This is a genomic window from Pseudomonas sp. HY2-MNA-CIBAN-0224, assembly GCF_040310285.1.
Taxonomy (GTDB): domain Bacteria; phylum Pseudomonadota; class Gammaproteobacteria; order Pseudomonadales; family Pseudomonadaceae; genus Aquipseudomonas; species Aquipseudomonas helleri.
The window spans coordinates 1-57,311 of sequence record NZ_JBEOPQ010000005.1 but is presented as its reverse complement, the minus strand read 5'-3'; the positions used below and the strand labels follow the sequence as shown (position 1 = coordinate 57,311).

General features: G+C 58.2%; 50 protein-coding genes and 3 pseudogenes (1 of these 53 running past the window's edge). 23 read left to right on the top strand and 30 right to left on the bottom strand.

The window, feature by feature from the left end; genetic code table 11:
* On the top strand, positions 1-732 hold the end of the coding sequence (locus AAEZ03_RS04920; protein ID WP_350576621.1) for a restriction endonuclease subunit S. 1,641 nt of this gene lie to the left of the window's left edge; the window shows 732 of its 2,373 coding nt (coding positions 1,642-2,373); the start codon falls outside the window, past its left edge; it ends in the stop codon at positions 730-732.
* A 243-nt stretch (positions 733-975) separates the two neighbouring features.
* Here AAEZ03_RS04920 and AAEZ03_RS04915 read toward each other — a convergent pair whose 3' ends face one another.
* Positions 976-1,260: a helix-turn-helix domain-containing protein gene (locus AAEZ03_RS04915; RefSeq protein ID WP_048372841.1), complete on the bottom strand. Its 285-nt coding sequence runs from the start codon at positions 1,258-1,260 to the stop codon at positions 976-978.
* Entirely contained in the window at positions 1,250-1,567 is a 318-nt protein-coding gene (locus AAEZ03_RS04910) for a transcriptional regulator (protein ID WP_123751817.1), read from the bottom strand. Before AAEZ03_RS04910 ends, AAEZ03_RS04915 begins: the two co-directional genes overlap by 11 nt.
* A 605-nt stretch (positions 1,568-2,172) precedes the next feature.
* On the opposite strand from AAEZ03_RS04910, the gene AAEZ03_RS04905 reads away from it, so the two are divergent.
* Positions 2,173-4,098, top strand: a complete 1,926-nt coding sequence (locus AAEZ03_RS04905; protein ID WP_350576618.1) for a tyrosine-protein phosphatase — start codon at positions 2,173-2,175, stop codon at positions 4,096-4,098.
* A gap of 36 nt (positions 4,099-4,134) precedes the next feature.
* Here AAEZ03_RS04905 and AAEZ03_RS04900 read toward each other — a convergent pair whose 3' ends face one another.
* The gene (locus AAEZ03_RS04900) at positions 4,135-5,118 is read right to left on the bottom strand and encodes an AraC family transcriptional regulator (protein ID WP_350576615.1); all 984 of its coding nucleotides are present in this window, start codon (positions 5,116-5,118) and stop codon (positions 4,135-4,137) included.
* Positions 5,119-5,535: 417 nt separating this feature from the next.
* Between AAEZ03_RS04900 and AAEZ03_RS04895 the strand changes: the two genes are divergently transcribed.
* The gene (locus AAEZ03_RS04895; protein ID WP_350576612.1) at positions 5,536-5,823 is read left to right on the top strand and encodes a hypothetical protein; all 288 of its coding nucleotides are present in this window, start codon (positions 5,536-5,538) and stop codon (positions 5,821-5,823) included.
* Between the two features lie 24 nt (positions 5,824-5,847).
* On the opposite strand, the gene AAEZ03_RS04890 is transcribed toward AAEZ03_RS04895, so the two are convergent.
* Positions 5,848-7,458 carry an ATP-binding response regulator gene (locus AAEZ03_RS04890; RefSeq protein ID WP_350576609.1) on the bottom strand — a complete coding sequence of 537 codons (1,611 nt, stop codon included), beginning with the start codon at positions 7,456-7,458 and terminating at the stop codon, positions 5,848-5,850.
* A gap of 113 nt (positions 7,459-7,571) precedes the next feature.
* On the opposite strand from AAEZ03_RS04890, the gene AAEZ03_RS04885 reads away from it, so the two are divergent.
* Complete coding sequence (locus AAEZ03_RS04885) at positions 7,572-8,174, top strand: LuxR C-terminal-related transcriptional regulator (RefSeq protein ID WP_350576606.1); 603 nt, start codon at positions 7,572-7,574, stop codon at positions 8,172-8,174.
* A 147-nt stretch (positions 8,175-8,321) separates the two neighbouring features.
* Here the strand turns inward: AAEZ03_RS04885 and AAEZ03_RS04880 are convergent, their stop codons facing one another.
* Genes AAEZ03_RS04880 through AAEZ03_RS04870 form a run of 3 tightly spaced genes read right to left on the bottom strand, consistent with a single transcriptional unit; the run spans position 8,322 to position 11,358 of the window.
* Positions 8,322-8,963 carry a YMGG-like glycine zipper-containing protein gene (locus AAEZ03_RS04880; protein WP_185059717.1) on the bottom strand — a complete coding sequence of 214 codons (642 nt, stop codon included), beginning with the start codon at positions 8,961-8,963 and terminating at the stop codon, positions 8,322-8,324.
* Between the two features lie 32 nt (positions 8,964-8,995).
* On the bottom strand, positions 8,996-10,603 hold the full coding sequence (locus tag AAEZ03_RS04875) for a hypothetical protein (RefSeq protein ID WP_350576603.1): 1,608 nt from the start codon (positions 10,601-10,603) through the stop codon (positions 8,996-8,998).
* Positions 10,600-11,358 (bottom strand): hypothetical protein, encoded by a 759-nt coding sequence (locus AAEZ03_RS04870; protein ID WP_350576600.1) that lies wholly within the window; start codon positions 11,356-11,358, stop codon positions 10,600-10,602. The genes AAEZ03_RS04875 and AAEZ03_RS04870 overlap by 4 nt, the downstream gene beginning before the upstream one ends.
* Before the next feature lie 478 nt (positions 11,359-11,836).
* Here AAEZ03_RS04870 and pstS point away from each other — a divergent pair, with 478 nt between their 5' ends.
* The 6 genes from pstS to AAEZ03_RS04840 all read left to right on the top strand — a co-directional run bounded on the left by pstS (position 11,837) and on the right by AAEZ03_RS04840 (position 17,041).
* Positions 11,837-12,868, top strand: a complete 1,032-nt coding sequence (gene pstS / locus AAEZ03_RS04865) for a phosphate ABC transporter substrate-binding protein PstS (protein WP_350576597.1) — start codon at positions 11,837-11,839, stop codon at positions 12,866-12,868.
* A 71-nt stretch (positions 12,869-12,939) separates the two neighbouring features.
* A complete protein-coding gene (gene pstC, locus AAEZ03_RS04860; protein WP_123751788.1) occupies positions 12,940-13,905 on the top strand; it encodes a phosphate ABC transporter permease subunit PstC in 966 nt (321 codons plus the stop codon).
* Positions 13,905-14,798: a phosphate ABC transporter permease PstA gene (gene pstA / locus AAEZ03_RS04855; RefSeq protein WP_048372866.1), complete on the top strand. Its 894-nt coding sequence runs from the start codon at positions 13,905-13,907 to the stop codon at positions 14,796-14,798. Before pstC ends, pstA begins: the two co-directional genes overlap by 1 nt.
* A 75-nt stretch (positions 14,799-14,873) precedes the next feature.
* Positions 14,874-15,635, top strand: coding sequence for a phosphate ABC transporter ATP-binding protein PstB (gene pstB / locus AAEZ03_RS04850; protein WP_019410462.1), 762 nt, complete (start codon positions 14,874-14,876; stop codon positions 15,633-15,635).
* Between the two features lie 72 nt (positions 15,636-15,707).
* Positions 15,708-16,406 (top strand): hypothetical protein, encoded by a 699-nt coding sequence (locus AAEZ03_RS04845; protein ID WP_048372868.1) that lies wholly within the window; start codon positions 15,708-15,710, stop codon positions 16,404-16,406.
* Entirely contained in the window at positions 16,406-17,041 is a 636-nt protein-coding gene (locus AAEZ03_RS04840) for a hypothetical protein (protein WP_256665507.1), read from the top strand. Before AAEZ03_RS04845 ends, AAEZ03_RS04840 begins: the two co-directional genes overlap by 1 nt.
* A 126-nt stretch (positions 17,042-17,167) precedes the next feature.
* Here the strand turns inward: AAEZ03_RS04840 and AAEZ03_RS04835 are convergent, their stop codons facing one another.
* A complete protein-coding gene (locus tag AAEZ03_RS04835; protein ID WP_350576592.1) occupies positions 17,168-18,043 on the bottom strand; it encodes an EamA family transporter in 876 nt (291 codons plus the stop codon).
* A 117-nt stretch (positions 18,044-18,160) separates the two neighbouring features.
* On the opposite strand from AAEZ03_RS04835, the gene AAEZ03_RS04830 reads away from it, so the two are divergent.
* A complete protein-coding gene (locus tag AAEZ03_RS04830) occupies positions 18,161-18,946 on the top strand; it encodes an AraC family transcriptional regulator (RefSeq protein WP_350576589.1) in 786 nt (261 codons plus the stop codon).
* Between the two features lie 34 nt (positions 18,947-18,980).
* Here the strand turns inward: AAEZ03_RS04830 and AAEZ03_RS04825 are convergent, their stop codons facing one another.
* Positions 18,981-19,427, bottom strand: coding sequence for an Rrf2 family transcriptional regulator (locus AAEZ03_RS04825; RefSeq protein ID WP_350576586.1), 447 nt, complete (start codon positions 19,425-19,427; stop codon positions 18,981-18,983).
* Positions 19,428-19,570: 143 nt separating this feature from the next.
* Between AAEZ03_RS04825 and AAEZ03_RS04820 the strand changes: the two genes are divergently transcribed.
* Positions 19,571-20,455: an NAD(P)/FAD-dependent oxidoreductase gene (locus AAEZ03_RS04820; RefSeq protein ID WP_350576583.1), complete on the top strand. Its 885-nt coding sequence runs from the start codon at positions 19,571-19,573 to the stop codon at positions 20,453-20,455.
* Between the two features lie 96 nt (positions 20,456-20,551).
* On the opposite strand, the gene AAEZ03_RS04815 is transcribed toward AAEZ03_RS04820, so the two are convergent.
* Positions 20,552-21,709, bottom strand: a complete 1,158-nt coding sequence (locus AAEZ03_RS04815; RefSeq protein WP_350576580.1) for an MFS transporter — start codon at positions 21,707-21,709, stop codon at positions 20,552-20,554.
* A gap of 273 nt (positions 21,710-21,982) precedes the next feature.
* Between AAEZ03_RS04815 and AAEZ03_RS04810 the strand changes: the two genes are divergently transcribed.
* The 4 genes from AAEZ03_RS04810 (at position 21,983) to AAEZ03_RS04795 (ending at position 25,617) form a co-directional block, all read left to right on the top strand.
* A complete protein-coding gene (locus AAEZ03_RS04810) occupies positions 21,983-22,789 on the top strand; it encodes an energy transducer TonB (RefSeq protein WP_153430007.1) in 807 nt (268 codons plus the stop codon).
* An 82-nt stretch (positions 22,790-22,871) separates the two neighbouring features.
* The gene (locus AAEZ03_RS04805) at positions 22,872-23,588 is read left to right on the top strand and encodes a MotA/TolQ/ExbB proton channel family protein (protein WP_153335550.1); all 717 of its coding nucleotides are present in this window, start codon (positions 22,872-22,874) and stop codon (positions 23,586-23,588) included.
* Position 23,589: 1 nt separating this feature from the next.
* Positions 23,590-23,991 (top strand): ExbD/TolR family protein, encoded by a 402-nt coding sequence (locus AAEZ03_RS04800; protein ID WP_048372930.1) that lies wholly within the window; start codon positions 23,590-23,592, stop codon positions 23,989-23,991.
* Positions 23,992-24,216: 225 nt separating this feature from the next.
* Positions 24,217-25,617 carry a purple acid phosphatase family protein gene (locus AAEZ03_RS04795; protein WP_350576576.1) on the top strand — a complete coding sequence of 467 codons (1,401 nt, stop codon included), beginning with the start codon at positions 24,217-24,219 and terminating at the stop codon, positions 25,615-25,617.
* 82 nt (positions 25,618-25,699) lie between these two features.
* Here AAEZ03_RS04795 and garD read toward each other — a convergent pair whose 3' ends face one another.
* The 3 genes and pseudogenes from garD to AAEZ03_RS04780 all read right to left on the bottom strand — a co-directional run.
* Positions 25,700-27,253: a galactarate dehydratase gene (gene garD / locus AAEZ03_RS04790; protein ID WP_153351428.1), complete on the bottom strand. Its 1,554-nt coding sequence runs from the start codon at positions 27,251-27,253 to the stop codon at positions 25,700-25,702.
* A gap of 60 nt (positions 27,254-27,313) precedes the next feature.
* Entirely contained in the window at positions 27,314-28,225 is a 912-nt protein-coding gene (gene kdgD, locus AAEZ03_RS04785; protein ID WP_153391155.1) for a 5-dehydro-4-deoxyglucarate dehydratase, read from the bottom strand.
* Positions 28,226-28,541: 316 nt separating this feature from the next.
* Positions 28,542-28,844 (bottom strand): annotated as a pseudogene (locus AAEZ03_RS04780) (Lrp/AsnC family transcriptional regulator); the annotation flags it as partial.
* On the opposite strand from AAEZ03_RS04780, the pseudogene AAEZ03_RS04775 reads away from it, so the two are divergent.
* Both AAEZ03_RS04775 and AAEZ03_RS04770 read left to right on the top strand, forming a co-directional pair.
* Positions 28,834-29,247, top strand: a pseudogene (locus tag AAEZ03_RS04775) (LysE family translocator); the annotation flags it as partial. The pseudogenes AAEZ03_RS04780 and AAEZ03_RS04775 overlap by 11 nt on opposite strands.
* Positions 29,248-29,381: 134 nt before the next feature.
* On the top strand, positions 29,382-32,558 hold the full coding sequence (locus tag AAEZ03_RS04770; RefSeq protein WP_350576571.1) for an autotransporter domain-containing protein: 3,177 nt from the start codon (positions 29,382-29,384) through the stop codon (positions 32,556-32,558).
* Here the strand turns inward: AAEZ03_RS04770 and AAEZ03_RS04765 are convergent.
* The 15 genes from AAEZ03_RS04765 to AAEZ03_RS04695 form a co-directional block, all read right to left on the bottom strand.
* Positions 32,555-33,181 (bottom strand): hypothetical protein, encoded by a 627-nt coding sequence (locus AAEZ03_RS04765; RefSeq protein ID WP_350576568.1) that lies wholly within the window; start codon positions 33,179-33,181, stop codon positions 32,555-32,557. The genes AAEZ03_RS04770 and AAEZ03_RS04765 overlap by 4 nt on opposite strands.
* Before the next feature lie 476 nt (positions 33,182-33,657).
* Positions 33,658-33,975, bottom strand: coding sequence for a hypothetical protein (locus AAEZ03_RS04760; protein WP_278940976.1), 318 nt, complete (start codon positions 33,973-33,975; stop codon positions 33,658-33,660).
* Positions 33,976-34,318: 343 nt separating this feature from the next.
* Complete coding sequence (locus AAEZ03_RS04755; protein WP_350576564.1) at positions 34,319-35,059, bottom strand: hypothetical protein; 741 nt, start codon at positions 35,057-35,059, stop codon at positions 34,319-34,321.
* Between the two features lie 386 nt (positions 35,060-35,445).
* Positions 35,446-39,090 (bottom strand): toxin VasX, encoded by a 3,645-nt coding sequence (locus AAEZ03_RS04750; protein WP_350576562.1) that lies wholly within the window; start codon positions 39,088-39,090, stop codon positions 35,446-35,448.
* A complete protein-coding gene (locus AAEZ03_RS04745; RefSeq protein WP_350576560.1) occupies positions 39,090-39,986 on the bottom strand; it encodes a DUF4123 domain-containing protein in 897 nt (298 codons plus the stop codon). The genes AAEZ03_RS04750 and AAEZ03_RS04745 overlap by 1 nt, the downstream gene beginning before the upstream one ends.
* Before the next feature lie 67 nt (positions 39,987-40,053).
* Complete coding sequence (locus tag AAEZ03_RS04740) at positions 40,054-40,572, bottom strand: Hcp family type VI secretion system effector (RefSeq protein WP_350576559.1); 519 nt, start codon at positions 40,570-40,572, stop codon at positions 40,054-40,056.
* Positions 40,573-41,046: 474 nt separating this feature from the next.
* Positions 41,047-41,625, bottom strand: coding sequence for a TerD family protein (locus AAEZ03_RS04735; RefSeq protein WP_123751805.1), 579 nt, complete (start codon positions 41,623-41,625; stop codon positions 41,047-41,049).
* A 112-nt stretch (positions 41,626-41,737) separates the two neighbouring features.
* Positions 41,738-42,772: a TerC/Alx family metal homeostasis membrane protein gene (locus AAEZ03_RS04730; protein WP_278940828.1), complete on the bottom strand. Its 1,035-nt coding sequence runs from the start codon at positions 42,770-42,772 to the stop codon at positions 41,738-41,740.
* Between the two features lie 50 nt (positions 42,773-42,822).
* Positions 42,823-43,989 carry a TerD family protein gene (locus tag AAEZ03_RS04725; protein ID WP_350576555.1) on the bottom strand — a complete coding sequence of 389 codons (1,167 nt, stop codon included), beginning with the start codon at positions 43,987-43,989 and terminating at the stop codon, positions 42,823-42,825.
* On the bottom strand, positions 43,986-44,114 hold the full coding sequence (locus tag AAEZ03_RS04720; protein ID WP_350576552.1) for a TerD family protein: 129 nt from the start codon (positions 44,112-44,114) through the stop codon (positions 43,986-43,988). The genes AAEZ03_RS04725 and AAEZ03_RS04720 overlap by 4 nt, the downstream gene beginning before the upstream one ends.
* Positions 44,115-44,187: 73 nt before the next feature.
* Positions 44,188-44,862, bottom strand: coding sequence for an HAD family hydrolase (locus AAEZ03_RS04715; RefSeq protein WP_350576549.1), 675 nt, complete (start codon positions 44,860-44,862; stop codon positions 44,188-44,190).
* Positions 44,863-44,871: 9 nt separating this feature from the next.
* Complete coding sequence (locus AAEZ03_RS04710) at positions 44,872-45,819, bottom strand: HpcH/HpaI aldolase/citrate lyase family protein (protein ID WP_350576546.1); 948 nt, start codon at positions 45,817-45,819, stop codon at positions 44,872-44,874.
* A complete protein-coding gene (locus AAEZ03_RS04705) occupies positions 45,819-46,913 on the bottom strand; it encodes a cysteine protease StiP domain-containing protein (protein ID WP_350576543.1) in 1,095 nt (364 codons plus the stop codon). The genes AAEZ03_RS04710 and AAEZ03_RS04705 overlap by 1 nt, the downstream gene beginning before the upstream one ends.
* The gene (locus tag AAEZ03_RS04700; protein WP_350576540.1) at positions 46,906-47,664 is read right to left on the bottom strand and encodes a trehalose phosphatase; all 759 of its coding nucleotides are present in this window, start codon (positions 47,662-47,664) and stop codon (positions 46,906-46,908) included. Before AAEZ03_RS04700 ends, AAEZ03_RS04705 begins: the two co-directional genes overlap by 8 nt.
* A complete protein-coding gene (locus tag AAEZ03_RS04695; RefSeq protein ID WP_350576537.1) occupies positions 47,654-48,790 on the bottom strand; it encodes a phosphoribosyltransferase domain-containing protein in 1,137 nt (378 codons plus the stop codon). The genes AAEZ03_RS04700 and AAEZ03_RS04695 overlap by 11 nt, the downstream gene beginning before the upstream one ends.
* A gap of 265 nt (positions 48,791-49,055) precedes the next feature.
* Between AAEZ03_RS04695 and AAEZ03_RS04690 the strand changes: the two genes are divergently transcribed.
* From AAEZ03_RS04690 to AAEZ03_RS04680, 3 genes are all read left to right on the top strand, one after another.
* Positions 49,056-50,351 (top strand): carbohydrate porin, encoded by a 1,296-nt coding sequence (locus AAEZ03_RS04690; RefSeq protein ID WP_350576534.1) that lies wholly within the window; start codon positions 49,056-49,058, stop codon positions 50,349-50,351.
* Between the two features lie 170 nt (positions 50,352-50,521).
* Complete coding sequence (locus AAEZ03_RS04685) at positions 50,522-51,988, top strand: ArnT family glycosyltransferase (RefSeq protein WP_350576531.1); 1,467 nt, start codon at positions 50,522-50,524, stop codon at positions 51,986-51,988.
* 91 nt (positions 51,989-52,079) lie between these two features.
* Positions 52,080-52,580 (top strand): hypothetical protein, encoded by a 501-nt coding sequence (locus tag AAEZ03_RS04680; protein ID WP_350576528.1) that lies wholly within the window; start codon positions 52,080-52,082, stop codon positions 52,578-52,580.
* A gap of 91 nt (positions 52,581-52,671) precedes the next feature.
* Here AAEZ03_RS04680 and pmrG read toward each other — a convergent pair whose 3' ends face one another.
* Positions 52,672-53,394, bottom strand: a complete 723-nt coding sequence (gene pmrG / locus AAEZ03_RS04675; RefSeq protein WP_262124308.1) for a lipopolysaccharide core heptose(II)-phosphate phosphatase PmrG — start codon at positions 53,392-53,394, stop codon at positions 52,672-52,674.
* Positions 53,395-53,763: 369 nt separating this feature from the next.
* On the opposite strand from pmrG, the pseudogene AAEZ03_RS29245 reads away from it, so the two are divergent.
* Together AAEZ03_RS29245 and AAEZ03_RS29240 are read left to right on the top strand one after the other, a co-directional pair.
* Positions 53,764-54,831 (top strand): annotated as a pseudogene (locus AAEZ03_RS29245) (methyl-accepting chemotaxis protein); the annotation flags it as partial.
* Entirely contained in the window at positions 54,823-55,686 is an 864-nt protein-coding gene (locus AAEZ03_RS29240) for a methyl-accepting chemotaxis protein (RefSeq protein ID WP_423814882.1), read from the top strand. The pseudogene AAEZ03_RS29245 and the gene AAEZ03_RS29240, both read left to right, overlap by 9 nt.
* A 36-nt stretch (positions 55,687-55,722) precedes the next feature.
* On the opposite strand, the gene AAEZ03_RS04665 is transcribed toward AAEZ03_RS29240, so the two are convergent.
* Positions 55,723-57,168, bottom strand: a complete 1,446-nt coding sequence (locus tag AAEZ03_RS04665) for a SulP family inorganic anion transporter (protein ID WP_153374793.1) — start codon at positions 57,166-57,168, stop codon at positions 55,723-55,725.
* Positions 57,169-57,311: the final 143 nt, after the last annotated feature.

The window sequence follows — 57,311 nt, the reverse complement described above, 5'->3', positions numbered from 1 at the left end:
CTCTGCGACCAACTCAAATCCCGCCTAATCCAGGCTCGCGAATTGAACGAACAGTTGGCAAGCACCCTGGTCGAACGTGCCCTTGCCGAAGATGACCAGCAGGCTCCCACTGCCACAGATCAGCAAGTAGCTCGCACCCTGCTCGCAGCAGAAATTACTCATCGACTGCATAGCCAACGCACCTTCGGCCAACGCAAGCTGCAGAAAGTGATTTACCTAGCCGAGCACGCGGCCAAGCTCGCCGTTATTCAGGGTGATTACCTGCGCGACGCCGCAGGCCCCCACGATCGCCAATTGATGAATCAGGTCGAAGGTGAGTTGCAAAACCGTAAATGGTACGAGCGCATCGAACGCGAGACTGTTGGCTATACCTACCGCCCGCTGTCCCAAGCGGGGCAACATCAGCAGGCATATGAGAGCGCCTGGTTGGCCGCACAGCGCGCTTCTATTGAGCAGATTATCGAGTTGATGCGAAGCTGGGATACTGATCGTTGCGAAATGACCGTAACACTTTACGCAGCCTGGAACGACTTTCTCCTGGAGGGCTGCCCGGTTACCGATGAAGCCGTTGTGGACGAAGTCATGCATAGCTGGAACGACACCAAGCTGCGCTTCAGCAAAACCGAATGGTTGAAGGTACTCACAGAGATGAAAAAACACACAATCCTAATGCCCACCGGCTTTGGCAAACGTACCAAGGGCGGCATGCTCAGCTTGCCCGGCTTCGAGTAAACAGATGATCCTTTTGGCCGTCCATTGCGAGATACGGAAACGAAGCATATTGCCCATTCCAGCTTCTCTCGGTATTCCAATCGGTATTCCAAAGAAATTTACAAACTCATATTAAGCAATTAAATCAAATACCTAACGATCCAATTCAAATTACCCCAACCCACCAAATCCGAAAAAAAGACGCCCTAGGGCGTCTTTTTTTTGGGTGGGATTCACTGAATTAAAGGCTTTCACACCTCAGCATCAGATAGCCTGCAGGTCCCGCAGCGCTTCTGGATGCTGACTTGCCACCCTTAACAGCGTCTGTGCCGCACCCGCTGGTCTGCGGCGGCCTTGCTCCCAATCTTGCAACGTACGCAGGCTGACCCCTAGAAGCTGCGCAAATGCACTTTGAGATAATCCGACTTTAGCTCTCGCCTCAGCGGCGACCGAAAGTGTCACCTCAGTTGCGCGCGCCGCCTTGCCAGCTTTCATTTGGCGAACAGAAGCCAACAAGTCTTTCTGGAAGTTTTCCATTTCATGATCCATTACTGATCTCCTCTTTCAATTGATTCAGGAAGGCGATCGGCAGGTTGTCGAACTTCGCCTTGGCGTAGGCGATCAGCAACCATATATGGCCTTCAGCAAGCGCGTTGTAATAGATAACCCGCGTCCCACCTCGCTTACCCATCCCACCACGAGACCAACGCACCTTACGTAACCCACCGCAGCCGGGAATCACATCGCCTGCGAACGGATTCACCGCCAACCACGCGATAAATTCCTGGCGCTCATCATCACGCCATATGGATTCGGCGTAACGCTTGAAAATTTCGGTTTCGACGATCGTATACATGGCGAAAATATACGGCAAAGCCGTAGTACCGTACAAGGCACGCTGGTCGGGTGATTTACGTTCAACGCCGTGCCATCCATACCGTCAAGCCTGCTCAAAGCATCTTGCAGCTACCTGATGACCAATGAGGGCGGGGTTATAACGCCTTAATCGCACATCTCTGTGTCGAAAGTTTGGGGGCATGATTCAACCGGCTAGTACTTTTCATACAACACCGACACTTAGATAACTCTCTACAGGTGGCACCCAGTACTCACGTACATACTGAGCTAACGCAAATCCCCCGGCCCACCAAATAGCTTTCTGCCAAGCACCCAAGAAGCCCGCCCCGTGCGGGCTTTCTTGTTTCTGGCTATCCGCCGCCCTCCCTCTAATCACGCCCGCCATGTATTACCCCTGCACCAACACATAATTTGAAGCCGTGGGGCATGCGCAGACACAGTACCGAGAGGCGATATTCCACTTTCAATCAAGCATGAATTGGACAAAAAGCGCAGCCAATGGACCAATCACGCACGAATTTGTCTTAGCCACCAATTTGTCATCTTTGGTATCAGTTCGATACAGATAGTAGGCAGCCTTAACGTTATCGATGAGGCTGAACCATGCTGCAACGTTCTCTGTACTCGCTGTCCATTTTGAGTCTTTCCATCGTCGCGGCTCACGCCGTCGGGGGCGAAGCCCTTAATACTCCGCGCCTGAGCAGCATGGACAACTTCCGCGACGTGGCCGGCACCACCACTGCTCGTTCTACAGCCCACGATGGCACCCTGCGGGCGGGTGTGTTTTATCGCTCGAATGCGCTGACGCCATCGGCTGCGGATCTGGCCACGCTTGATAGCTTGGGCATCAAGGCGGTGTATGACTTACGCACGCCCGGCGAAATCTCGACGGCGCCTGACGCGCCGCTCACTGGCGCTACTTATCAAAATATCGACATCCTCGGTGCCGCCACGTCAGGCGCAAATATCACTACCGCAGCAATCCTCAATGCACCGGATTCTGCTGCAGCCATGAAGTTGATGCAGGAAACCAATCGCGCTTTTGTCGGCGATGCCGGAATGCGCGCTCAGTTCGGTACGCTGTTCAATGAACTGGCCAGCGTTGATGCGGCGCAGTTGCTGCATTGCACTGCCGGCAAAGACCGTACAGGGTGGGCAGCAGCCGTTCTGCAAAGCATCGCAGGCGTCGACAGCGCGACGATTATGAGTGATTACCTGGCGACCAATGAATACTCTGCCGAGCGTATAGCTGCGACGTTGAAAGCCATGCCGCCGAGCATGGCAAGCATCTACGCTCCGTTACTCGGCGTAGATGCGAGCTATCTGCAGGCTGGGCTGGACCAGGTCAGTGCCCAATACGGCAGCATGGATAATTACCTCAAGCAAGGGTTGGGATTATCCCAAGAAACTATCTACGTGTTGCGGGCCAAAATGGTCGAGTACAACAGTTTGCCTGGGCAAGCAGGGATGGTGGGTAACTCGGCGGCCGGTGCGAAGCTGCTACAGCAATTGCAGAACACTCGCTTGTCCGGCACCTACACGGCTTACAACTATTACTTGCAGGCTGCCATCGACAACCAAAATCTGGACGGTGTCGAGTCCACCGTTGGGGGCCAGGTCCACGCTGACGCCGCCAGCTATCTGCTGCGCCAGAATGCTTTGATTGATCAATCTGCGGCACCTTACGCAAGCGGTACCGATCTCAAAATGGGTCAATACCGATTGTGGTCCACCACACTGACGGATTACCTCGGCACTGATGGCTCCTCGCACACTCAAAGCAGTAACGAACACAACCAGGGCTTAATGCTGGGTGCGACCCAGCGCTTCTCAGAGCAATTGAGTGGCCGGGCAAGTGTTGGTTATAGCCAAGGTAAAGTCGGTGGCGCGGGTGGCTCGGTCGACACCGATTTGACCTTCTTCAACCTCGGCGCTCGTTACGCGCTAGAGAGGTTAGAACAGGGCCTTTTCGTCGACGCCAATGCCAGCGCAGGCTATTTCGACTACGACAGCAAACGGGAACTAGGCGGTGGTCTCGGTACTGCCCAAGGGGACAGCCATGGCAAGCTCGTCGGGGCGACGCTTTTGTTTGGCTATCGTGCTCCCGTCAGCGGCATGATTTTCGAGCCCGGCCTTGGCGTACGCATCAGCCATCTGGACCAAGCGAGCTTTAAGGAAAAAGGCAGCGAGTTGGCACTTGATGTCGACAGCAACAAGCAAACCCGCCGCAGCGCCTTGGCAAAGCTGGATGTGTCGTTTGCGCCTATCGCCATGGGCAATTGGCAACTAGTCCCTGGCGTTAAGGTGGGGTACGAGCACACACTCGGCGATCGTGACGTGCAAAGCAGTGGGCAACTGCTCGGTCTGAATATCGAGCAACGTGCTGCTTTCGATAGCCGTGATCAGTTCACAGGGGGCGTCAATCTCATGGCCAAACTTGGCGCGCTGAGCCTGGGTGCTGACATGAATGCAAGCGCCGGTGGTAGCCACGGTTTTGGGGGTAATCTCAAGGCCAGCTATGCATTCTGAGTGACAGGGCAGCGGCCTCGACTCGCGATCAAGTCGCTAGCGTCGAGGCCGCTTGCCTGACTTTACATCGGCGGGTCTAAGACCATATGCACTCTGAAAGTACTGGCAAAATCGGCCGACATTGCTGAAACCAAAGCGCAAGGCAACTTGCGCGACTGACACTCCAGCGCCGTACACCAAAGCATCGTAGGCATGCTCCAACCGCACTTGGCGTTGATAGCTAACAATGGAGGTGCCCACAAACCGCCGGAATCCTTCCTGTAAAGAGCGGTGACTAACGTTGCTCAGTCGCGCAAGGTCAACGCCACTGAGCAACTGCTCGGGGTGCGCCTGAATGTACTCAACCGCCAACTTCACATGCCGGGGCGCAATCATCGGGGCAGGAAGCCGCAGTGCTTGAGTGAAGTTGTGAGGCCAGGTTTCCAGTACCGCATCGATCAACATTTCTCGCAGCCGAGAAGGCATTAACGTACCGGCGTGAATCAACGCATCGAACTCAACCCCTGTGGCCATGGCGATCAACCCCTTAACGCCCTGGAGCGCTGGATTTTGCAAATCCACAGTCGAGTCAAAAACCAGCCGCTGCAAAACCGGCTTACCTATAAGTGTCGATAAACGCTCAGTAAGCACCCCTCGATTGAGTGAAATCCCATGGTGAGCATGGTTATCGATAAACCGCATCGAGCGAATGTCAGCCTTATCAATCGCCAAGCCGGTTTGTGGAGCACCACATGATTCGGACGTGTGATTGAAGACAATCCGGCCCTCGGTGGGAATGACGAAGGTGATCTCATCCATGGGGTCAGGCAAAGTTACTGTGAAATTGCCTTGATAATGCAGGCGACGGAAACTGACCCCTTCGTGCCTACCGTAGACTCCGCCAATGATGATATTGGGAGTTTGGGAGGCAAGGTCAGGGTAACCGTTACCAAACATCTTTGAGAACCGGGCAAAAAAGTCGTCCGACTTGAGATTATCGGCACGCAAAATTATTCGCTGGCGCGTAGAGACTGAAAACACCTTGGCTTAAACCTTGAGTTATTAACGCTAAAGACTGTTTAAAAGTTAACAAGTACTTGTGACAGGTGTATTGCCGCACATTTGATAGCCAAACTTCACCGCAATAAGCTTTTCAAAACTAAATCGTATGTGAGCCTCCTACGAAAAACCTAATTATTGATTTGCAGCACATCAACCCACATAGCCAACAGCCACTAGCCCATCCGCCCTAATTGCCCTCCCCTCACCCACCCCCAATACTCCCAACCTCCACCCCAACTCAATCCAAAAAAACACCCACGGCGGGCGCGGCCTTTAAACCTTGAACGGTTAGCCAGTAGCTAAAACAGGGCCTGCCCCTGCGATGTTCAGTGCGCCTCATACCCCCCCGCCACGACCAAAACCCATCACAACAATCAGCACTCACCAGAGGTTGCCATGAAGCTTTTTCACTCAATAACGGTTCTTACTCTATTCAGCACGTTGGCTATCGGCATGTCCGGGTGCCAAGTGGTCAAGCCTGCGGAAGGTGATCTTAAGAGTCGCGCTCAAACCAGTATTGGTAAGCCGGTTACGGATATTTCGAACATCCGCAACGATTTCAATACGACGTACTTCAGCGTTAAAACCGCCGGCGCGGAATATACGTGTGAATTGCCCAGCGGCCCGATGGTGGCTCTCGCGTCCATGGGCATGGGGGCGGGCGCGCAGTGCACTAAGCAATAAGCTCGCACATGCTCTAACGGCTGGTTAACCCGGTTGTTTTCGCGCGAGCTCTCGCAATGTTGTGCGTAATTCTGTCGGGCGGACGGGTTTGGAGAGGATGGCGAAATCGTTTTCTCGTAGCTGTGCCTGGATTATATCGGTGTCGTGCCCGCTGAGTATCAACGCGGGCACCGCCCAGCCGCGTTGTTGGCGCAGGCTGTTGATGCACTCGATGCCGGTTGCGTGGTTGCCCAGGTCATAGTCGGCGATGATGACGTCGCAGTCGCTGCTCAGGTGTTGCCCGGTCAATTCGGCTTGCACTGTGCAGCCCCAGCGTTCAAGCAGTGCGCGGGTGGCCATTAATACGTTGTGATCATCTTCGATCAGGCAGACTTTCAAGCCTGTGAGCAGCCAGGCTTTGTGCTCGCCTTCTTGAGGGGCAACGGTTGGCGGCGGCACTGTCGGCGTTAAACCATACAAGCAGACTGACGTGCCGTGGCCGACCCGCGAGCGGATGGCAACTTCAAGGTTCATCAAGTGGCCCAGGCGCTTGACGATGGAAAGGCCCAGGCCCACGCCTTCAACGTCTTTGTCGCGCTGATGGCGCACGCGATAAAACTCGTCGAAGACTTTTAGCAGGTGCTCTTTATGGATGCCCCGCCCTTGGTCATGAACCTCGATCGCAAGCCCTTGGCCGCGTTTGCGCACGCCGATCAGTACCGGGCGCTGGGCACCGTATTTGAAGCAATTGGACAGTATGTTTTGCACCATGGTTGTGAGCAGCACAGGGTCGGCCCGAACCCAATGCGGGCAAGGCCGCAGGCGCAATTCAACACCTGCCCAACGCGCAGCTTCGGCATTTTGTCGCACCACGTCGGCCAAAAAGTCCCCCAGGTGCAGGGGCTGAAAGGTGGGCAGTACGCGGCCGTTGTCCAGGGTGTAGAGGTCGAGTATCGAGCGAAAGAGTTGCGAAACGTTGAGGAGCGAGCGGTCGATGCTGTCCACCAGGCGTTGCTCGTCATCCCCCAGGCGGGCTTCGCGCAAGCACGCGGTAAAAAGGCCGATGGAATGGATGGGCTGGCGCAGGTCATGGCTGGCCTGGGCCAGAAAGCGGGATTTTTCCAGGTTGGCAGCTACGGCTTCTTCAGACGCTTTGCGCGTGCGCTCCAGCAAGAGGTGGGCATACAGCGGAATCACCGTGCTGGTGATCATCAGCATCAGCACCATAAACGGTTGCGTCTGCCACCAGGGTGTCAGCCAGTAGACGATCATTAACGCCAGCAGCGCCAGCGCCGTGGCAATGGCCAAGTAGCGCGAACCATAGCGCATGCCGTTGCCCAGGTTGATCCAGACCATCACCGCGTAGAGAGGCAGCGCGGCTTCTGCGCCGACGATCAACCCGAACGAGGTCCCGGTGTAGTCGTGAATCATTCCCAAAATACGGCGTAAAGGGTAATGCCCGGGCCAACGAGAAATGACGTAACGAAAGCCAATGGACGCCAGCAGGAACACCACGTAATAAAGGATGACGGGGAGATAACGCTCTACTTCGTGCCCAGGCAGAAAGCCCAGCACGCTGATATAGCCAATGGCGCAGAGGGTCACAATGATGCGCAAGTTGGCCTGGTCGAGTTCGGTGTTCTTCTGAAACGTCATACAGAGCATCCTGAACTGAGCATCTGGCAGGCCGTGATGGGCCCTGCGGGTTATTAACAGGCTCGATGCTAAAGCCATCCTTATAAAAAGCCTGACTCAAGGTAAAACACGATATGTCATGCAGAATCATTATTGCCGACGATCACCCGATGTTCCGCGAGGGGATGTTGCGCACCGTGCAACGCCTGTTACCTGAGGCGACGTTAGAGCAGGCTGGCGACTTTCAGACGGTCAAGGCGCTGATACAAACGGGCGAAGAGGTCGACACACTGATTCTTGACCTGCGCTTTCCCGGTTTGACCTGCATGAGCCTGTTGCATGAACTGAGACAAACATTGCGCCGCACCACGCTGATCGTCGTGTCAATGGTCGATGACCCGGCGCTAATTGAGCAGGTGATGGCTTTGGGCATCGACGGCTTTATTGGCAAAAACATCGCCCCGGACGCCATCGGGCAGGCGCTGCTGGCCATTCGAGAAGGCAATGTACTGGTTAAATGTGCGCCCTCGGGCTTGCTGCCACTGCACACCCATGTGCTCACCACCCGCCAGCAGGAAGTGCTGCGCCTGATTGCGGACGGCAAGACCAACAAAGAAATTGCCAAAGAACTCTCTATCTCGCCCTTTACCGTGCGTATTCATGTGTCGGCACTCTTGCGCGCCTTGAATGTGCCCTCTCGGGCAGCAGCGGCGGTGAAGTATTCAGGCATCCATTGAGGCCTGACTGTATCAGTGCGCGAGTACGGGGTAAGTCATACAGATGGGCTAATAGCGGATTGATAGGCCACAAACAGGCAAAAAAAAGGCACTGGCGATTGCTCACCAGTGCCTTTTTTTACTTGAGGGCAAACCTGCCCAGCCCGCTTAAACCTGAGCGTTCGGCACCACTTGGATCGCCGATTGGGTACCTCGCGTCAACTCGCGGTACTCGTAGGTCACTTTGTCAGGCGTGACCTTGCCGCTGTAGCCCTTCTTGATGTTGGCGACGATGTAGTTGAAGTCGCTCTTGCTGCGGGTGGTGACGACGATGTTGGCGTTGCTGCTGGCGCTGGACACGTAGTTGCCCACTTGCGACAGCGGCTGCTGGAGGCGTTTGTCGCGTTTTTTCACCAAGGCCTGCGGGACGTTGACCTGCATCGAGTCCATGCTTTCGACACTGGCCGCGCCAACGTCATTGCGCTTGTCTACCGGTACCGCCTCCTGGCGGGTCGTCAGTTGCACCACCGCGACATCGCCCGACTGGCGCTCGATGGCCGCCTTGGCTTGGCGGGCGTTTTCCAGGTCTTTTTGGCGACCCACGTAGTAACCGGTCGGCGCGCCCAAGGCCGCACCAATGGCGCAACCGACGCGAGGATTGCCACCCGTACCGGCCGCAATCGCCGCGCCACCAATGCAACCGAGCACACCACCGACCGCCGTACTGCCCACGGGCGAGTTCTGGCAACCACTCAACAACAAGCCGCTACAGGCGAGCAACACGGTCGATACAACAAGTGCACGTGACAAGGGCGATTCCTTTCGAGAGTGAAAATGAGCATTCATTGAGGCTGATACCCGTAGGACAGGCCCTCGAGCAGGTGCAGGCGCACCCGTTCGTTAATCGGGTAAAACACCGGCTGGACCTGCGCCGTCCACTGCACACTGTGAGCAATGAGCCAGCCCATTACCCCAAGCGTGGAGCCGTTCTGGCGCTTGAGGTCGAGAAACAGCGGTTGTTCGGTCACCTTGTTGGTCCAGAGCATCGGCACCGCCAGCACCACCAGCGCATAGCCTGCGAAGGCGGCCATGTAGAGCCTCGGCGGCACATAACACAGCGCCCGCCCGAAGAACCCCAGGCACTTGAAGATGTGGGTGAAGGCGCCGAGCAGGGAAAACAACAGGGCGATCATCGGCACAATCAGCGCCCGGTAACTGTCACGACCGATTTGCGCCTTTTCGCCTCGGTCGCGGTAACTCTGCGGATCCACCAGGCGATCTTCGATTAACTGTTTGGCATCATGGCTAATGGTCGGCCGGTACACGGTCTGCTCAAAGCCGCCAAGTGACAGGTCGGGTTGCAAGGTGATCATGTAGGGCAAATGCAAAGCATCGCGCCATTTGTTCTGTATCGGCAACTGCGCAAAAAACTGCCCGCGCGGCAAGCCCGGATCGATCCACCGGTCGACCGACTTCAGCCCGGAGGCATAGGCGTTGCGGGCATCCAGTTGCACGCGCTTGGCCACGGCCCGATTGAAACCCGCACGGTCATTGGGGCGCCAATCGTCGGCCACCGCAATGCCCTTCTCGCGCAGCGACTGGCGGACTGTGTTGGCATGGCGCCTGGGTACATTGTTGGGGGTCAGGCGGCGATTACGTTGTTTGAGGCTCTGCTCGTAATCGCTCCAGGCCTGCTGTTGGCGCCGGGCGATGGAGGCCGCGCTGATCGCCTCCAGGTAACGGCTGCTGCCCTGTTGATACTGGCGATAGCTCTCGTTCAGTTCGGCGAGGGAATCTTGGTAGTGCCGATAATTGACCGCAACGTTGCCGCGCACGGTTTCGGCAAACAGCTCGAAAAACAGCTGAGCCTGGGGTTTGATTTTTTCGATCAGGTGATCTGCCGACAGCAGCATATTGGGCAACGTCGCCAGCAGGGTCTTGCCCTCGGGGCTCTGCAACTCTTCGCCGGTGAGGTTGAGACCGGCCAGTTGGAAATCGTCGTGCCTCACCAAGTACGTCGCCGGCACACCCAAGGCCGCACGCGCGCGCTCATCGGGCGTCGAGCGATCCACCAGGTGATTGACCAATGCCAATTGCGCATAGTACGTGGTGCCGATGCAGGCGACGATCACCAGAACCGCGCAGATCATTGTGCGAAGACGGCTCCAGCCTTGGCGCAAACTCTTTTTCAGCACCGCCCCCAACCCCAGCAGGGCCACCGCCGTGCCGGCGATCAAGCGCCCGTAAACCTCGATGGACTCCACTTGATGCTGACTGGCCAGACCACCGACGACATCCAGCAAACGGGCGTTGAAACCCATTTCGACAATCAGGTACAGCAGCGTCAGGGTCAGCATCACCAGAACCAGCACACGCTCTTGATGCCGGGGCAGCGGGTTCTTGTCTTTGCGTAGGCAGTGCAACAACCCACTCGGTGTGAGGCCGGTCAAAACCCGGGCTCCGCGCTGGAGATCAAGTTGATCACCAGTCGGCGACGGGGTGTCGCAGTCGCCTGAGCGTGTTCAACGACGGCATCCGCCACCGGCTGCGGCAGCGTAGAAGCAATCGCCTCTTTGGGCTTCGGTTTGGGTATGGGCTTGGGTGCAGGCACAGGCACAGGCACAGGCTTAGGGGGCACTGGAGGCTTGGGCGCCGGTGCGGGGTCAATCGCTGGTTTGGCTTTGGACAGGCCAAGCAGCAGCCCCGGCAGGTCGATCTTCATCGGCCCACGGAAGTTTTTATCTTTCGAAGAGTAGGTCCAAGCCTCGGAGTGCTGGCCATTCATCTGCATGGCGACAAAGTTCTCGCCGTTCTCACTGCGCTGGAAAGCCAATATGTCGCCACAGCCACCCAATCGATAGGGGCCCCAGACTGACTTGCCGGAGATCACCACCAGCGCAGTTTGCGAATCGCACTGGGCAGTGCGGTAGCTCATGACCACCGCTGTGTCGCCGTCCAGCTCCATCGTGGTTTCGACGGTGCTTTCACGCCAGTCGTCCGGCAGTTGCACCTGCATCTTGCGCTCGTGCAGGTTCAAATACGCTCGGCCAGTCGGGGTTTCCATGTGACTGAAAGGCCCGCTCACCGAATTAAAGCGACCGATCTCCTGGTCGGCCTGCGCGGCGAACGCGCTGCACAGCAGCACAAGCAACAGACTGCGAGTCACCAGCCTGGCCAGCACTTGCAGCACTCTGATGGGTTTCAACGTGCGTCATCCTTAACCGAATTCCTGGGCGAGCCGACAATTCGCTTCGCGCGGGGATGCTAGCACAAAGCCATAACCTCACGATAACGCAGTTTTGGGCGTCTGCGGCCTCTGTGTCTCAGTAGTCCGCTGTTTTAAAAGCGCTACGCACCCACCTGCGAGATGTTTGGAGAGCCCGGAGCGAGACAGCCGAGCACAAACGATAAAGGTTAATTAATGTCGACATTCAGGCATTTCCACCTTCGCGCACCCGTCTAGTCTCCAACCTCAAAGCGCCCTGGCGTCGATCAACGCAGCAGTTTCCACCAGAGGAGGAAGGCATTGGGTTGGCAGTAAATCGCTCGTAGTACGTGTGCGACGGACCCAGATCGAGGGACACCCAGGGTGCTGATGACCCTGTAAGAACAATCGGCATTCATAAAAGTGTCACACGATTGTTGCAAAGTTCTCGGGCCCGATCTCACACGGAATTTCTTTGATGAAAAGCTTAATGAAGTCTGTTGCACTGGCTGTTGCTGTTTCTCTCTGCGCTACGTCGGCGGCGTTTGCTGCTGAGAGCGTACGTCTGACAGGTTCCGGTGCCAGTTTCCCGGCTCCGATCTACCTGACCTGGTTTAAAGATTTCAGCAAGAAAACCCCTGGTGTCACCGTGGACTATCAGTCCAAGGGCAGCGGTGCGGGCGTTCAGGACTTTTTGAACAAGACCGTTGATTTCGCTGCAAGCGACTCGGCAATGAGCAAAGAAGACATCGCCAAAGTGGCCGAAGGCGTGCAATTGCTGCCGATGACCGCCGGTGAAATCGTCTTGGCGTTCAACCTGCCAGGCAACCCGAAAGAGCTGAAATTGCCACGTGATGTGTACTCCAACATCTTCCTGGGCAAGATCACCAAGTGGAACGACCCACTGATCGCTGCCGCCAACCCTGGCCTGAAGCTGCCTGATCTGCCGATCACTGTGGTGGTGCGTGCTGACTCCAGCGGTACCACCGCGGTCTTCACCAAGCACTTGGCTGCCATCAACCCTGAGTTCAAAAAAGACCTGGGTGAAGGCAACACTGTTAACTGGCCTGCCAGCGACAAGTTCATCAAATCGCCGAAAAACGATGGTGTAACGGCTACCGTTCGTCAGACCCCAGGCGCCATCGGTTACATCGAATACGGCTTCGCCAAACTGGCCAAAGTTGACTTCGCTCAACTGCAAAACAAGGCCGGCGAGTATGTTGTGCCTAACGCTGAAAGCGGTGCCGAAGCCTTGGCTGCGGTGAAGATGCCAGAAGACCTGGTGGCCTGGCTGCCAGATCCGGACGGTGCCAAGTCTTACCCGATCACCACGTACACCTGGATGATCTTCCGCAAGCACAACGAAAACCCGGCCAAGGCCAAAGCCATGCGTGAAATGGTTGAGTACGGCCTGACTGAAGGTCAGAAAATCTCTGACTCGATGGGCTACATCCCGCTGCCACCGTCGGTTGTTGATCAAGTTCGCAAAGCGTCTGCCAACATCCAGTAACACGCGTGAGGTCTCTCCCGGCAGGCGCTTGCCATGCCGGGAGAGTGTCCCCCCAGCTCCGGAATTAGCCAATGAATACACCATTTGTCGTACCGGTTAATCCGGATTCTGCTTGCCAACCACCGTCCGCGAAGGACTTTCTGGTTGATCGCACCTTCCGTGCACTCGCTCGTATAGGGGTCGTTTTGATTCTGGCGTTGGTCTTCGCCTTGGTATTCGAGGTAGGACGCAAGGCCCTTCCCGGCATGGAAAAGCACGGTTTCGACGTGATTTTCGGCAGTGTCTGGGACGTTAACCAAGGCAAATACGGCATTCTGCCGGCTATTTGGGGCACGCTTTACAGTGCTTTTATCGCGCTGTTGATCGCAGGTGTATTCGGCGTCAGCATGGCGATTTTCCTGACCCAGGATTTCTTGCCAGCCCGGCTGGCTGCTGTGTTTCGTACCATCGTAGAACTGCTCGCCGCCATCCCGAGTGTGGTGTATGGCCTGTGGGGCATCTACGTGGTGATACCGGCTATTCGCCCGCTGACCGCGTGGCTGAACACTGAGCTGGGCTGGATTCCTTTCTTCGGCACCTCTTTGAGCGGGCCGGGACTTCTCCCCGCGGCACTGGTACTGGCAATCATGATTCTGCCGACCATTGCTGCTGTTTCGCAGGACGCCCTCACCGCCGTCCCGATGAAAACCAAGCAAGCCGCCTACGGCATGGGCACCACCCACTGGGAAGCGATTCTCAAGGTGATGGTGCCATCGGCCGCCACCGGTATTTTCGGCTCCCTGGTACTCGGCCTCGGCCGTGCGCTGGGTGAAACCATGGCCCTGGCGATGCTGGTAGGCAATGCAAACAATATTTCACTGTCCCTGTTTGCGCCGGCCAATACACTGGCCGCCTTGCTGGCACTGAACTTCCCTGAAGCCGGGCCCAACGAGATCGAAGTGCTGATGTACGCAGCCCTGGTGCTGATGTTCATCACGCTGCTGGTTAACGTCCTCGGTTCCATGATCATGCTCTACGCCCAGCGGGGTCATAAGTAATGACAAACCTCACGTCCCCTACCAAGGCACTGCCAAGCCTGCAACGCCGGCTCGAAGGCCGCTCGCTGCGCAGCCTGATACTGACCACGCTGGTGTGGTTTGGCGCGTTGCTGGCCAGTGTGCCGCTGATTTCCGTGCTTTATATGTTGATCACCCGCGGCGGTGCACGCCTGAGCCTTGAGGTGTTCACCGAGCTGCCACCCACCGGCTTTGAGACCGGCGGCGGTTTCGGTAACGCCCTGGCCGGTACGTTTGTGATGGTCGGTATCGCTGCCGCCATCGCGGTGCCGGTCGGCATCCTGGCTGCCGTGTTCCTCGCGGAACTGGGCCCGGACAGCAAGCTGGCCAACGCCTCGCGCTTTGCCGCCAAAATGCTAACCGGCCTGCCGTCCATTCTGGCCGGTGTATTTGCCTACGCGCTGGTGGTGATGACCACCGGGACCTACTCGGCGCCCGCCGGTGGTGTGGCCCTGGCGGTGTTGATGCTGCCGATCGTGGTGCTGACGGCTGAAGAGTCGATGAAGATGGTGCCCAAGATCATGAAAGACGCCGCTTACGGCATGGGCTGCACCCGCTCGCAAGTCATCTGGAAAATCGTCTTGCCCACCGGCCTGCCGGCCATTTTGACCGGTGTAATGCTCGCCGTCGCACGCGCCGCCGGTGAAACCGCGCCGCTGCTGTTTACCGCACTGTTCAGCAACTACTGGATCTACCACGACGGCAGCCTGGCGGTGATGAATCCAACGGCCTCGCTTGCCGTACTGATTTACAACTTCTCTGGCATGCCCTTCGACAACCAGCTCGAACTGGCATGGGCCGCTTCGCTGGTGCTGGTGATGATCGTACTGCTCGTGAATATCGTCAGCCGTATTTTCGGCAAGCCAAAGTATTGAGATAGGGAGCACCTGATTTTGAACGTATCAACTGCGCAAATAGCCGCTCCGTTTATCACCCAGGCCCCTGTGGTCATGGACTGCAAGCTGGACAAGATTTTCTACGGCAACTTCCTGGCCGTCCGTGACAGCCATGTGCCGATTGAAAAGAACAAAATTACCGGCTTTATCGGCCCGTCTGGCTGCGGCAAAAGTACCGTGCTGCGTAGCCTCAATCGCATGAACGACCTGGTCAAAGGCTTCCGCTTTGAAGGCCACGTGCACTTCCTCGGGCAGGATGTTTACGGCAAGGGCGTAGACCCGGTTGTGGTACGCCGCTACATCGGCATGGTGTTCCAGCAACCGAACCCGTTCTCGATGAGCATCTTCGACAACGTCGCTTTCGGTCTGCGCCTCAACCGCTACAAGGGCGACATTGGCGACCGCGTCAAACACGCCCTGCAAGGCGCCGCGTTGTGGGATGAGGTCAAGGACAAGCTCAAGGTCAGCGGCCTGTCGCTGTCCGGTGGTCAACAACAGCGCCTGTGCATCGCCCGCGCCATCGCCACCGAGCCAGAAGTGCTGCTGCTGGATGAACCTTGCTCGGCACTCGACCCGATCGCGACCCGTCGTGTGGAAGAGCTGATGGTCGAGTTGAAGAAGGACTACACCATCGCCCTGGTGACCCACAACATGCAGCAAGCCATTCGTGTGGCGGATACCACGGCGTTTTTCTCGGTGGATATCTCTCAGGGCACCCGTACCGGTTATCTGGTTGAGATGGGTCCTACCACCCAGATCTTCGATAACCCACGCGAACAAATGACCAGTGACTACATCACCGGCAAGTTCAGCTGATTAACAGGCGCCCGCACGTCAGCGGGCATCGGTTTGTTTCAACGTGTTTTTTACTGTTTTTCAGGGATACCAATGCCTGCATCGCGTCGTCTTGATCTGCCAGCCATTGAACACTCACTGCGTGAGGTTCAAAGCGGCTTTGCCGAGCTCAGCCGGCACTTTACCGAGCAGCGCGACCCGCTGACCGACGAAGTGCTCAACAATGTGCTTGAAGGCTATGCGCTGATTGATGACTATGTCGCTCGGGGTGTCGACCTGTTTGACCTTCAGCAACTGAACCTGATGCTGGAGATCAATGCGACCGTACTGTGTGGCAGCGACCCGCAGCGTCGCCTGGAGTACGCTCAGCACCTGTTGGCGACCGAGGAGCACTTCTTCAACAACGTTGAGGGAGGCATAAAGGACTTGTTCAACTGGTACGGCGCGCATCGCAACGAGTCCGTGTGGAAGCGTGCGGCCGGGGTCTATGTACGCATCCTCAGCGAGCCGCAATTGTTTATCGAAGGCAATCACCGCAGCGGTTCACTGATCGTCAGCTATTTGCTCATGCGCGAAGGCTTGCCGCCGTTTGTACTGACGCTGGAAAACGCCGAAGGCTACTTCAACCCGTCGTCGGTCATACGCAATTCGGCCAAACATGGCGTCAGAGCGTTGTATGAATTGCCCAAGATCAAGAAGAAGTACGCGGCTTTCCTGGAAGATCAGTCACCGGCTCCCAGAAAGTTTTTTCTTAAAGACAAACCCTTGACCGTCATTCAAGGAAGGCACTGATGAACAAGGAATCAACCCTCGCTAACGGCCCTACGGTGGTCGGTCGATTAAAGCAGGCCGTCCAGGCCAGCCTCCCGACATCGCTGCAAAAACGCCAACGCGTGCGTATTTCGTTTGATATTGATGACACCCTCGCCTGCCAGCTTCACCATTGCGACGTCGAGCAAAGCCGCCTGCCCGATTGCGTCCATCGCTGGTTGGGTGAACCGCTGCGTTTCGGCACCCGCGCCCTCATCCGAGAACTGCGCCGCCAGGGCTGCAGCATTTGGGTCTACACCTCGTCCGGCCGCACCCCGGCCTACATCAAGCGCTGGCTGATGCTGTACGGCATCCGCGTTGACGGCGTGGTCAACAGTGATCGCCACAGCCTTGCGCTGGCAGCTCGCGGTCTGTCAAACGCCCCGTCGAAATTGCCATCGGCCTTTGATATCGACCTGCATGTGGATGACTCAGAAGGCGTGAGGCTTGAAGGTCAAGACCACGGTTTTCGCGTTGTCGTGGTGCATCCCGAGGACGAAAACTGGGCCCAACACGTGCTGGACGCAGTCGCCGTGGTCCAGGCGCAACTGGACTGGCAACACTCGTTCAAACGCCCAGCCCCGGCAGCACAGACCGCCAGGGCGTTTTCTTCCTGATCCCTGTAGCCCGCCACTCAGGGTCGCTTCGCAACCCATCGCAGCCTCATGCTTCAAGCAGCTCTTGTAGCCGCTGACGAGGCACGAAGGCTGCGATGCGGGCCGCAGGACCGCCTTTCAAGGCGGCTACGTCCAGCCAACCAGCCGTCGCGGCCACCTCACCATCCCCACCACCAGCGCCAGCAACATCATCCCCAGCGACACCGCTTCGCTCGCCCCCACCCGATGGCCCAGCATCAGCATCGAGCCCACAACCCCGAACACCGGAATCAACAACGACAACGGCGCAACCCTCGACACCGGGTATTCCCTGAGCAATACATTCCAGCCCCAGTAACAAAAATGCGTGGCGACATAGACCTGAAACAACAGCGACAACACGGCCACCCACTCAATGTGCGAAACAACGCTCACAAACGGCGCGCTGCCGTGTGCCAGCCACGTGAGCGCAAGCAACGGCAGCGGCGGGAACAGACTGGCCCAGACCACAAAGGCAAAGATCTCCCGCACCTTCGACTGCTTGATGATGATATTGCCCACGCTCCAGCTAAAGGCGCTGACCACCAGCAATCCATAGCCCACAGTCGTCCCATGGCCAGGGCTGCTGAGGATGATACTGATCAGCCCCAACACCCCGAGCCCTACCCCGAGCTTCTGCCCAAGACTCAACCGCTCGCCAAACAGCAACACGCCCCAGCCCAACGTGAAAAACGCACTGAACTGAATCAACAGCGCTGCGGTGCCCGGAGGCACGCCCATTTCAATGCCCAGGTTAATCAGCGCCCACATCGCCACGCCGAAAATCAATCCATACGCCGCCAGCCATTTAAGGGCGATGGGCGGTCGCTTGATAAAAAACACCCACGGTAGCGCCGCCAGCGTAAAGCGCAGCGCGGTGAGCAACAGCGGGTCAATGGCCGCAAGCCCCAGTTTAGTGATGGGAAAGTTAAGCCCCCACATCGCCGTCACGGCGATGGCCAAGGCCAGGTGTTTGTTTTGCATCGTAATGGCGTCCAGTCGTCAACGCGGATGCCTGTCTGCATTCGCTGGACGTCACTATGCGCAATACGCGACATGGCCCGCTTGCACTTCAAGGTCAATATTCATTAAATTCGGGCCATGCGCGAAATAAACATAGATCCTTACGAAAACACGCCCCGCGATGCTGTCGTCACGGCTAATGACTACCCGCACGGGCAGCACTTTGCGCTGCACACCCATCAACGCGGGCAATTTGCCTATGCCGCCTGCGGCGTAATCACCGTGTTCAGCGGTCAAGGCAATTGGGTGGTGCCGCCGCAACGGGCGATCTGGGTGCCGGCGGGTGTGGCTCACGAAATGACCATGGCCGGGCCGGTGACCATGCTCAACACGTACATTGCCAACCCGGCCGCCGGGCAACTCGCCCTGCCCGCCCACTGCCAGGTCTTCGGAGTTTCGCCCCTGCTGCGTCAATTATTGCTGCAAGCCCAGGACATCCCTGCACTGTACGACGAGACCCAGCGTGAGGGCCTGCTGATGCGCTTGTTGCTGCACGAAATCGCCGCCATGCCGCCCTTGTCCCTCAACGCGCCCCTGCCCAACGAACCCCGGCTCGCACGTGCCTGTCGCCAGTTGCTGGCGCAACCGTCACTGGACATCGGGATCGACGACATGAGCCGACAAGTGGGCATGAGCCGCCGCACCTTCACCCGGATGTTTCGCCAACAGACCGGCATCAGCTTTGTCGAATGGCGCCAGCAAGCCTGCTTATTGGCCGCAGTGGTGCGCCTGGGCAACGGCGAACCGGTCACACGGGTCGCCACCGACCTGGGCTACAGCAGCCCCAGCGCGTTTACCAGCGTGTTTCGCAAAGTCCTGGGTGAGGTGCCGAGCCGGTATTTTGCGCACGCCAATAATTTGTAGGAGCGAGCTTGCCTCGCGATCTTCTGATCTGGGCCTAAGCCCCCTCACACAGCCCCAACCCCTGAAAACGCTCCTCAAAATCCTCCGCCAATTGCTCCAGCGTCACACTGCCCAGGCGCTCGATCAGCAGTGCTTGAGCGGCATCGAAAGCATCGGTGAGGGCGGCATTCACGGCTTGTTCAACCAGGCATTCCGGGTGGTCGGTGGATAAGCCGATGGCGAATAGCGAGGCCGAGCCGAGGGCTTCGTGGATGTCCAGCAAGGTCATGTCCGCCAGCGGTTTGGCCAGTGTCCAGCCGCCTCGATGGCCCTTTTCTGAGCGTACGTAACCTTGCTCCTTGAGCAGGGCCATGGTGCGCCGAATGACCACGGGGTTGGTGCCCAGCATCTGCGCCAGGGTGTCGGAGGTCGCCGGGTGTTCGTGGCGCGCCATGTGGATCAGGACGTGCAGCATGCGGGACAGGCGGGTGTCGTTTCTCATGGGCGTTCGTTTCAAGCGTGAAGGTGCGCAGAGTATCGCTCGCCACACTAAAAGTTACGAGAGTGTTGACACGCTCACTTCACGTAACTTACGTTGTATCGAGAAATCTTCGAGGGGTCGAAGAGATAACGTGAGGCGTGATCATGGTTTACGACGTAGTGATTGTGGGTGGGAGCTATGCCGGGCTGTCCGCGGGCTTACAACTGGCGCGGGGACGACGCAAGGTGTTGGTGATTGATACGGGGCTTCGGCGCAATCGATTTGCCCAGCACTCGCACGGGTTTCTGGGGCAGGACGGCCGCGCCCCTGGCGATATTGCCGCTCAGGCGCGGGCGCAATTGCTGGCGTACCCGACGGTCGAGTGGGTCGATCAATCGGCAGTAAAGGCCGGGCAATGCGCTGAAGGGTTTGCCGTAGTGACGGCAGACGAACAACGCTTTGCAGCGCGGCGTTTGATCATTGCCACCGGCATGGTCGATGTCCTGCCAGAAATCCCGGGGCTGGCAGAGCGCTGGGGCAAACATGTATTTCACTGCCCGTACTGCCACGGCTATGAACTGGACCGCGGGCCGATCGGGGTGCTGGCAGCTACGCCAGTGGCGTTGCATCAGGCGCTGATGCTGCCGGATTGGGGGCCGACTACCTTGTTTCTGAATGGTGTGTTTGAGCCCGACGCCGAACAACTGGCCAGCCTCGAAAAACGTGGGGTTACGCTGGAACGCGAGCAGATTGTGTCCATCAGCGGCCACGCGGATGTGACGCTGGCCAGCGGTCGTGTGGTTGAGTTGGCAGGCGTGTTCACCCAGCCGCACATGCACATGGCCAGCCCATTGCCCATGCAACTGGGCTGCGAGTTCGAGGCCGGGCCGATGGGGGAATTCATCAAGGTCAACGCCACCCGCGAAACCAGCGTGCCAGGCGTATTTGCCTGTGGCGATGCCGCCGTGGCCGCTGGCAACGTGGCCATTGCCGTGGGTGATGGCGCGCGAACCGGGTCAGCGGCGCATCAGTCACTGATGTTCCGCTAACCCCAACACCCCTGTAGGAGCGAGCTTGTCTCGCGATCTTTTGATCCTTAAAAGATCGCGAGGCAAGCTCGCTCCTACAGGTTTTCGTGCGCACTATTACGCTTTTCGAAACACCAGCATTGCAGCAAATACAGCCCCCACGGCAGCGATGCACAGCATCAGCGCCTGATCACTGATGTACGTCGCCACGGCCCCGGTGGCGATGGGGCCCAGTACGCCGCCCAAGGTGTAGAACAGCGCAATCGCGGTCATGGCGGTCGACACTTGGTGCTTGCCCACGCGGTCGGCGGCTTCGATCACGGCCACGGTGTTCATGCCGCCAATCGCTCCGCCCCAGACAAACACCATCAGTGCCGCCAGCCACGGCAAAGGCTGGCTGAAGGGGATGGCAAAGGTGCCCAGCAAAAGCAGCAGGCCGCAGATCAATTGCGCGGTTTTGTAGGAACTGCGGTCGGCCATCCAGCCGATGGGCAGTTGCAGCAAGGTGCCGCCCAGCCCGAAGACGGAGATCAGCAGCGTCGCGGCAGTCAGCGGGTAGCCCGCTGCCAGGCTGTAGGGGGCGAGAAACGACACCGTAGAGGTTTCGGCAAACCCTGCAATCAAGGCGGCGCCCAAGGCGATGGGGATGAGGCCGTAGAATTTGCCATGGGCTTTTTCTTGCGGTGTTTGCGGCTGCGAATCGTGGCTTTTGAGGGTCAGCGCCAGCGCGCCCGATAGCAGCACGATCGCCGCGCAGGCGTAGTACGGCAGCGCGCCGTCAACACCAAACACAACCAGCAGCAGCGGGCCAATCGCAATGCCCAAGCCCATCAGGGTTTCATGCACGCCAATGGCTCGCCCGCGGCCGTCGCGCGACGATACGGCAACGATCCAGGTATCGCAGGCGATCCAGCGCAAGATCAACCCCACGCCCAGCACAAAGTTCAGGCCGAAGATCAGCACCAGATCCTCAGTCAATGTCATGCCCAGCAACGCCAGGCTAGTGAGCAGCGCACTCAGCACGTTGGCCTTGACCAAGCCGAGTGAACCCAAAACACGCGGGACGATTTTGTACAGCAGCAAAATCGCGATCCACGAAGCGCTGACCACCACGCCGATTTTCGCTGCGCTGACGCCTCGCTGTTCCAGTGACATGGACAGCAGCGGCGTGATGGTGCCGATCTGCACAATCTGCGACAGCACCGACAGCGCATTGATCTTGGCCAGCACTAACCAGCGGGGTGGATCGGTGTATTCCGCACTCGGCGATTGCATGCGCACAACCCTTCCATGGATGACCGCGCAATCATGCGCTTGTTTTGACTCATTGAAAGGGTCATTCCCTGGCGCTTAACCGCTGAACATTCGCAATGGGTAATTCTCGTTGGCGAAGATCTAGACGCATCGAACAAAAAATCACATATAGCTTTATCGAATATTTAAATACTAATTAAGACTTTTTTAGTCTATTGAAATATCGTGCATCATCCTTTGGCGCTCGCTCCTGCAGAGGGTGTAACACGAACATTTTTTAAACGGAGTCAGTCAATGGGTAAAGTCCACACCGCGAGTGCTGTGCCGGACGCGTTATGGCGCACGGCACCGGTCGGCGACTTGCTCGATCTGGGCCGCGCCTATCGCGAACCGCTGGCGCTGGGGCGGCTGCAAAGTACCCCCAAGCGTATTTTGAGCCGCCCGGAAGCGGTGCTGATCGGCGTGTTGGCGCTGGCGTTGCACGGCGCCGTGATTTATTGGATCAGCCAGAACCCGGCGCCGGTGCTGCCGATCGTGCCGCCGGAGATCCCGCCGATGACGATTGAGTTTTCACAACCGGCGCCGGTGGTCGAAACACCGCCACCACCGCCTGAGCCGATTGTGCAGCCGGTCGCTGAGCCGCCTCCGCCCGTTGAGGACGAGTTGGCCGTCAAGCCTCCTCCGCCGCCCAAGCCCAAGCCAAAACCTGTGGTCAAGCCTGTGCCCAAGCCCGTGCCGAAACCGGTTGAGCAACCACCCGCGCCGCCAGCACCGCCTGTGGCCGCCCCGGCGCCACCGGCACCACCTGCGCCAAAACCGGTGACACCGGCCTCGGCCAACGCCGGTTACTTGCATAACCCGGCGCCGGAATACCCCTCGCTGGCCATGCGCAGAGGTTGGGAAGGCACGGTGTTGCTGCGTGTGCACGTGTTAGCCAGCGGCAAACCGGGCGAGATCCAGATACAAAAAAGCAGCGGTCGTACCCAGCTCGATGACGCCGCCCTGGCGGCCGTCAAACGCTGGAGTTTCGTCCCGGCCAAACAGGGCGACGTGGCCCAGGACGGCTGGGTCAGCGTACCCATCGACTTCAAAATCAAGTAACTGAACCTGATTGTTCCAGCGGGCTACCTGACAAAAGGCGCATCGCACTACTGACTTAATGCCCTTGTTGGAGAGCCACACTATGAACCTGATCGCTTCCCCTTTTGAATCCATCGAACACGCGGTCATCTGGCTGCTGATTATTTTCTCGGTCGCCACCTGGGGCCTGTTCTTGCTCAAAGGCGTGCAGTTCGGCCGTCTGAAAAGCCAGGACCGTCGCTTCCTCAAGCAATTCTGGGCCGCCACCAGCCTCGACTCCGCAGCCGAACTGGCGAGCACCGCACCGGGTGCCGCTGCCCGTGTTGCCCAGGCCGGTTATGCCGCGATCCAGGTGTCTGACACCCAGCAAGCCACAGACCTTGCTCACGCCATCAACCATCAGGACCGCCTCGAGCGCTCGCTGCGCCAGCAGATCGTGCGTGAACGCCGCTCGCTGGAAACCGGCCTGGCGATCCTCGCCAGTATCGGCAGCACCTCGCCTTTTATCGGCCTGTTCGGCACGGTGTGGGGCATCATGTCGGCCTTGAAAGGCATCAGTGCTGCGGGTTCTGCCAGCCTTGAAACCGTGGCCGGGCCGATTGGCGCGGCACTGGTAGCAACCGGCGTCGGTATCGCCGTCGCGGTGCCTGCGGTGCTGGTGTACAACTACTTTTTACGTCGCCTGAAACTGACCGCAGCCGACCTCGATGACTTTGCTCACGACTTCTACAGCCTGGCCCAGAAGAGTTCGTTCCGCGTGCATTTGCACCCGGTGCTGAACACCGCAGCCGGTGCAAGCAAAGTGAAGGAGGCGTCTTGAGATGGCTTTTTCAACCCAAGACAACGATGAAGTCCTGAGTGAAATCAACGTCACGCCGCTGGTCGACGTGATGCTGGTGCTGCTGGTGGTGTTTATCGTCACCGCCCCGCTGCTGACCAACGCAATCCCGATCAACCTGCCGAAAACCGAGGCCGTGGCCCCGATCGAGCAAAAGGATCCGGTGGTGGTGAGCATCGACGACAAGGGCAAGGTGTACATCAACAAGGACGAAATTCAACCGGACCTGCTGGAGGTCAGCCTGCAAGATGCCAAGGCGAAAAACCCGGATGTGCGCGTGCAGTTGCAGGCCGACAACGGGGTGAGCTACGGCGAAGTGGCCAAGCTCATGGCCTCGATTGAAAAGGCCGGCATTACCAAGCTGGCGGTGATCACGGCCAAATAAACAGGGGTTGCCTCGCGATCTTTTAGGGACTCAAAGATCGCGGGCACGCTCGCTCCTGCCAATGGGCTTGATCTTAAATGACCCGCCGGGGCTCAACGTTTAATCCTCCTCTGCTTTAAAGCAAAAAAAAGCCGGTGAAAACCGAGCTGAATCGACCCCCGACCGTCATCCCGATGTCACGCAGCTTTGTTTCCTTGGGCGCATTTCGCCACTCAAGGAGGCTCCATGATTCGCCCAACGCTGCTCGCCCTCGCGCTGTTTTCTGTGATCAACAGTGCAGCGGCCACCCCCGCCTCACCCCTGCCCCATTCACCCGGTACACCCTATGCCGCCAGCGGTCTGGCGGACCGGATTGTGCTGACACCGGGGGCCAATCCTGCGCGGGAAATGGCCGTGACCTTTCGCACCGACACTCACCAGCAAGCCAGCCAATTGCAGCTGGCGGTCGCCCTCGACGGGCCGCAACTCGCCAAGGCTGCTCATACGCTGGAAGGGACTCAACTGAGCCTGGACACTGAAAACGGCCCGGCCCTTTACCATCAGGTGCGCCTGCACGATTTACAGCCAGACACCGCCTACGTGTACCGGGTCAAAGGTGCTGAAGGCTGGAGCGAATGGTTGCAGTTCCGTACTGCTGCCGAGGCGTTCAAGCCATTCAGTTTTATCTACATGGGCGATGTGCAAAACGACATTCTGTCACTGGCCTCGCGCAGCATTCGCCAGGCCCTGAGAAGTGTGGCCAACCCTGCGCTGATCGTGCATGCCGGGGATCTGGTGTCACAACGTGATGACCTGGTGCATGACGATCAATGGGGCGAGTGGAACCAGGCCGGTGGCTATAACTACGGGATGATCCCGCAGGTGGTGGCCATCGGAAACCACGAATATCTGGACGGCACAAACCCTGATGGCAGCGAAAGCCGTACCCTGAGCCCGCACTGGAATCGTCAGTTCGCGCTGCCGGACAACGGCGTGCCGGGCCTGAAGAACACCACGTATGTGATGGATTACCAGGGCGTGCGTTTTATCGTGCTGGATGGCACGGCAGCCCTCGACATGGGCACCTTGGCCGAGCAAACCAAATGGCTTGAGAACAGCCTGAAAAACAGCCCGGCGCGCTGGAATATTGTGGTCAACCATCAACCCGTTTTCACCTGCGCCCGCCCCGAAGACACCGAGCCGTTGAAGGCTGCCTGGAAACCGCTGTTTGAGCGCTACAAGGTGGATCTGGTGCTGCAAGGCCATGACCATTGCTACAGCCGCGTGACCAGCGAAGCCGGTCGTGCGGCCTCCCGTGCAGACAGTGCCAGCGGCAAAGTGCAGGGCCCGGTGTACATGGTCTCGGTGGCGGGGTCGAAGATGTACGGGCTCAATGACCGGGCGCACCTGCAACCGGATCGCAGCGGTGAAGAAACCCAGTTGTATCAGACCATCGACGTGCAGGACTCACGCCTTGAAGTGCGCAGCTACACCGCAGCGGGCAAGCTGTATGACGCGTTTGACCTGGAGCGTGATGCGCAAAACCGTAACCACCTGAGCGAACCGGTAAAGTCCCTGCCTGCTGAACGGGCCTGCACCGGCACGGCGGGCCCGGATGGTTACCCGTGCAGTTCGCGGGGTAAGTAAACCCCTTCACTTGTCTCGCGATCTTTTGATTGTTTAAAAGATCGCGAGCAAGCTCGCTCCTACAGTGGGTGATGCGTTGGATTCAGGTAATGGGGGCCGGGTTGAACAGGGTGAGGTCGTTGTGCAGTTTGTGCTGTTCTGCCCAGGTGTGTTTTTTGCCGCTGGCCACGTCCAGGTAGTAGTGGAACAACTCCCAGCCCAGTTCTTCGATGCTCGCCCGGCCGGTGGCGATGCGCCCGGCGTCGATGTCGATCAGGTCCGGCCAGCGCTGCGCCAGTTCGGTGCGAGTCGAGACTTTCACCACTGGCGCCATCGCCAGACCATACGGAGTGCCACGCCCGGTGGTGAACACGTGCAGGTTCATTCCGGCCGCCAGTTGCAAAGTGCCGCAGACAAAATCACTGGCCGGGGTGGCACAAAAAATCAGCCCTTTGTGGGTAAAGCGTTCGCCTGGGCCGAGCACGCCGTTGATGGCGCTGCTGCCGGACTTGACGATAGAACCCAGCGATTTTTCGACAATGTTCGACAACCCGCCTTTTTTGTTGCCGGGCGTGGTGTTGGCGCTGCGGTCGGCCTCGCCTTTGGCCAGGTATCGGTCGTACCAGTCCATTTCACGCACCAGTTCCTGGGCAACCGCTTGGCTTTGCGCCCGTGAGGTCAGCAGGTAAATCGCATCGCGCACTTCGGTGACTTCAGAAAACATCACCGTTGCCCCGGCCCGCAACAGCAAGTCCGAGGCGTAGCCCAATGCCGGGTTCGCGGTGATCCCGGAAAACGCATCGCTGCCGCCGCATTGCATGCCGAGGATCAGTTCGCTGGCCGGCACTGTTTCGCGGCGACGCTGATCGAGCTTCTGCAAGCGGGTTTCGGCCAGCGCCATGATCTGCTCAATCATTTCGGTAAAGCCGTGGCTCGCCTCCTGCAAGCGGTATAACCACGGTTCGCTGAGGTCCACCGAAGGGTCGTTGTCGTGCATCACCTGCCCGGCCTGAAGTTTTTCGCAGCCAAGGCTGATGACCAGCGCTTCGCCGCCCAGGTTGGGGTTGCGCGCCAGATTGCGCACGGTACGAATCGGGATGTAAGCGTCGGTGGCACTGATCGCCACACCGCAGCCGTAGCTGTGGGTCAGCGCCACCACGTCATCGACATTCGGGTAATGCGGCAGCAGTTCGTCGCGGATGCGCTTGACCGCATGGTTCAGTACCCCGGTCACGCACTGCACGGTGGTGGTGATGCCCAAAATATTGCGCGTGCCCACAGTGCCGTCGGCGTTGCGATAACCCTCGAACGTAAACCCTTCTAGGGGCGCCTGTGCAGCCGGTACGTCGGTGGCCAGCGGCAGGCTGTCCAACGGTGGCGCGGTGGGCATGCGCAGTTGGTCTTCATTGACCCAACGCCCCCGCGCAATCGGCTGCAAGGCGTAGCCAATGGTTTGCCCGTAGCGAATCACTTCGCCGCCTTGGGGTATATCGACCAGCGTGACCTTATGGCTTTGCGGCACAAAGTCCAGGGTCACCAACCCATCCGCCAGCTCGGTCCCGGCAGGCACGCCCTGATCATTCACCACCACGGCCACGTTATCGCGCGCATGCAGGCGGATGGTGCGCGGCGAGTCGGCATGTTCAATCAACGTCATGAGGCCGCTCCTTGGTTTTACGCAAAAGGCCGCTGATTGCTCAGCGGCCTTGGGCTTTGTTTATTGCGGGCCTTGCTTGTCGATCAAGGCGGCCAGCGCTTCGTATTCTTCTGGCAACAAATCGGTCAGCGGGGCGCGCACCGGGCCTGCGCTGTGGCCAGAAATGGTCGCCCCGGCCTTGACGATGCTCACGGCGTAGCCCGCTTTGCGGTTGCGGATGTCCAGATACGGCAGGAAGAAGTCGTCGATGAGTTTGCCCACGGTGTCGTGATCTTCGCGGGCAATGGCGTGGTAGAACTCCATCGCGGTTTTCGGGATGAAGTTAAACACCGCCGAGGAATACACCGGCACGCCCAGCGCTCTGTACGCTGCAGCATAGACTTCTGCCGTCGGCAAACCGCCGAGGTAGCTGAAACGGTCGCCGAGGCGACGGCGGATCGAGACCATCAGTTCAATGTCGCCCAGGCCGTCCTTGTAGCCGATCAGATTCGGGCAACGTTCTGCCAGGCGCTCCAGCAGCGGCGCGGTCAAACGGCAGACGTTACGGTTGTACACCACCACCCCGATGTTTACCGACTTACACACCGCCTCAACGTGGGCGGCAACACCGTCCTGGCTGGCTTCGGTCAAGTAGTGCGGCAGCAGCAACAGCCCTTTGGCGCCCAGGCGTTCAGCTTCTTGCGCGTATTCGATGGCTTGACGGGTAGAGCCGCCGACACCGGCCAGAATCGGCACGCTGGTGGCGCAAGTATCTACCGCGGTTTTGATCACTTGAGAGTATTCACTGGCCGCCAGTGAAAAAAACTCACCGGTGCCGCCTGCTGCGAACAAGGCAGAGGCGCCATACGGAGCCAGCCATTCCAGGCGTTTGATGTAGCCCTCACGGTGAAAATCACCCTGAGCATTGAAATCGGTGAGCGGAAAAGACAGCAGGCCAGACGAGAGGATGGACTTCAGTTCTTGTGGATTCATTATTCGAACACCCTGGGTGATTTAGATGACGGCAGCAAGTTTTGTCGTACGTCATCGTACAACTAATAATATTATCGTCAATCCCTGTTCTTAAAATCACCCGCACAGGGTCGCCCTGACCGCTCAATAACGGCAAGCCAAGGGCCGTACTAGAGCGGTCAAACGCTGGATGAAATAAATACCAGAAAGGCTAAGGTGGCGGATTTAAATGCGCACAGCGATGAGAGCGCTTCGCGGTCCCGCGCAGGTTCGTGTCTCGTGCGTGCCTAGAGGGCAGGCCGTTATACAGGCCGACAGGTTGTACGATCACGACGCCTCATCCTTTGGGGCCTTTGACCGGATACTCCATAAACGGCTTGATTTCCTTGAGCACAAACATGCTCTGCATCTCTTTGATCCCGGTCAGGCGCCGGATCACCGACATGGCAAAGTCGGCAAAAGTGTCCAGGTCCCGCGAGACCACTTGCAGCAGAAAATCCGCATCGCCGCCGATGCTGTAGCAGGCCACCACGTCTTCAAGGGCCATGACTTCCTGCTCAAATTTGCGCGCTTCGACTTCGCTGTGGCGGTCAATGGTGACCCGTACAAACACCAGCACGCCGAGGCCGATGTTTGTCTTGGTGCGAGCGTGTGCGGCGGTTTACCTGGGCTATCTGGCCTGGCAGTTCTGGTGGGCGGAACCGCAGCCGGTGGTGCTAGGTCGGCCGATCAACAAGCGCGAGCTGTTCAGCGCCTGGCTGTCCGGCCTGACCATCACGCTGGGCAACCCGAAAACCATCGCGTTCTACCTGGCGCTGTTGCCGCTGGTCATCAATCTGGAGTCGGTGTCGCTGCACACGTGGAGCGTCGTGCTGGTGCCGTTGACCATCGCGGTGCTGTTTATCGTCGGCGGTCTGTTTGTGCTGGGCGCGGTGCGCATCCGCCACTTGCTCGCCAGCCCGCGCGCTCAACACTACCTGTTTAGAGGCGCGGCGTTGATGATGCTGGGGGCAGCGCTGGCCATGCTGGCGCAGAATCTGTAAGAAGCGCCCTGAATAATCGGTTTGCCCTATGACACTCCCGGACCTCTCTCCCGGCCAACCCCGCCGCGTCCGATACGCATCCTGTTGCAGATTGCCCACGCTACGCAGCGTCAGCAATCACGCAAAGGATCCCCATGTCGAACGTACCGCAATCTCGGCGGCGAGCACTGCCGAGCGCCTGCTCATTGCCCGCGAACACCCTCACCCTGGGCCTGTTGGCGGGTTTATGGACGCTGCCAGCACACGGTCTTGCCTATCACGAACAAGGCCGCCTGCACGACGCCGCCAGTTGGCACAGCCAGGAATTCACCCGGGACTGGGGCCTGCAAGCCATCGGTGCAGACGCCGCCTATGCGCGCGGGCTAAGTGGCCGCGGGGTGAATTTGGGTATTTTCGACTCCGGTGTCGACCTTCGCCACGGTGAGTTCGCAGGCAAAGACCATCGTGCTACCCGTTTGGCAGACCCCGGTTGCACCCGTGAGAAGCTGCCCACCGAGCTAGCTGATGGCTGCTTTTTCAGCAACGGGGATCGTGCCCAGGTCGTTTATAACGACCTGTCGCCAGACGTATTGGAGGCGCTGCACTACCTGGTTTCCATTGGCGATCTTTCAAGCGATGACTTGAACGATTACCTCGACATGGCCGGCATCGAATATGAAGCGCACGGCACCCATGTGGCGGGCACAATGCTGGCTAATCGCGATGGCGTGGGCACACACGGCGTGGCCTATGGTGCCGCGCTGAACACGGTGCGGATTTTCAGCAACACCTATAACTTTCTTCCTCCCGTGTACAAAAAAACCCAGAGCATTGAACCGGGCCATTTCGACACATCCACGCCCACCTATAAGCAAATGCACGCGCAGAACGTACGCGCGATCAACCATAGCTGGAACCTCTCTGACCGCTTCGCCGACCTTGATCAACTGACGGCAGCGCTGGCAAAACACCGTGAGGGCGTCGGCCGCTCCGTGGCTCAGGGCTCGCTGAATTTCGGCCTGCTCCAGGTCTGGGCGGCCGGTAATACAAGCTCGCCAAACCTCTCACCTGAACAAGCCCCCATGGCGGGTGTTCTCGCGACGCTACCGCTGGCCATTGCGGGCCTTGAGCCGTACTGGCTGAGCGTGATCAATGTGGACAAAAACCTGACCCTTTCACCCGGCTCATTTCGCTGTGGCTACAGCATGGACTGGTGCGTAGCAGCCCCCGGGACCGCTATTGCTTCGTCGGTAGTCAGCGGCGAAATTGATGCCAACAAATGGTACGACGAAGACGGCGAGGTCAATGGCTTTGAAGTGACAGGCGACCGGCCGGTTTTTGGTTATGAAACCTGGTCGGGGACCTCCATGGCCGCCCCGCATGTGACGGGCGCGCTGGGGTTATTGATGGAACGCTTCCCGTACCTGGACAACCCGCAAATCCGTGATGTGTTGCTGACCACCGCTCACGACCTCGGCGCGCCCGGTGTCGATGAGGTCTATGGCTGGGGGCTGATCGACCTGAAAAAGGCCATTGACGGGCCGGGGCAACTGCGGGTCGATACCCACGTACAGATGGACCGTCGCGCAGGCGGCGCCGTGGTCTGGCAGGGTGGTGCCTGGGACGATTGGCGCAATGATATCGGCGGCCCGGGGCGACTGAACAAAGACGGTGTCGGCTGGCTGCGCCTGAGCGGCAATAACCGTTTTGCCGGTGCGACCCTCAACCAGGGCATTCTGGAACTCGACGGCACCAACCACCTCACCCGCGACATCACGGTTGAAGGCGGATTGCTGCGGCTCAATGGCGCCTTGCATGGTTCTGCGCTCAACGTTAACGGCGGCATCGCGCAGATCAACGGCCGGGTGACCGACGCCACGACCTGGGTCGGTGCGGCCGGTTTGCTCAGTGGTGACGGCGAACTGTCCCACACCCACGTGCAGGGCACGCTCATGCCGGGCAGCGAACACCGGGCCTTGACGGTAAACGGCGATTACCAGCAACAGGCCGGCTCAACCCTGATCGCCTGTCCCGGCCTAAACCCTGGCCTGCCTGCGCTACAGGTCACGGGCACGGCCCATTTGCAAGGCGGTACATTGCGTTTGGCGCCTGCGCCGAATGTGTTCGCCCTGGGTCAGCGCTACCGTGTGTTGCAGGCCGACGCTGGGATTAATGGCCGGTTTGACGCGCTGGATCATCAGGCGTTTTCACCGTTTCTAGGGTTCACTCAACGTCAGGAGGCCGAGCAGTTATCGGTTGACGTCAGCCGTGGCCTGCCGTTGGTGTCGGCGGCCAGCAGCGCCAACCAGCGCGCAACGGCCGAAGCTGCCGATGCGCTGCCCATGTCTGCGCCTTTGGCACAGCGCCTGACCTCATTGTTCCCGGAACCGGCACAGCGGGCGCTGGATCAGCTCAGCGGCGAACTGTATGCCAGCACCCAGTCAGTGTTGCTGGAAAACAGCCACGTTATACGGGATGCCGCCCTGACTCGCGCATCGGGCCTGTCGCCTTCTGGCCTGTGGGTGCAGGCGTTAAATCAAAACGGCCGACTCGACGGTGATGGCAACGCCGCAAAGGTCAGCCACAGCAACACCGGGGTCATGATCGGTGCCGACCATGGGTTCGAACAAGGCACGCGCGCGGGGCTGCTGTTCGCCAACAGCCAAGGCCGCGTCAACACCGGGAGCGCGGGCAAAGCCTCGCTCGACACTGTCCAGTTCGGCCTGCATGCGGGACACACCTGGAACGCGTTCGGGCTTTACGGCGGCCTGGCCTATGCGCGCAACACGATACAGAGCAAGCGCCGGGTCAGTTTTGCCGACATCGATGAAGGCCTCTCGGCCAAGTACCTCAGCCACACCCGACAGCTTTTTATCGAAAGCAATTACCGCTTGGACTACGACGCCTGGGCGCTGCAACCCTATGTGCAACTGGCCCATGTGCGGGTGCGCAACGAAGGGTTCAGAGAGCGTGGCGGCCAGAGCGCCTTGCAGGGCAGTAAAACCAACAGCGCAGTTAATTTGAGCACCGCGGGCGTGCGTTTCACGGTTGACCTGAGCCAGCGACAGATCGGCCCATCGTGGTTGAGCTTCAACGCAGGCCTGGCCTACACCCACGCCAGCGGCGACCTGCAACCCACCACCCAGGTTGCCTGGCAGGGTGCCAGCGGCCAGCGCATTGTCGGCGCCCCTCTCAGCAGCACCGTGCAACTGGACCTCGGCGCGGTCGCACGCCTTTCGCGGGGCAGCACGTTAAGCCTGAACCTGAATGATCAACGCGGTAAACGCTCACACGAACAAGGCGTAACGGCGCAGTACCAGTACACGTTTTAAGGCCTGTTCACCTCGGCGAATATCTCCGTGATCGCTCGCCGGGGTGATCGTTTGACCAGCGCTTTGACCTTGGCGCTCAAACGTAGCAGCTCGGCACTGGGCTTGGCCCATTGCTCGGGCGGCAGCGGCTCGGACCATTCACGCATCGCCTCGGGCAGCGCTTTGCGGCCGACCTTGGCGATGCGTTTTATCTCCCACTCAACCAAATGGTTGGGCAAGGTCCATAACGTCATAACGTGGTAGACGTACCAAAAAAATCCGTAGATCCAACCCGCTTCTTTCTCCCGAATACGCCGATGCAAACTGGCGCGGGCATTGCGAAACGTGTGCAGACCTTCATGGGGCGGGTCGCCGGGAGCCTGAAGTTCCAGCGGGTCCTGGATGGCGTGCAGGTCGTTGAGTTCGTACTCCATGTAACCGCGCACGGCCTCCCAATTGGCAATCGCCAGTTGCAGAGCGCCGCACTGGAATTCGACGCTGACCAACTCGCCTTCATGCATAAAGCCCATGCCCATCCCGTAGTGGCGGGTCACGCCGTATTGAGTCGCGCTTTGGCCTTGAACCACCCAGGCGGACAGGAATTCCCAGGGGACGAACAAGGGTTGTGTGGCACCGTCGGGCATAAAGCAGACTTCGCGGCGTTGACGGTTGAAGCGGGTGGGGATGACGTTAGTGAAGAGTTTGTGGTGTTGATACCAAATTACAAAGCAGAAGGCTGAGGATCCAAGCCAGATATAAGCTGAAAACTCCCAAGCAAACAGAAAATACTCCACAGAGAATTTCCAGCTTTCAAGTGCTGTACTCCCCAAAGCCAACCCAATAAACCAAAACAGCAGTGGAAATCCGAAAGCAGTTAAGCAAAAAACAGTAAACGGCCCGCCCAAATTGACTTGATACGAAAATACATTCGGCTCCCCTCCCCCAAAGTCCAAGTAAGTATCGTTGTAATCACTGATATAGGGACAGCAAGGTTCTGCCGCTGTCGGCAGCGGTAATGGGGCCAAGTAGGTTTGTCGCCCAGCAAGACAAAGTTCTATGTCACCCGCTTTTTTTTGGGGTTCTTCAACTGATTGTTGAGGTGATGTCGATATGGAGGAGGTCATTGCAAAGGCTCCAATGCCATGACTTCAACTCCCAACAAAGGCATTTCTACGCTCGAATCGAAATGCTGCTTCGCCGAGAGAAAGCGTCCACCTTCAACAGGATTGAAACGAATACGGTAATTACGCCGAACCAATTGCCCTTCGTCATCTAACGACTGAAGCTCAAGTTCAACCAATAACTCCTCGGAAATATTGCTGATAGTGCGTTCAGGATTGCGTGGATAAGTCAGCTTGATCAATAAGGGTGCTGGCCCGCTCTGTTCTTTTTCGGGCTTGCTCACCATTCGATACAACCCTGCCTGCACCTGCTCCACAGGAATTTCTCGATCCCCCCAAAGAAACGTTTGATTGCACTTACTCCAATGGCGCTGTCTACCTGGACATCACTAAAGTCATTAACGTGTCGCTTGTCGCCTATGTAGGTGAAGTAATTCCCGCATAAATGACTTATGAAGACTATCAAGGGTGGGAGCGGGCTTGCTCGCGATGCTCTCAAGAGCGCCTCATTTACTCGGCAAATACGCATCATCGTTAACGACCATCGCGAGCAAGCCCGCTCCCACAGAGGCAGAGATTGCATAAGTGAACAGCATTGCCGCATGCCGGGAGCTCTGTTTGAACAGGTTGCAGTCCAGTGATTTGAGTCGTCATAGCCGCTTAACCACGCTGCCGCGAGCTGGGCTCGCTGCGATACGCCTCAGCAAATACCTCAGTGATTGGCTTGCGCGGTGATCGTTTGACCAGCGCTTTGACCTTGGCGCTCAAACGTAGCAGCTCGGCACTGGGCTTGGCCCATTGCTCGGGCGGCAGCGGCTCGGACCATTCACGCATCGCCTCGGGCAGCGCTTTGCGGCCGACCTTGGCGATGCGTTTTATCTCCCACTCAACCAAATGGTTGGGCAAGGTCCATAACGTCATGACGTGGTAGACGTACCAAAAAAATCCGTAGATCCAACCCGCTTCTTTCTCCCGAATACGCCGATGCAAACTGGCGCGGGCATTGCGAAACGTGTGCAGACCTTCATGGGCCGGGTCGCCGGGAGCCTGAAGTTCCAGCGGGTCCTGGATGGCGTGCAGGTCGTTGAGTTCGTACTCCATGTAACCCCGCACGGCCTCCCAATTGGCAATCGCAAGTTGCAGAGCGCCGCACTGGAATTCGACGCTGACCAACTCGCCTTCATGCATAAAGCCCATGCCCATCCCGTAATGGCGGGTGATGCCGTATTGCGACGCGCTTTGGCCTTGAACCACCCAGGCAGACAGGGATTCCCAGGGGACGAACAAGGGTTCTGTGGCACCTGCAGGCATAAAACAGACTTCACGGCGTTGACGGTTGAAGCGGGTGGGGATGACTTGGGTGAAGAGTTTGTGGTGGTGGAGCCAGATGCAAAAAAACATGCCTAAAACAAACAAGCTCCCCCATAGCGCAAACTTCCAAGCAACCAGAAAGATCCCGGAAATAGCATCCAGAATATCTTCATTACCGAACCCTAAAGCCCAACCCAAGAAACCGCCCAAGAGAGGGAACCCAAAAGCGATTAAACAAGCAGCACTGAAAGGAAGACCAAGGTTGACCTGATAGGAAAAGACATTTGGCTCCCCCCCTCCAAAGTCCAAATAAATATCGTTGTAATCACTGATATAGGGACAGCAAGGATCTGCATCTGTGGGCAGCGGCAAAGGCGCCAAGTAGGTTTCTCGCCCGCCAACACAAAGTTCAATGTCACCCGCTTTTCTGTGTGGATCTTCCGCAGGTTGTTGAGGTGATATGGACTTGGAAGTGGTCATTGCAAAGGCTCCAATGCCATGACATCAATCCCCAACAAAGGCATTTCTACGTTCGAATCGAAATGCTGCTTCGCCGAAATAAAGCGTCCACCTTCAACAGGATTGAAACGAATACGGTAATTACCCCGAGCCAATTGCCCCTCGTCATCCAACGACTGGAGTTCAAGCTCAATCAATAACTCCTCGGAAATATTGCCGATAGCACGCTCAGGGTTACGTGGATAAGTCAGCTTGATCAATAAGGGTGCTGGCCCGCTCTGTTCTTTTTCGGGCTTGCTCACCATTCGATACAACCCTGCCTGCACCTGCTCGGTTACAACCTCGCGCTGCTCCACAGGAATGCCTCGATCCCCCCGAAGAAACGTTGTAATTCGTTGTGCGCCGATCTTAAGACCATGACTCACCCTTCCGTCCAGCCTGTCTTGATAGTCGGCCAGGGTCATACCCGGCAGGATCACAAAAATCTCACCCGGCTTGGCACCGGCCAGCATGCTTTGCCAAAACGGCTCATCGTCTGAACGTTTGACTTCTACAAAGGGCGCCTGCTGCTGCAACGTCAAGTAATGCTGGAACTCTTGAAGGCTGAGATCTCTGCGCTTATCAACATCCAGCCCCCACGGGGTGCTTTGCAGCCACTGATCATGGCCACTGGTGTTGTAGCGGTTGTAAAGCCAGGTGCCGGCCAGCTCCAGTATCGTGAAAAATCCACCGGCCCAACTGGACCGGAAAAAGACGCTGCCAAGACGGGTTCCAGCAACCTTCCATGCAGTCTTTCGGGCCTCACCTTTGGCAGCCGTCAGCACTTGATAAACTGCTTTTGCGGTATTACCCATACCATAAGCATTAGTGGCCGCTAAACCGCCCGAAGCAACCATCGTGATCATGGCTCCACGTTGCGCACCACGATTACCACTGCGCACAGCTTGAGCCCATTGTTTCTGATACGCGATGAAACTGGATACAGCGGCAAAGAAACCGAGAATATAAGCACCTCCCCCCAATCCAACATGCAACTTGCCCATAATGACTTGCAATCGGCTAAGAGAGTTTCTTGCCAAGACCTCGCCAAGATTTTTAGCCTGAGCACTTAAAGCTGTATCAAAGACTCCCTGCGCCGCTGCAAAGCCAGCGGCCCCCGTTGCAAATGCAGCACTCAAAACAGGCATCCAAACCCTCTTATCACTCGAAACAGCTAGTGTCTCTTTTATCACCTGCACCAAATTCACCGCCTGCGCCACAAACAGCAACAACGCAGCGCCATCCCCCAGCACGTTCATCACCGGCGCGCGATGGACACCTTTACGAAAGTTATCCATCAGCCCGGCCACTTGCCGTTTGCCTTCATTCGGGAAGATCACCGTCAGCCCTGCTTTGCCCTGTGTCGAACCGAAAATCCGTGCATGTTCATCCGGCAATTCCGGGATGGGGCTCAGGCTGGCTGCCAGCCGTCTTTGCTCCAGATCTAGCCGTTGGCTGTCGTACTGGATTTTCTCCAGCAGTTCCCGGGAGGTCTGCGATTTATGCCCGTGTTGACGATTGGATTGGGCCCGCTTCTTTTTAAGCAGGGCTATTTCCTGGCGCAGTTTGAAGGTCTCACCCAGGGTTTCGCGTAACGCGGCCTGTTCTTGCGGGGTCGCAAAGTGAAACGTCACGCCTTCGGTTTTGGCGGCCTGCACTATCCGCGATTTAAGGGCCACGGGCAGTTTGCGCAGCAGTTCTTCAACGTCCGGCATGGCGTTGTTTTTGAAGAATTCATCAAAGTTGATCAGCACGTTTTCCAACCCGCGATTAAGCGCCGGGGTCAGGGTGTTGAGGGCGGCATTGGCCACTGAGCGGGTGCTGTCGGGGAGGTCGTCCAGTGCCGGTAAGCGGTTCTGTTCAATGCTGCGCAAGCGGGCCAGGAGTTCAGGGCTGTTGTTGAACAGGACCATGCCCGCGGCCAGCAAAAATGCGTAGTGCACCCACAGCGTGGTTTGGTCGCTGTAGGGCAAGGTGTAGTACAGCGGGCGGCTGAATTGCGGGTTGCGCTGGCTGTACGCCAGCAGTTGTTCGCAGGCGTCGTCGCTACGGCAAATGTCTTTGAGGCAGGCATATTCAGTGGCAAACGCGTGCCCGGCGTGGCCGATGTCCATCGGGTCAAAGTACCAGCCCGCTTTATGAAACGCGCCCGAGCACATCAGTTTGACCCGGTCGGCAGTAATGGCATCGAGCAGGTGGTTCCAGCGCGCCAGCCCGGCTCGATGGGCGAGTAATTCTCGGTCCATTGCTTCGCGGTCGATCAGTTCATTGACGCCGCGTTGGCCAAATTTTGCGCCGTACAGCAGGTCATCAACTTGATTGAATCGGTGCTTGCCCAGGGCAACCAGGGTTTCGAAATGTGTGTCGACAAAAGCCACCGGGGCGACCTGAAAATGTTCGCGGGTGTAGAAACGACGGTCGACGTCTTCTGCTGCGCTTCGAGCATTTGAGCCCATGGCAGTGCCTTTTAAGCGGTCCTCATTGGCCAGCATCTGCGCCCGTTGACGCAACACCTCCAACTCCGCCGGCACCGGGCTGCCCGCAGGCGGTGTCATCAAGCCACCTCTTTCGAGGTACTCAATAATCGCGGCATCGGTCACCCCGTGCTGCGGCTCAACCATGCCCTGCAAATCATCCAGCAGCGCTTTGTGCGCCGGGTCCGTACTTTCACCGATCAGCGTTTTGACATCCAGCGCATTGAGCTGGCTGAGGGATTCGATGTAGCACGCCAGTACATAGTCGCGTTCGTTGTTGCCCGGTTTCGCCCCGCCATTGCTCCAGTCGTCGATCCAGCCAATCACATGGTCCTGATAATTAGCCAGGTCACGCATGACCCCCAAGGTATCTTCCAGCACCAGATACAGCGTGTCGTGCCGGTACTGTGGATGAATGCAGCCGGTGAGGCGATTCATGGAGGTTTGAGCAAAACGCGCGGGTTTTTCCCATAGGTAGGGCAAGCGCTCATGCTCGGGCAGCTCCGCGTCAAGCCGTTGTTGGGTGCTGCTGGTGTGCCCGGCCAGCGTGGTAGCAGGGTTCTGTTGCTCTGCCTCGATCCGCTCGATCGCGACTTCGGCCAGCCAATGCTCGGTCATATCCGGGGTCAGCAGATGAGGCCCGCCGGTGTCGCACTTGGCCTTGCTCAAGTCGACCGCTTGCATGAAGTGATTACGCTCGGACGTCGAGCTCAGCACTTGCTGGCACTTTTTCGCGGTCCACGGGACTTCGGAATACGTGACGTACAAGGTGCTGGTTTTGGCGTAAATCAGATTCGGTTCGTGAATCGGCTCTTCGCGGTCGTCGTCTAATACCTCACGACCTTGCCACAGCATGGCGCTGACCAGCCCGTCTTCAATACGGTACTCGGACAAGGTGCCACTGCTGCCCTCAATCACGTACAACCAGCCATCGCGCAATAGCCGGATGCCCAGCGGCCGGGCGCCGAGGCTATAGGGCATGGCAACCTCGCTTGCGGGATCGAGTGCCGGGTTGTCGACGATGGCGTAGCGCAGCGGGATCAACTGCACGGTAGTTTTCATCAGCGGGCAGGTGCCCATACTGTTTCGCGCATCATCGCGGGATAGGTTGACGTTATTAGGGTTTTTGGGCCAGAAGGGGGTCGACATCAGGCGGGCTCTCTCAGGTGCAGTGCTCGGCAGCAGGCGATTTCAGCGACTTTCTCGATGCGCTGCGCAGGTGTAAGCGCCGAGACGGTGGTCAACTGAAGGTGCAAATCGGGATGGTCCCGCAGGGCGTGTTCGCCGAGGTAACCGTGCACATTGGCGTAAAGGGTGATGTCGAGTTCACTGTTAAAGCCGCGGTCATAGGCCATGCTCGCCAACGCGTGAGTATGCGCCCAGCGCTCGCTTGGCGAGAGGTGGGCCTGGTACGCGGGAAAGTAATGGCGTAGATGCCGCTCGAGCCGCAGTACCACATTGCGAAAACTGACGACATCCAGCGCACCCGCCTCTTGCTCCGAGAGTAAGTAAGGCGTGCCCTGTTGCGGAGTAGGTGCAGGGCCGGGGCGCTGATGGAGGTGCCAGACACCCTGCGCTGCGTCGGCGATCAGGATCTGCTGGCAAGGGCCAAACAGGGTGGGATCCCCCGCTTCGACCGCCAGCGTAAATAATGCATGCATAACCGAAGGGTCTGCCAGACGCAGAAACACGTGCTGTTCGTGGGGCATGCGGACCACGGTCAGCCAGCGCAGATGGGCAATCATGGACGGCCATTCACCGTCACAAAACAGCAGGTAGCCCCATTCCTCTTCGACCTTGGCTAAAAACTGTTGGAGCACGGGCTGAGCCGGCGTCTCGACTTTCAGCACACGCGGTGACAGCTGTTCAAGGCCGGGCATCGTCGAAGCGGTGTACAGCGGCTCAAATACCCAGGGATTGCTCCACTGCGCCAGTTGTTGGGAGCGTTTGATCAGGCTGACCGCGTCCAGTAATAAACCGCAGCGTCCTTGCCATTCAAGGTCGGGAGGTAGACCTGCCGACAACGAAAGATCACGCGTAACCATTGAATGCCTCCTGCGAACAACATCAGCCCGCCGAGGCGGGCTGATGTTGTTTTATGACTACCGGGGTTTAACCTGAGACCGGGGCGCGCCAATCATCAGAGCCCGAAGTACCGCTGATTTCGTGAGTCCAGGTGATTTTTCGGTACGTGAACTGCACGTCTTCCAGGTGGGTGAAATGGCTGTTGGCCGGGTCCTGGCAGTTGTGCATGTAGTCTTTGATGTCGACGATGAGCGCGTCTTCAATTTTGGTGGTGTAGTAATGCTCTTGTGTGCCGGAAGCCGATGTCCGAAACCATTGAATAACGATCTCGGTCATGCGCTCGCCGGAAGTCAATGCTTGCAGCAGCAAGGGCGAAGACTTGTCAAAAACCTTGGTGATGCACAGCGGCTTGTGAACACGCTGACCGGTGGACTGACCCGATTGCGGGTCACGCGGGATGATCACCTCGTGGCTGAAACCCTGAACCATGACCTGGTCTTCGTGCCCTTCCTGATAGGTGTTACCCACTGAATCGGCTGTGAACGCGCCGGCTGTGATCAGGCCCTGCTTTGCACCGGTGATGGACATATACGCTGGCGTAGCCATGAAGCTCTCCTTGCACAAAAAATGTGATAAGCCGGCAAACAAAAACGTTGCGCGGTCATTGGAGAGTTCAAGAGTTATGCCAGTTAACGTTCAGCCCTTATAGATCAACGCCTGTAGACGACCGTGTGTTTTTCGTCAGGGGATTTAGGCGGAATATCAGGCAAAAGTGCGCAAGGTGTTGCGCACTGCTGCGCAAAAAGTTGCGCAGTGCGCTGGAGCCCTTTGTTGATAAGGCTTACAGCAAAATAGTTAGTGTAAAAACAGCGTTGACGTGCGCAAGTTTTTGCGCAGTTGTTAAGTGCAGTTTTGTGACCGGCTACAGCGATGAAAGGAGCATGTTCTCACGCTCAACAATCAAGAGATCGCGAGGCAAGCTCGCTCCTACAGAGGGCGAAATTTTGGATGGCTGCGGGATTTAACACAAAAAAAAAGACCCTGCCCGGCATCGGGGAGGGTCTTTTTTAACGCAAGGGATTAGCCCAGGTTTACGCCGTGAGACGCGGCCAACGGGCCCAGGCCGCCAGCAAAGCCTTGGCCGATGGCTTTGAATTTCCACTCGCTGTTATGGGTGTACAGCTCACCAAAGATCATGGCTGTTTCGGTTGAGGCGTCTTCGCTCAGGTCATAGCGCGCCAGCTCTTTGTCATCCGCCTTGTTCACCACGCGAATGTACGCATTGGCGACTTGACCAAAACTTTGCTTGCGCCCAACCGCTTCGTGGATGGTCACGGCAAATACCAATTTTTTGGTGTCTGAGGCAAAGCCGGACAGCTTGACGTGCACTTGTTCGTCATCGCCCTCGCCTGCGCCCGAGCGGTTGTCGCCCTGGTGCACAACGTTGCCGTCCGGTGAGGTCTTGTTGTTGTAGAACACAAAGCTGGCGTCGTTCAGCACTTTGCCGCTCTCGCCAACAATAAACACCGAGGCGTCCAGGTCGAACTCCTGGCCGTCGGTTACCCGTGGATCCCACCCCAACCCCACCACGACTTCGGTGAGGCCCGGTGCTTCTTTGCTCAGGGATACATTGCCGCCTTTACTCAGACTTACTGCCATGTGCGTGAATCCTTATCTAAAGAACTGAATGGGAACGGCTTGAAAGACCAAGCCATCCCCCCTCGACTGCATCGTGTGCTGCGCCTCCTGGCCGTTGAACAAGGCAAAGCTGTCAGCCGTTTTTAACGTCCGATTTATCTTCTTTGCCGGGGAAAACAACGCTGGCCGCAATGCCGATGGCCAGGACCACCAACACCACCAGCAAGCTGGTGTTTGGCTCAATGCTGATGCCATGGCCAAACAGGTGGTTGGTTGCATTCAACGCCAGCTTGGCGGCGATAAAGAACAACAACGCAATAACCGATTTTTCCAGGTGCACCAGATAACGCTTGAGGGCTTCAAGCACGAAGTACATGGTCCGCAAGCCCAAAATCGCAAACATCATGGCGGAGTAAACGATCAAGGGTTCACGGCTGACGGCAATGACGGCTGGCACGGAGTCGAAGGCGAACAGAATGTCCGAGACCTCGACCACCACCACACACAAAAACAGCGGTGTGGCGAACAAGGCGCCTTTGCTGGCCAGGGTCATGCCCTTGTTTTCGGGTTTGGTGATCTCCTGCTCCAGCACGCTACGCGACACAAAAAACTGGTGGCCGTGCAGCTTTGGCCACACCGGGAACAGTTTTTTCGCAAACCGGTAGGCGACGTGTTTGGAATAGTCTTCGTCTTCGTCGTCTTCATTGCCGCGCAGCATCATGATCGCGGTCCAGGCCACAATCACCGCAAACAGCACTTCCACCCATGGGCCAAAAGCCAGAAGCCCTGTACCGATCGCCACGAAGATCAAGCGGAACACGATGGCGCCGATGATGCCCCAGTACAGAACACGGTGACGCAGCACATCGGGGATCTTGAACCAGGCAAAGATCGCCATGAACACAAACAGGTTGTCGACGCTGAGGACTTTTTCCAGGGCGTAACCGGTGACAAACAGGCTGGCCACGCTCGGACCATGGGCGTAATACAGGTAGCCCGCAAAGGCGAGTGAGATCAGCACCCAAAAAATCGACCAGCAGGCCGCGTTGGTCAGCGTGACGGGTTTATCGCTTTTGTGGGTAAACAGATCGATTGCCAGGGCAATGACCGCAAGTGCTACAAATACAGCGATGGTCGTTGGCGGAAAGCCAATTGCCGTGTTTTCCATGGTGTCCTCAAAAATCAAAATCGCCAGCTTCGGCGGTCGTTATATCGCGGTCATTTAGACCCGGCAGCCCAGCGCATGCCCCAGCCAAAGGCCGTGTCCATGTCTGAGTGGCCATTGTAGAACTCAACCTTGCGATTGACCTTGACGCTGCCGCCAATGTTTTCAAGCAAGACGACAGCGCACATACCTTTGGTACCGCCCTCTTCGCTCAAGCGCACTTCGACGGGCGGTTCGCCCGGCATGTACAAGGTGATAACGCCGTCAGTGGCCTGCCAGTTGGGCGCGCCTTTGTAAATGAACGCGTAAACCAGCACCCGGCGTACTGCGTGCCACTGGTTGCCGTTGATTCGCAGCCACTCGCCGTCACTGGCGGCCCCGGTACGGTCGTCGCCCATCAGTTGAATAAACGGCTCATCGGCATATTCGCCAAACGCATTACCCAAGGCCTGGACGGCGCCTTTGCGGCCGTTTTGCAGCTCGAACAGGCAGCCCACGTCCAGATCGATACCGCCTGACTTGCCGCGCAACGCCGCGAAAAAACCACCGCCGCCGCTGTTTTGCGGGGCCCGATTCCAGTTGAGGTTTATTTTGATCTCGCCGAAATCACCGTCTTTTTTAACGAGGCTGATCGAGGGGCGCTGCTTGTCGAGAGTGACCTTCGACAGGTTAACCTTGGCGGCCGGGGTTGCGGGCTGAGGGGATGGAACGACGGGAGCGGCAACCTCTACCCCGAAGTGTTCTGCCAATGAGGCCAGGCCACCGGCAAAGCCTTGAGCGACACAGCGGAATTTCCACACACCCTGGCGACGATAAAACTCTCCCAGGATCAATGCAGTTTCCAGCATGCCTTGCGTAGGAATTGGCGCTTCTATACCGCTGCTCACAGCCACCACCACTTGGGGAAATGCTGAGAACCGGGCTTTGTTTTGATAGATAGTTGCGGTCAACGCGATTTTGTCGATTGCGCTATCAATTGCCTGTAAATCGAGGCTGAACACCGCTCGGCCAGGGCTGGACTCAAGCAATTTGACCGCGCCATTGCTGACACTTTGCTGGCCGAAGAAACACATGTCGCTGTCGCCACGTACCTTGCCCGAGGCAGTGAGCAGAAATGCCGAAACGTCCAGCTCCGCGCCCGACACCGGGCTGTAACTGACGGTCACGTTCAAGGTTTGGGTGTTAACGCCTGTGTTGGCGCCTGGCGTCAGGAGGGTCATAACCCCACCGCCTGAAGCGCGTTGCTGATCAGGTCAGATCCCGGCCCCATATCTGTTTTTTCAAGCCCCGCCCCGGCCTCCATTTCCAGGGATATCGCTTGGTTCTTTGACAACGAAATAGCCATGTAGCGTTTCCTTTCCTTGTCTGAACTCAGGGACGGGGGCCGACAGTCACTGCTGAGTCTTGATCTGTTCTGCTTAGAGCTCCTCTCGCAGACACACATCCAATGGCCGCTTGCGACGCCACAGCGCATGAAACTCGCGCCAATGTGGCTCCTGGGCTGCCCCCAGCATTTGCTCGTCGCCCCGGGTGTCTCCCCAGGCACGTAAGGTGTATTGATCCAAAGGCCCGTACTGGGCCTCCAGCCGAATGACTTTTTGCTCGCATCGGCAGTTGGTGCCGTCGATCTCTCCGGTCAGCACGCCATCAACCGACTGCAGCCGGGTGCCAATGAGCGCGATACCGAGCTTTTTGGCAAAAGGCTTGAGCACCAGCTCAGGCGACGCCGAACAGATAGTCACAATGGCCTTCTGTTCAAGCTCGGAGGCGACCGATACTAAGCCCAAAGGTCGCATCAATTGCTGCCAGGAAGCGTCACAAAATGCTTCGGCACGCTCGGCCACCCATGCTTCCTTGGCTCCGGTGAGATAGACCGTGATGAGTTTTTCTTTCAAATCATTTCGGCTGATCCGGCCCAGCAAATAAGCAGTGGTCGCCGGGATCATTCGCAAGAGCCGCATCGCGAACAAGCGGTTGCCAAACGCGAAGCGTAAAAAGGGCACAAAGCTGTCGTGATAGGTCAACGTGCCATCAAAATCGAAAGCTGACAGGATCTGTTTGCCCTTCTCAGGTGTATTTAAAACTTCATTCAACCGACTACTTCAGCCCATCGCAGGCTGCCTCCAAAAAGGGTCTATCGAGCGGGTCATTTCGGGGCGAACCCCTTGCCAATGCGCTCGTTCAATAATCATTTGCGCCCATTTGCCATGGGTCGCGGGTTCACACATCGTATCGTTGAACTTGAACACCGCAGGCGCCGTATCACTTCGTATTTGGCATGCGCTGTGGAAATCTTCAAGGCTGACTTGCAGCGCCCTGTGGATAACTGCAATTTGCCCCGGATGGATTGCGGTTTTACCGACAAGCCCATGGGCGATATCCAGCGCCAATTCCTGCTCCAGCAACTGCGGCGCATTGAGCTGTTCAAACACCGGCGCCGTCAGCGCAAACCCCGCAGAGCCCATGATCCCGCATAACATCGGGATAACGTAACCCATCGGTGTGCTGTAAAGCGTCATCGTCGGTGAACGACGCAGCCCCAGAGAGCCCATCAGATCATTACCGCCTATGCGCAGGGCAATGATACGCCCCGGCAAGTGTTCGAGCAGGGCACTGCGCAATTCAACCATGGCACCAGGGTCAAAGACCTCAGGCGTTTCAAGGGTTGGCATCAGCATCAGGTCGTCGCAGGCCACGGCCTGCTGCCACTCACGCAGGTTGCTAAGGCACAGTTTAGGCACAACAAATCCATCGACGTGGCGCATTAACGGCCATTCATTGAGCAGCGCCGCCATGTGGCTGTCACGCGGCCGGATAAACAGGATCGGCCCGCCGAACGGTCGACCGCCCCGTGCCTCGATAGCCTCCAGCAGGTGTTTGAGATTGTTCAGTGCCTGTTGCACATCGGTGGCGGCCACGGCGTCTTCGAGGCACAGCACCAGCGAACGCAAACCCTGGATTTTTTCACCAGACACCACGTCCAGGATGTCCGGCCGGGTGGCCGGCATGTACAACGTGGCCCCCAAGGCATAGGGCGAATGCTTGATCATCAGCGCACGCTCCTGATGACGGTGAGGGCGCGATACGGCCCCAACTCGTCACCGACTTCGCGGACCTCGATGTTGGCCTGACGGCTCAGGTGCATCAGCAGTTGCACGTCCGGATCGTCACGCCGGCGCACCAGCACCTGCTCGGGCATGCGGCGCATGACGGCACGGGTGGCCTCGGCAATACCGGGCTTGATCCGGTTGCTGTTGAACACCGAAAAGCGCGTTGAGATACCGTCCAGCACACTTTGCGCGCGGCGTTGCAACGCCCAACTCTGTGCCAGCGTCCAGGGTTGAGCACTGGCGGGCGCGGTTAACCGGGCACGTTCGGTTTCGATGCTGTGGACAAAACTCATGGTCACGTCATGCCCGGCCAAATGGGGGTACATCACACAGCCGTGCAGGCCGGGTTTTGGCGCCCAGATTGAGCGTGACACCAGACCGGACACAGTGGCCCCCAGAATTCCCGAAGGGATCAGCCAGTCTTCGGCAGACGCTGCCAGCCAGGCACGCCCACACGGATCCGCCAACACCACCAACCGTGGCCGGGGTGCAAAGCGCGAATCGGCAGCCAGGCTCTCACGCAGTTGTTCGCTGATCGCTCCTTTGCCCGTCCAGCCATCGACGAAGACGATGTTTTCGGCACCGTGAGCCTTGATGACCGCTTCGAGGGCCACGCTGTCGATACCTCGATCGCGGATAATGCTGACCCCGTAATGCCGGACATCACGACCGGCTTCAAGCAATGCCCGGCGTAGCAATACGCCCAGCGGTACCCCGGCGCGCACAAATGACACCAGCGCAAGGGTGCTGCCGGTGCAACGTTCGTTCAAGGCGTTGGCCAGGGCCTGAACATCCATGGCCATACGCGCCGCATTGTGCGCCAGCGCCCGTCGATAAAGGTTTTGATGGGGCTGGGAGGGCGCATGCTCCTGGCTGATCATTTCGGAGTAGTGGCGCTGCCGGGTCTGGATCAGGTGCTCTTTTTCCTGCACATCGGTGGCTTTAATGTCCATCGCACGCAGTAAAAAGTGCACATCATCACGACCGTAACTGCCGCTGCCAACGGTATTCAAACCCGCATAAACATTACGCATGGTCCACGCTCGCACACACATGGCTGGCCAACTGGCCGCGTTTTGGGGTGCCCCACCAGTCGCACTCGGCCATAAAGCCCAGGTCTGACAGGCTGTCGCCGAAGCCGAGCAATGGCCGTTTGCCGTTGAGTGCCTGATCGCGGCGAATCCACTCGCGCACCGCTTCACGCTTTTGCAGCGCCAACGGCAGGAAGGCCAGATTATTCCCATTACCCTGTACGTTGAGGCCGTTTAGCAACCCCCGCGCCTTGGCCTCTGCACACACGACCAGCAGCGCCTGATCGGTTTCATGGCTGTGTTTGGTCACCACGTAAGTGGCCAGGCCTTGCTCGTCCACCACCCAACTGCGTAGCGAGAAGCCCAACTCTGCGCCAATCCCCCGGGTTTGCTCGCTCAGGCGGTGCAAACGCGCCTGCTCCGGCGCCAGTTCGTGGCACATGCGCGCATGCCAGTCGCCATCGGGCACACCCTGTGCGCTGAGGATGACGCCACCGTGGGCACAGATGGCCCCGTGCGCGAATGGAAGCTGCACCCGCTGATACGCCTCAACGCTGCGCGCAGTCACGGGAACCACGTCGGAGGTGGCCAGCAACCACTCGACAAAGCCCTGCTGGGTCGCATTCATAAAGCCATTGGGCTGGCCAAAAGCATCGAGCGTGGCGGTGCAGCGCGGCCCTTCGGCCATTTTGCGGGCGGTTTGAAACAACGTGTCGTCGAGGTCAACGAACACAAGCGGGCGATTAGTGGCCATAAACAATCACCTGTGCATTCAATGCCCGCAGCAATGCCGGATCCAGCGCAGCCGCCGGGGTTTCGCTGCAAATCAGTACACGGTCAAACTGGCCGGGGGCGACGTTGTATAAAAAGTTGGGAATGCCCAGACCATAGTTGTCGCTGAACGACAGCGCATGGTCGATGGCGTGCCCCAAGGCGATGGGTGAACGGCTGGTGGCGCTGAAATGCACATCAGCGCCCGAACGCTCCAGCCGCTCAGCGAGCAAAAAAGGCGGCCAGACAAACTCACTGGTGCCTATCACCACAACCCGCTCGCCGGGGGCGACGTGCAGATCAGGGGCCAGCGTGTCGCGGTGTTCGCACACGCCCATGCGCCCCCAGTCTCGATCAGGCTCAAGTGGCCAATGACCTTGGCCCACTGTGCCGACGCTGGGCATTTCTGGCAGCTCGGCGTGTGCATCTTCGGCAAACGTGTAGCGCCCGGCGAGCAGTGAAACGCTGCTGGCGTGACTGCCCTTGACCTTGCGCAACGCACCCTGGGACCAGTCGGTCAGGGTTGCGCTAACGATGCGTTCAATCGACTCAAGCCCGGCGTCAGCCAGGGCGTTACACACATTGATAAAGGTGGTGCCGGTAGACGCCTCGTCATCCACCAGCACCAGTGAACGGGCCGTCAGCATGAGGGCACGGACCTGCGCACTCTGCGGCAGGTGCAGTAAATGCGAAGTGGCGTGGCTGTGTTCTTCTTCAAAACGGGCAAACACCGTGCTGCCCGTCGGGTGCCGGGTGCTGCACAGATAAACACTGTCGTTACGCGTGCGGGCCAAGGCGCGGTGTACGCCAGCGCCGAGGCCGACGGCCGTTTCGGCCATGCCGATGACCAGCACCGGGCCGGGCAAGTCCGCGGGGATTTGCGCGGCCAGCGCATCGAAACACTCGGCCATCCGCGACGGTCGGGCAGGAATGTGCCGCCCCAACACACACGAGACAAACAAAAAGGCGCGCTTGGGGTTACGCCGTTCAGCGAAACGGAAAAGGGCCTGTGGCTCAAAAGTCGATGCGTTGACCTCAACCTCCAGGCGACCGCGCTTAAGGTTTGCGGACAAAGCCTTGGTGCCGATCATGGGTTTAGCGCTGCTCATCAGAGTCTATTACCTGGGAATACGTCGAAAGAGCGCGGACGATTCGCCAGTGACCCGGCTAAAACAAGCTGAAAATCGTTACCTAACATGCCGGTATATGCGCCGAAACCTCGCTAAAACTGCGCGTTTTCATCTTCACAGCGAACTGCACCCTCTCGTCGCGGCAATATGACGAAATATTAATTTTATGAACTAACTAGTTCATACTGTGCGACATCGTGTCGCCCCCTGCTTTGCGACACTGCTTTTGAAGGAGCACTTTTAGATGTTTTTTTCTTCCCGCGCCTTGCTGACTTCCGGCCTGTGCAGCGGCTTGTCACTCTTGGCCCTCGCCCCCGCTTGTGCGCTTGCAGACACTTCTGACGACCTGATGAATCGCTCAACGCTGACCGGCGATTGGGGCGGCGAACGCCAAAAGCTGATCGACAAAGGCATTAAGCTGACCGGCGACTACAACTCCGAAACGTTTTCCAACCTGCATGGCGGGATCAAGCACGGCACGCGCTATTCGCAGCAAGTGCGCATCGGCGCCCAGTTCGACCTGAGCAAGCTGCTCGATACCCCGGACGCGGGCCTGGTGCAGATCACCGTCAACGACCGTCGCGGCCATAGCGCCTCCGAAGACTTGGTGGGCAACCGCTTGCCAGTGCAAGAGAACTACGGCGGCCAGTACACGCGGCTGTCTGAATTCAGCTACCAGCGCACGCTGTTCAGCCCGGCGCTGACCACCAAACTCGGCTTCCTGGCGATGGGCAACGACTTTGGCGGAATGCCGCTGCTGACCAGCTTTGTAAACGCCGGTTTCTGCGCCCACCCGTTGACCATGTCCAACGGCAGCGGCTGGAGCAACTACCCGACACCTCATTGGGGCGCTGAATTGCGCTACACCGTGAGCCCGTCGCTGACCTTGCAAACCGCGGTGTTCCAGGTTAATCCGGAGTACAACAGCCGCTCCTCCGAAGCGTTCACCATGACCACCCGTGGCACCACCGGTGCCATCCTGCCGCTGGAAGCGATCTACAACCACAACGCCTGGCTGAGCGGCCAATACAAAGCGGGCTGGTACTACGACACCTCCAACACCACGAAAATTGGCAGCACGCACAAAGCCAACAACCGCACCGGCGCTTACGTACTGGTCGACCAGGCGATCTGGCGTGATGAGCAAGACCCCGAAAGCGTCTTGCGCGCCTTTGGCCAGGCCGCCACCAGCAATGCCGCGACCTCGGCCATGCGCCGTTGGTACGCAGTAGGCCTGGTGAAACAAAAGCCGTTTGCCAGCCGCCCGCAAGACAGCATCGCCTTCGCTTACGGGCGTGCGGTATTCAACTCACGCTCGCGTGACGTGCAAGAAGCTGCGGCTGCCAACCCTGAGCAAGCCAACATGATCGCCAACCTCGACAGCGGCGAGCAGTTGCTGGAACTCAACTACGGCGCGCAAGTAACGCCATGGTTGCTGCTGCGTCCGGATGTGCAATACATCATCGAACCGGGGGCGTTCTACGGCAAAAGCCGGGGCAATGCGCTGGTCGCAGGCCTGCAGGTCAAGGCAACGTTCTGAGTGTGATCCTGACCCGGTCATCGCCGGGTCAGGAACAACGTTGATGCCTGCAAACATTGCGGTGCCTTCACGGGGCAAAAAGTCCTGAATCGTCCATTTTTCACATTTTGTTAAACTTTCCCCTCCTATACTCCAGCGCATTATTCACTGAAATATAGCCTGGTAACCCAATGCGTCTGACTCGTCCCGCTCTGCTGTTACTGCTGCTCGGTTGTGTGTTGATGTTTTTTGCCTTGGGTAACCACCATCTGCAAGGTTCCACCGAATCCCGGGTCGCCGGGATTGCCATGCAAATGCACTTGAGTCAGGACTGGGTCACCCCGTCCCTGCTGAATGAACCCTTCCTTGAAAAACCTCCCCTGAGCCTGTGGCTCGATGCGACGGCGATCCAGCTGTCTGGCGGCCAGCTGTTTGCCGTGCGCTTGGCGTCCGCCATCGCCGGGCTGTGCAGCATCATGTTGCTGTTCACCATGCTGCGCCGCTTCGGTCGGCCGACAGCCATGGCCTGGACGGCTGCCGCAATGCTGGCCACCATGGGCAGCTTTTGGGCGAATGCGCGCCAGGTCGGTGAAGATTCGCTGCTGACCTTGGGCGTCAGCATGGCGCTGCTGGCGTTTTACCAGGCCAGCCGCCAGCCGCGCTTTGCGGCCGGTAGCTGGTTACTGTTTGCCGCCGGGATTGCCATTGCCACCTTGAGCAAAGGCGTGTTCGGCCTGGCCTTGCCGGGGGTGGTGATTTTTACCTATCTGCTGTGTGACAGCCTGATCAACAAACGCTTTGCCGTGAATGACTGGCTGCGTCCGGCCCTGATGACCCTGGTGGGTTTGATCCCGCTGCTGATCTGGCTGTGTGTGCTGTATCAACGCGGCGGGCTGCAAGCGGTCAGCGAAGTGGTATTGACCAACAGCATTGGCCGTTTCAGCGGTTCCTTTGTCGAGGCCGGGCACTACGAACCCTTCTACTATTACCTGCGCAAACTGCCCGAGAGCTTCCTGCCGTGGAACCTGCTGACGTTCCTGGGGCTGTGGCATTTTCGCAAGCAATTGCGCAGCAACCCTTACCTGCTGTTTTTCTGCGTGTGGCTGCTGGCGCAATACCTGATGCTCAACATCGCCTCAAGCAAACGCGCGGTGTACTTGATGTCGCTGACCCCGGCGGCCGCCGTGATCGCTGCCGAGTACGCCGGGGTGGTGCTGCAATGGCTGCGCAAGAAAAGCCAGGATTCGGCCATCGCCAAGTTTTTGAGTGACTACCACCGTTCGCTGGCCATCGCGCTGCTGGCCGGGGTTGTCACCACCTACCTGATCGCTGCGACTGTATGGGCGCCGCGCGCCGATCGCAGCGAATCCTTCCAGCCCGTGGCCGCGCAGGTCATCAGCCTGCAAGCCAGCGGCAAACACATCGCCCTGCTGCAACCGGACGAGCGTCTGGGGGCCGTGGTGTTTTATAGCCAGCAACTGCCGCACACGTTGAACTCAGCCGCCGAGTTGCAGGCGTTTTTGGCTGAGTCGCCCGACAATATCGCGGTTATCGACAAAACCGAGGTGCCGGGTGTGGCGCTGAAGGTGCTGGACACGGTCAGCGTTGGTCGTCATCACTTTTACTTCGTGACGCTGGCACCCGCTTCAGAAGATTGATCCGCGGCAATAGAACGACACTTGGCGTGGCCGATTACGGCACATTGGCTACGCTCCCTGTGCTGGACGTTACCCAGTCAAGGAGCTAGCCATGACCATCAGCATTACCAGCCAGAGCCTGAGCGACAATAACGCTCAGTTGGCCTACAAGACGGCGACGGCGTACCTGCGCCAATCCGGCCTCGCCCGTTATCTGATTGACCAGCTTGAGCACCAACATGTAAAGCTGAGCATCGAGGTCAGCATCGACCCGACATTGGCCGACAAAGACGTCTCAAACAACGGCGCGCTGGTCTGGAACCTGCGCAGCAGCGTGTGGCCAAACCCGCAGGTGACAGAGGTCACCGCCCTGCTCAACCGTAGCCCGGTGCAACAGAAGGCGTACCTCACCAGCCAGTGGGTGCTGATGCACTTGCTCGCGCTCGCGTGTCAGCAGTTGAACGACCAACTCGACTTTCGCGATGCGGATGCCCCATGGCCGTGGCTTGATGAAAAAGAGCTCAGCGCCGACGACATCGAAAAAGCCGTGGCCCAGGAACTCAGGGACGTGCCGTTGCCGGTCGAAGACAATTGGAATCGTGTATTGCCTTGATGGTACCCAAATTGTAGGAGCGAGCTTGCCTCGCGAGCTTTTAAAAGATCAAAAGATCGCGAGGCAAGCTCGCTCCTACACGTTTGAGGTGTTAAAACCGCGAGGCTTCGAGGCTATGGCCAGCTGGCAGGGTGCCTGGCGGTACGATGCTGTTCCAGTCTTTGGTTTCAACATAACCGAGCATTTGCGGCTGTGCGCTGGCGCCCTCTACGTTGATAAACAACGAAGCGCCATAGCTGAAGGTGGTTTCTGTGGGCACATGCATCTGGCTCTCAAGCTCGTCCATGCATTCGCTATGGGTGACCAGCACCAGATTGCGACCCGGGACTTTGTGCTTGAGCACGTCGCTGAGCATTTTGCCCCTGCAGTTGAACACCCAGTCTTGAGCCTCAACCGGGCGAGTAAACATCGCGTCAGCCGTCTGCCGTGAGCGGGTCAGCAAGCTGCTGTAGATATCGGCATGGGCCAGCCCCATCTGAAGGAACTCATTGCCCAGCGCTTGAGCAACGGATTCGCCGTGCACAGTGATGCCATCTTCAGGCCCCAGGCAAAGGGTCGAGGAACGGTCGCAACGTTCGCCATGACGAACCAGCGCAATGACATCGCCTTTAGCCCAGCTTTGTTTCAGAGCTACCACACGGCTGGCATTGCCGGGCAGCGCCAGGTTGGGCGCAGGTGCAGGCGCCAGCAATTGAAGGGTAATAAATACGGTCAAAACCGTCGCTACGACGACCACCAGTGCATTTCGATAACGCGCGAACGCTTTGCGCAGTAATGCGCGCTTAGCACCCGCTAAACGAAGACTCAAAATCACGTAGAACGCCCCTATGGCAGTCAGTGAACAACAGTCGCTGCCACCCTATAACGCGAATATGACAATGGATGGGTGAACAATCCCGCTGGTACGAAAAACAGTCTTGCATAGCAAGGCTTTTCCCAAACTGAACATAGTTTAAAAACTCGGGTGTAGGAGACAGGTGAAGCAAATGTGAAAAAAGTCTTTAAACACACCTTTGACTACGGTTTTGGAGAACCTTTTTAACCACTGATCATTGCGCATCAAAAAACGTTTCAGCTCTGCTCAACGCCGCCGATACAGCTCAACACACGTATTTGCTGGGCCAGAAAAACAAAACCCCTCCAGCGATAACAGATCCTGCGCGCACCGTTCCTGGAGATTGAAATGAACAGTTGGCTGAGCAACATCAGCGTCAACATGAAACTGGCCTTGGGCTTCGGCCTGGTTTTGGCCCTCACCTGCCTGATGGCAATCAGCAATTGGTTCAGCCTGGGGACATTGATTGACCGCAGTAACTGGATGACCGATATCACGCAACTCAACAGCGCGCTGACCAACCTGCGGGTCGCACGTTTGCAGTACATGCTGACCAATGGCGACGAGACCGCTGCACAGAACGTGCAGACCAACCTGGAAGCCTTTGAGGCGCAGCAAAAACAACTGCTGAGCACGTTCAAGAGCCCCGAAAACCTCAAGTTGCTGAACGAGCAACACGATCTCATCACCCGCTACCAAAGCGCCCTGGTGGCGATGCGCAAGGCTTACGTTGAGTCTGCGGTGTCGCGTGAGCGCATGGATCGCAGCGCCAAAGCGACGCTGGCCGACATCGCCACGCTGGACGCACGCACTTTGCAACGCCCGGCGGGCGAAGAGGGCCGTTTTGAGCAGTACCAGGCGGTCACCAAAGTGCGTGAACAGTTCCTTATGGCCCGCGATCTGGGCCGCGCCTACATTGCCTCGCCCACGCCTGCGACCGAACAGGCTGCGCGCAACCAACTGGCCGCTGCGACGGCCAGCCTTGCGGGGTTGAACACTTTTTTCAGCGCCAGCGCCGCTGACACCTTGCGTGCGTTAAGAGATGCGATGGCTGAGTACACCCAAGCGCTGCAGGTGTACACCGACACGGACAACAGCATTATCGACCGCCGCAAAGACATGACGGACTACGGCAATGGCATCGTTAGCCGCAGCACCGAGCTGTACAACATTCAGTTGGAACGCCGTGACACCGACAGCGCCAGTGCCAACCGCCTGCAATTGATCAGCACCTTGTTGGTCTTGCTGCTGGGCGTGCTGGCAGCGGTCGTGATTACCCGCCAGATCACCCGCCCGCTGCGTGAAACGCTGGAGGTTGTTGAGCGCATTGCCAGCGGCGACCTGAGCCACAACCTGCAAGTGACTCGCCGCGATGACCTGGGCATCCTGCAACAAGGTATTGCGCGCATGGGCACGACCCTGCGTGATTTGATCAGCGGGATCCGCGACGGCGTCACGCAAATCGCCAGCGCAGCTGAGGAGTTGTCTGCGGTCACCGAGCAGACCAGCGCCGGGGTCAACAGCCAGAAGGTCGAAACCGATCAAGTGGCCACCGCCATGCATGAAATGACCGCGACCGTGCAAGAAGTCGCACGTAATGCCGAGCAAGCGTCCCACGCTGCAGCGGCCGCCGACGACGAAGCACGCGCCGGTGACAACGTGGTCAATCAGGCCATTGGCCAGATCGAACGCCTGGCCGTTGAAGTCGGCCGTTCGACCCAGGCCATGGCCGTGTTGCAAACAGAAAGCGACAAGATCGGCAGCGTCATGGACGTGATCAAAGCCGTGGCCGACCAGACCAATCTGCTGGCGCTTAACGCGGCGATCGAGGCCGCACGCGCCGGGGATGCAGGACGTGGCTTTGCGGTGGTGGCCGATGAGGTGCGGGCCTTGGCGCAGCGCACGCAAAACTCCACCGAAGAAATTCAAACGCTGGTCGCAGCGCTGCAAAGTGGCACCCAGCAAGTGGCCGAGGTCATGAACAACAGCCGCACCTTGACCGACAGCAGCGTGAACCTGACCCGTCAGGCCGGCACTTCGTTGCAGGGTATTACCCGCACCGTGTCGAATATTCAATCGATGAACCAGCAAATTGCCGCAGCGGCCGAGCAGCAAAGTGCCGTGGCAGAAGAGATCAGCCGCAGCATCCTCAACGTACGTGACGTGTCAGAACAAACCGCGGCGGCCAGTGATGAAACCGCCAAGTCCAGCGTTGAACTGGCGCGGCTGGGGACACAACTGCAAGCAATGGTCAGCCACTTTAAGGTGTAACCGACCTTTAGAAACCCTCTCCCACGGGAGAGGGTGTTAAACGTGAGGGACGCGGGCGCGCTTGAGTAGTTTTTTGCAGCGCTCCGACACATGCACAACGCGCAAATGCTTGCCCGCTTTGCGGTAGCGCTCGCGCAACGTGTCCAGCGCGGCAATCGCCGAGTAATCAACAAAGCTCAACTGGCTGCAATCCAGAGTCACGCTGGCGGGGTCATCGGCCGGGTCAAACAGCTTGAGAAACGCCGTGGTCGAGGCGAAAAACAAGGTGCCGTGAACCCGGTACAGTTTGCTCTCGTCGCTTTGCACCGATGTTTCGGCATACAGCTGCCGCGACTGTTGCCAGGCAAAGTTGAGCGCCGCGATGATAACCCCGCACATCACCGCAACCGCCAGGTCGGTAAACACGGTGATGACCGTGACCGCGATAATCACCAGCACATCGTTCAACGGGACTTTGTTCAGCACCCGCAAAGAGGCCCAGGCGAAGGTCTGTTGCGACACCACGAACATCACCCCGACCAGCGCTGCCAGCGGAATTCGCTCAATAAACGGCGACAAAAACAGCACGAACAGCAAGATCATCACCCCGGCCGTCACCCCGGACAACCGCCCTCGCCCGCCCGAGCTGAGGTTGACCACAGTTTGCCCGATCATCGCGCAGCCGCCCATGCCGCCGAAGGCCCCCGACACCATGTTCGCCGCCCCGAGCGCCACGCACTCGCGGTCCGGGTAACCCCGGGACTCGGTGATTTCGTCGGTCAAATTCAAGGTCAGCAGGGTTTCCAGCAGCCCCACCACCGCCATCACGATCGCGTAAGGCGCAATGATGCGCAGGGTGTCGAGGTTCCACGGGATGTCCGGCAAGGCAAACGTCGGCAAGCTCCCGGCGATGTGCGCCATGTCTCCGAGGGTGCGGGTCGGCAGGCCCAGCAAGTACACCGCCAGCCCCACGCTCAAGATCGCAACCAGCGCCGGCGGCGCGGCGCGGGTCAGGCGCGGCAACAAATAGACAATGGCCATGGTCAGCGCCACCAAGCCGATCATCACGTACAGCGGCATGCCGCTGAGCCAGGTGTCGCCGTCCTTGAAGTGGTCGAGTTGCGCCATGGCGATGACAATCGCCAGCCCGTTCACAAACCCGAGCATCACCGGGTGCGGCACCATGCGCACCAGCTTGCCGAGCTTGAGCAACCCGAACGCCAGCATGATCAGCCCGCTCAGCAGCACGGTCGCTAACAGATACTGCACACCGTGTTGCACCACCAGCGCCACGATCACCACCGCCATTGAGCCTGCGGCACCGGACACCATGCCCGGTCGACCACCGAACAGCGCGGTAATGGTGCAAATAATGAACGCGCCATACAGGCCCATCAGCGGGTTGAGATGAGCCACCAAGGCGAAGGCTATGCACTCGGGCAGCAGGGCAAATGACGTCGTGAGCCCGGCCAGGACATCAGCGCGCAGACGTGAGAATTTCATGGGTTACCTAAAAGACGGGAAATGCGAAGGGAGAAAACGAGAAACGGATGGTAACAAATTGCGCAGAAAGTGAGAAAACTGTAGGAGCGAGCTTGCCTCGCGATCTTTTAGAAAGATCAAAAGATCGCGAGGCAAGCTCGCTC

Excerpts from the sequence above, each read along its gene's own strand:
- AAEZ03_RS04725 (WP_350576555.1), bottom strand. The coding sequence starts at position 43,989 with ATGACCCTCCTGACGCCAGGCGCCAACACAGGCGTTAACACCCAAACC.
- garD (WP_153351428.1), bottom strand. The coding sequence starts at position 27,253 with ATGACGTTGATTGAACATGCCGACTCGCCGCGCACCATCCGCCTGCAT.
- AAEZ03_RS04730 (WP_278940828.1), bottom strand. The coding sequence starts at position 42,772 with ATGGAAAACACGGCAATTGGCTTTCCGCCAACGACCATCGCTGTATTT.
- AAEZ03_RS04825 (WP_350576586.1), bottom strand. The coding sequence starts at position 19,427 with ATGAGAAACGACACCCGCCTGTCCCGCATGCTGCACGTCCTGATCCAC.
- AAEZ03_RS04805 (WP_153335550.1), top strand. The coding sequence starts at position 22,872 with ATGAACCTGATCGCTTCCCCTTTTGAATCCATCGAACACGCGGTCATC.
- AAEZ03_RS04685 (WP_350576531.1), top strand. The coding sequence starts at position 50,522 with ATGCGTCTGACTCGTCCCGCTCTGCTGTTACTGCTGCTCGGTTGTGTG.
- pstB (WP_019410462.1), top strand. The coding sequence starts at position 14,874 with ATGGACTGCAAGCTGGACAAGATTTTCTACGGCAACTTCCTGGCCGTC.
- pstS (WP_350576597.1), top strand. The coding sequence starts at position 11,837 with ATGAAAAGCTTAATGAAGTCTGTTGCACTGGCTGTTGCTGTTTCTCTC.
- AAEZ03_RS04695 (WP_350576537.1), bottom strand. The coding sequence starts at position 48,790 with ATGAGCAGCGCTAAACCCATGATCGGCACCAAGGCTTTGTCCGCAAAC.
- AAEZ03_RS04770 (WP_350576571.1), top strand. The coding sequence starts at position 29,382 with ATGTCGAACGTACCGCAATCTCGGCGGCGAGCACTGCCGAGCGCCTGC.
- AAEZ03_RS04815 (WP_350576580.1), bottom strand. The coding sequence starts at position 21,709 with ATGCAATCGCCGAGTGCGGAATACACCGATCCACCCCGCTGGTTAGTG.
- AAEZ03_RS04885 (WP_350576606.1), top strand. The coding sequence starts at position 7,572 with ATGTCATGCAGAATCATTATTGCCGACGATCACCCGATGTTCCGCGAG.
- AAEZ03_RS04830 (WP_350576589.1), top strand. The coding sequence starts at position 18,161 with ATGCGCGAAATAAACATAGATCCTTACGAAAACACGCCCCGCGATGCT.
- AAEZ03_RS04915 (WP_048372841.1), bottom strand. The coding sequence starts at position 1,260 with ATGGATCATGAAATGGAAAACTTCCAGAAAGACTTGTTGGCTTCTGTT.
- AAEZ03_RS04690 (WP_350576534.1), top strand. The coding sequence starts at position 49,056 with ATGTTTTTTTCTTCCCGCGCCTTGCTGACTTCCGGCCTGTGCAGCGGC.
- AAEZ03_RS29240 (WP_423814882.1), top strand. The coding sequence starts at position 54,823 with ATGGGCACGACCCTGCGTGATTTGATCAGCGGGATCCGCGACGGCGTC.
- AAEZ03_RS04905 (WP_350576618.1), top strand. The coding sequence starts at position 2,173 with ATGCTGCAACGTTCTCTGTACTCGCTGTCCATTTTGAGTCTTTCCATC.
- AAEZ03_RS04755 (WP_350576564.1), bottom strand. The coding sequence starts at position 35,059 with ATGTTTTTTTGCATCTGGCTCCACCACCACAAACTCTTCACCCAAGTC.
- AAEZ03_RS04680 (WP_350576528.1), top strand. The coding sequence starts at position 52,080 with ATGACCATCAGCATTACCAGCCAGAGCCTGAGCGACAATAACGCTCAG.
- AAEZ03_RS04845 (WP_048372868.1), top strand. The coding sequence starts at position 15,708 with ATGCCTGCATCGCGTCGTCTTGATCTGCCAGCCATTGAACACTCACTG.
- pstC (WP_123751788.1), top strand. The coding sequence starts at position 12,940 with ATGAATACACCATTTGTCGTACCGGTTAATCCGGATTCTGCTTGCCAA.
- AAEZ03_RS04810 (WP_153430007.1), top strand. The coding sequence starts at position 21,983 with ATGGGTAAAGTCCACACCGCGAGTGCTGTGCCGGACGCGTTATGGCGC.
- pstA (WP_048372866.1), top strand. The coding sequence starts at position 13,905 with ATGACAAACCTCACGTCCCCTACCAAGGCACTGCCAAGCCTGCAACGC.
- AAEZ03_RS04705 (WP_350576543.1), bottom strand. The coding sequence starts at position 46,913 with ATGCGTAATGTTTATGCGGGTTTGAATACCGTTGGCAGCGGCAGTTAC.
- AAEZ03_RS04890 (WP_350576609.1), bottom strand. The coding sequence starts at position 7,458 with ATGACGTTTCAGAAGAACACCGAACTCGACCAGGCCAACTTGCGCATC.
- AAEZ03_RS04745 (WP_350576560.1), bottom strand. The coding sequence starts at position 39,986 with ATGGTTACGCGTGATCTTTCGTTGTCGGCAGGTCTACCTCCCGACCTT.
- AAEZ03_RS04765 (WP_350576568.1), bottom strand. The coding sequence starts at position 33,181 with ATGCCCGACGGTGCCACACAACCCTTGTTCGTCCCCTGGGAATTCCTG.
- AAEZ03_RS04750 (WP_350576562.1), bottom strand. The coding sequence starts at position 39,090 with ATGTCGACCCCCTTCTGGCCCAAAAACCCTAATAACGTCAACCTATCC.
- AAEZ03_RS04710 (WP_350576546.1), bottom strand. The coding sequence starts at position 45,819 with ATGATCAAGCATTCGCCCTATGCCTTGGGGGCCACGTTGTACATGCCG.
- kdgD (WP_153391155.1), bottom strand. The coding sequence starts at position 28,225 with ATGAATCCACAAGAACTGAAGTCCATCCTCTCGTCTGGCCTGCTGTCT.
- AAEZ03_RS04740 (WP_350576559.1), bottom strand. The coding sequence starts at position 40,572 with ATGGCTACGCCAGCGTATATGTCCATCACCGGTGCAAAGCAGGGCCTG.
- AAEZ03_RS04700 (WP_350576540.1), bottom strand. The coding sequence starts at position 47,664 with ATGGCCACTAATCGCCCGCTTGTGTTCGTTGACCTCGACGACACGTTG.
- AAEZ03_RS04800 (WP_048372930.1), top strand. The coding sequence starts at position 23,590 with ATGGCTTTTTCAACCCAAGACAACGATGAAGTCCTGAGTGAAATCAAC.
- AAEZ03_RS04735 (WP_123751805.1), bottom strand. The coding sequence starts at position 41,625 with ATGGCAGTAAGTCTGAGTAAAGGCGGCAATGTATCCCTGAGCAAAGAA.
- AAEZ03_RS04820 (WP_350576583.1), top strand. The coding sequence starts at position 19,571 with ATGGTTTACGACGTAGTGATTGTGGGTGGGAGCTATGCCGGGCTGTCC.
- AAEZ03_RS04840 (WP_256665507.1), top strand. The coding sequence starts at position 16,406 with ATGAACAAGGAATCAACCCTCGCTAACGGCCCTACGGTGGTCGGTCGA.
- AAEZ03_RS04910 (WP_123751817.1), bottom strand. The coding sequence starts at position 1,567 with ATGTATACGATCGTCGAAACCGAAATTTTCAAGCGTTACGCCGAATCC.
- AAEZ03_RS04665 (WP_153374793.1), bottom strand. The coding sequence starts at position 57,168 with ATGAAATTCTCACGTCTGCGCGCTGATGTCCTGGCCGGGCTCACGACG.
- AAEZ03_RS04835 (WP_350576592.1), bottom strand. The coding sequence starts at position 18,043 with ATGCAAAACAAACACCTGGCCTTGGCCATCGCCGTGACGGCGATGTGG.
- AAEZ03_RS04895 (WP_350576612.1), top strand. The coding sequence starts at position 5,536 with ATGAAGCTTTTTCACTCAATAACGGTTCTTACTCTATTCAGCACGTTG.
- AAEZ03_RS04720 (WP_350576552.1), bottom strand. The coding sequence starts at position 44,114 with ATGGCTATTTCGTTGTCAAAGAACCAAGCGATATCCCTGGAAATGGAG.
- AAEZ03_RS04795 (WP_350576576.1), top strand. The coding sequence starts at position 24,217 with ATGATTCGCCCAACGCTGCTCGCCCTCGCGCTGTTTTCTGTGATCAAC.